Consider the following 40,532-nt stretch of genomic DNA (forward strand, 5'->3'; position numbering starts at 1 on the left):
GCAACGGCAGCGTGGCCGAGCAGATCGTGCCGGTGCTGCAGGAAGTGCGCAGCAAGGGCGTGCAGGTCATCCGCGCCACGCGCACCGGCAGCGGCGTGGTGATCCGCAACGGCGAGCAGCCCGACGACAAGTACGACTGGGTCGTGACCGACGACCAGAACGCGCAGAAGGCGCGCATCCTGGCCGAGCTGGCGCTGACCAAGACCAACGACACCAAGGAACTGCAGAAGATCATGTGGAAGTACTGATCTGCAGCGCCGACCGGCCCCGGCCGGAACCGCTTTGCGTTGTTGCAAAGACTGAGGACTCCTCAGTTCCCTCTTTGGCCCCGCTTCGGCGGGGCTTTTTTATTGCCGCCGGACATCGCGCTTGCGTGCGGGCAAGCCGCGCAAACCGGAACATTCCTCCTCCGGTCGAAGTCTCACCACTCTTGGACAAGAGGAGATCATCATGGACAAACGGCTTGCATTGCTGACAAGCATCGCCGAACTCAAGAGCTCCCACGATGAAGCGGCGGCCATGCTTTCGCGCATCATGCTCAACGCCATCCGCGCCGCCCGCAGCGAGGACGACGCGCCGCCGTTGAAGGCGATGCGCCAGTACCGCAAGGCGATCAAGGAATTGAAGATCCAGTGCCTGCAGGTGGAAATGATCCTCGCCGAAATGGAAATCCCCCAGCACGTGCACTGATGCCGGAGCAGCCTGCGCCGGCGCGGTGACGGGCCATCCCGCCCTGCCGGTTTTCGACTTTCCTCCCCAGCCCTTTTCTATTTGCCGGCCACGGCCTCGATCGCCTCGGCCACGGGAGATTGGTTGAGGGTGCTTGCAGGTGTCGCGCCGCTGCCCGCGCGCGCCGATTTGCGCAGCGACCAGACGGCCAGCGCGCCGAGGGTCAGGACCAGCATCTGTACAGGTGTCAGTTTCATTGCACTCTTCTCCTTGTTGAAAACGAATCAGTTGCCGGGATGCAGCGGCGGCCCCTCGGGCGGGCGCACCGCCTTGACCGCCTCCTCGCCATGACCGACGCTGCCCTTGACGATCTCCGGCGCGTGCGCCAGCTTCTGGCGCAAGGCGCGCGAGCCGAAGTTGTTGGCGTAGATCCAGGTGAATTCCGCGCCCAGCAGGAAGATCTGCGCCGAGTAGTAGATCCACACCAGCAGCAGCGCAAAGGAACCGGCCGCCCCGAAACCGGACGTCATGCCGGTGCGGCCGAGATACAGCCCGATCAGGTACTTGCCGATGATGAACAGCACCGTGGTGGATACCGCGCCTATCCAGACGTCGCGCCAGGAGAGCGTTACCCGCGGCATGAACTTGTAGATCATCGAGAACAGCGTGGAGAACACCACGAAGGAAAGCGCGAAGTTGAGCAGTTGCAGCACCAGCTGCCATCCCTCGAACCAGCCGCCCCACCAGCGCCCCAATGCCGCCAGCGCGGCGCTGACCACCAGCGAGATGATCAGCAGGAAACCCAGCCCGATGATCAACCCGAAAGACAGGATGCGCGTGCGCGCCAGCGCCCAGATACCGCTCTTGCGCTTGACCGCGGGGATGCGCCAGATGCGGTCCAGCGCGCTCTGCAGTTCGGAGAACACGGCGGTGGCGCCCACGGCCAGCGTGGCCACCGAGATCGCCGCGGCGATCATGCCTTCGCGCGGTTGGTTGACCGACTTCAGCAGGCCCTGGATGGCGATGGCGCCTTCAGTGCCGACGATGTCGCGGATCTGGTTGACAATCTCGCCCTGCGCGGCGTCGTGGCCGAACAGCATGCCGGCCACGGCGATGGCGATCACCAGCATCGGCGCGATGGAGAAGATGGTGTAGTAGGCGATCGCCGCCCCCATGCTGGGCGCGAAGTCGTCAAGCCAGGCGTTGACCGCCGCCATGACCAGCTGCCAGGCCTGCTGCAGGCGCGTGCCGCCCTTGATCATCTTCACCTCGGCGGCGGGGTCGAGGTATTCGGAAGGCGCCGGCTCAAGGTCGGCCCTGATATTGCTGATGCGCGGCGCCGTCTTGGGCGGGGACGGCGCCGTGGTGACGGCGCTCTTCTTCGCCTTCACCGATCCCTTGCGCCACGCCGCCACCAGCGGCAGCACCAGGGTCGCGACGCGCACCGCGCTTTCCAGCCCGCGCGGGATCGGGTCGCTGGATTTCGATTTCGCCGTGAATTTGGTTTTGCCTGGCGCCGCAGCCTCTTTCTTCGCGCGGACGGGCGACACGTCAGGCCGCGAACCAGCCTGCAGCTTTTGCCGGCGCTTGCGGCCCAGCCATACGCCCACCAGCGCGCTGAGCACCGAGCCGGCCACCACGCCGCCGGCGGAGAGGGCTTCGCCCGGCCCGCTACCGTGCATGGCCCGCTCGCGTTGGCGTGGCTGCAGGCCGGGCTGGAGGTCGTCGGAATGGGTGGTCATGGGCGCCTCGCGCTAACAAAGGTCTGCCGGTGTGACCCCTGGCCAAATCGATTGTTCCTGCGCCGCGGCACGGCCGCCTGCGGAGTCGCCCGTTGATTCTGCCCGCTGTCGGAACCCGCTGTCGGAGGCGCCGGAACTGCCGGCGCGGCAAGACGCGATGTTGCGATGCATGGTATAAATATCGTCCTCGCTCCGGCGGCCGCTCCACATGCAGCACGACCGCCTGCGCCTACGAACAAGACATCCGCAGAGTTGTTGCCATAACCACATTCCCCATCCGCCGCAGCCGCAATCGCCGCCGGCGGCATTCCGAAACCAGACCAACGAGGACCGCACATGTATAAGGACGTACAGCTTTTCATCAACGGCGAATGGACCGCCAGCGTCTCCGGCCGCACCATCGACGTGGTCAACCCGGCTACCGAGGAAGTCATCGGTAAGATCGCCCATGCCGGCCGCGAAGACCTGGACCGCGCCCTCGAAGCCGCGAAGAAAGGCTTCGAAACCTGGCGCAACATCTCCGCCTTCGAACGCTCGAAGATCATGCGCCGCGCCGCCAACCTCCTGCGCGAGCGCGCCGATGACGTGGCCCGCCTGATGACCCTGGAACAGGGCAAGCCGCTGCCGGAAGCCAAGATGGAAACCCTGGGCGCGGCCGACACCATCGACTGGTTCGCCGAAGAAGCCCGTCGCACTTACGGCCGCCTAGTGCCGGCGCGCGTGCCGGGCGCCTACCAGATGGTGATCAAGGAGCCGGTCGGCCCGGTCGCCGCCTTCACGCCCTGGAACTTCCCGATCAACCAGGTGGTGCGCAAGATGTCGGCCGCGCTGGCTGCGGGCTGCTCCATCATCGTCAAGGCCCCTGAAGAGACCCCCGCCTCCCCGGCCGAGCTGATCCGCGCCTACGCCGACGCCGGCGTGCCGGCCGGCGTGATCAACCTGGTCTACGGCGTGCCGGCCGAGATCTCCGAATACCTGATCCCGCACCCGGTGATCAAGAAGATCTCCTTCACCGGCTCGACCCCGGTGGGCAAGCAGCTGGCCGCGCTGGCCGGCCAGCACATGAAGCGCGCCACCATGGAACTGGGCGGCCACGCCCCGGCGATGGTGTTCGACGATGCCGACATCGACGCCGCCGCCAAGCAGCTGGCCGCTGCCAAGTTCCGCAACGCCGGCCAGGTGTGCGTCTCGCCGACCCGCTTCCTGGTGCAGAAGGGCGTGTTCAACGCCTTCGTCGACAAGTTCGTCACCTACGCCGAACAGCTGAAGGTGGGCAACGGCATCGACGCCGGCACCACCATGGGTCCGGTGGCCAACAAGCGCCGCATCCCGGCGCTGGAGTCCCTGATCGACGACGCCGTCTCGCAAGGCGCACAGCTGCGCACCGGCGGCAAGCGCATCGGCGACAAGGGCTACTTCTTCCAGCCCACCGTGCTGACCAACGTGCCGCTGTCGGCGCGCGTGATGAACGACGAGCCCTTCGGCCCACTGGCGCTGATCAACCCGTTCGACACCCTGGACGAAGTGATCGACGAAGCCAACCGCCTGCCCTTCGGCCTGGCAGCCTATGCCTTCGCCAAATCGGCGCACACCAAGCACGCGCTGGCCGCGCGCGTGGAAAGCGGCATGCTGACCATCAACCACCTGGGCCTGGCCATTCCCGAACTGCCGTTCGGCGGCATCAAGGACAGCGGCTACGGTTCGGAAGGCGGTACCGAGGCGATCGAAGCCTACGTCAACACCAAGCTGGTGACGCAGCTGGACGTCTGATTTTCTGACGCTGGAATGAAAGCGGCGAACCGGGGTCCGGTTCGCCGCTTTTTTTTGCAGGCTCATTGGGGCGTATGTTGTCGACGTTGTCGCGCCTGCTGACGTCAGGGCTTGGCTTCGATCATTGCGACCCTTGCAACCGCCGCCTGGCGCGCAACGAACGACACTGGATCCCGGCCTTCGCCGGGATGACGGAGAGGGTGGAATGACCGGAATGGCTGGAGTGACGCAGTGATGGGGATGACGGAATGATGGGGGGTGACGGGGTGACGGGGTGACGGGGTGACGGGGTGACGGGGTGACGGGGCGACGGAGTGACGGGGTGACGGGGTGACACGGTGACACGGTGACACAGTGAAGGAATAACGTGCGACGGGTACCAAGGCACAGATGTACTGGAACGCACGAAAGTTAAAGTTGCCTCCAACCTGTCGTCCTGACGAAAGTCAGGACCCAGCGGCGTTCGTCGCACCGCGCCGTCCCGGGCTCCGACGATTCTCAGCAAACATCGCCGGACTCCCGCCCTCGCAGGAACACCCGGCGTACACCCGCCTATTCTTCCGCGCCCGAAGGCGGCACCAGGATGTCGCGGCTGCCGTTCCTCGACATGGCCGACAGCACGCCGGCCGTCTCCATCTGCTCCACCAGGCGCGCGGCGCGGTTGTAGCCGATGCGGAACTGGCGCTGCACCGAGGAGATCGATGCGCGGCGCGACTTGAGCACGAAGGCCACCGCCTCGTCGTAGAGCGGGTCGGATTCCGGATCCGGCATGTCGCTGCCGAACATGTCGCCCTGCGCGGCATCCTCCACCATCGGCGGCGCCAGGATCTCTTCGATGTAGCGCGGCTCGCCGAAGGACTTCAGGTATTCCACCACGCGATGCACCTCGTCGTCGGAGACGAAGGCGCCGTGCACGCGCTGGGGATAACCCGAACCCGGCGGCAGGAACAGCATGTCGCCGTGACCCAGCAGCGACTCGGCGCCCATCTGGTCGAGCACGGTGCGCGAGTCGATCTTGGAGGAGACCTGGAAGGCCACGCGGGTCGGGATGTTGGCCTTGATCAGGCCGGTGATCACGTCCACCGACGGGCGCTGCGTGGCCAGGATCAGATGGATGCCGGCCGCGCGCGCCTTTTGCGCCAGGCGCGCGATCAGTTCTTCCACCTTCTTGCCGACCACCATCATCAGGTCGGCCAGTTCGTCGATGACGATCACGATGGTCGGCAGCTTGTCCAGCGGCTCCGGCGCGTCCGGGGTCAGGCTGAACGGGTTGGGGATCTTCTCGCCGCGGGCATGGGCGTCGTCGATCTTCTGGTTGTAGCCTGCCAGGTTGCGCACGCCGAGTTTCGACATCTTCTTGTAGCGGCGCTCCATCTCGTCGACCGCCCAGTTCAGCGCATGCGCGGCTTCGCGCATGTCGGTCACCACCGGCGCCAACAGGTGCGGAATGCCTTCGTAGATCGACAGCTCCAGCATCTTGGGGTCGATCATGATCAGGCGCACCTCGTCCGGCGTGGCCTTGTAGAGCAGCGACAGGATCATCGCGTTGATCGCCACCGACTTGCCCGAACCCGTGGTGCCGGCCACCAGCATGTGCGGCGCACGCGCCAGGTCGGTCACCACCGGCGTGCCGGTGATGTCCTTGCCCATGGCGATGGTCAGCAGCGAGGCCGACCTGCGGTAGGCGTCGGAGCGCACGATCTCGGAGAGCTTGATCATCTGCCGCCGCGCATTGGGCAACTCCAGGCCCATGCAGGTCTTGCCGGGAATGGTCTCGACCACGCGGATCGACGTCAGGCCCAGGGCGCGCGACAAGTCCTTCATCAGGTTCACCACCTGCGCGCCGCGCACGCCCTGCGCCGGCTCCACTTCAAAGCGGGTGATCACCGGGCCGGCCTCGGCGCCCAGCACCGTGACCGGCACCTTGAACTCCTTGAGGCGCTGCTCGATCAGGCGGCCGGTCTCCTGCAGTTGTTCGGCGTCGACTTCGATGGTGGTCTCGGGCACATCGTCGAGCAGGTCCAGCGACGGCAGCGGGATGTCGATGTGCGGCTCGAACTCTTCGTCCCCGTAGGCCTGCGGCTGCACCACTTGTGCGGAGTAAGGCGGCACCACAGGCTGCGCCGCGCGCACCGGGAAAGCCGCCTGCGGCGCCTCGGCCTCGAACGGCGACATTGCGGGAGCGGCATCCTGGCGGAGCGGCTCGGCGCTGGATTCGGGCTCAGGCTCGGGGTCCGGCAGCATGTCGAACCATGGCGCGGTATAGCTTTGTCTGGGCGGCTCGAAGGCGACCGGCGAAAGCGGTGCCGGCTCGGGGCCTGCAGTTTGCTCCGGCTGCTCGTCGAAGAGAAACTCCGATGCCGCGGGAGCACCGGTATTGGCATCGGCGGGCGTCTGCTGCGGCGCTTCGAAATACGGTTGCTGTTGCGGTTGCGCTTGGACGAACTCGTCCGCGGCGGCGTCCAAGGACGGGGCGGCCGGCGCGGCGGAAATCTCCGGTGCGGCGGGGACCGGCGTCGCAGGAACAGATGCCGGCACAGCCGAAACCGCAGGCGCCTCGGCCGCGCCCTTCTGCGCCTGGGCTTCCTGCAGTGCGCGCATCAGCCGTGTGGGAACGGCGTCGGCGCGTTCGCCCGGCGTCGCCGGTTCGCTCGCCTGGCGGGCGGCGCGACCGACGCTGCTGATGCGAATGCTGCGCGTGGGCATGGCCGGCGCGGGCGGGCTTGCTTGCCCCTGCCCGGCGCGGGCGATCGAGGGCGGGATGTGCTGGGCCGGCGCGTCGGGAACGGCTGCGCGCGACAGGCTGGCGTTGGCCGCCGCGCTGGCGGCCGAGATCGCGGTGCTGGCCGCGGCGCGCGCCAGCATGGCATCGGTCGGACGCAGGGTTTCGAAAGCAGCCCATTCGGATTCGGGACGTGCGCGGGCATCCGTCGCGCCGGGTTTCAACGCCGGCCATTTGCCGCCGCGCGCGGCGGCGCTGCGGTTCAGCGACGACAATGGCACTTGCCAGTCCTCGCGCGCATGCCCATCGGAGATGCGCTCGCTGGGGCTGTTGAAGCGGTTCGGCGTGCGCGGCTCAAACGGCGAATTCGCCTGCGGCGAAGCGGCAGCGGCGCGCGACGCGGTTGGCGTGCGCGGTGCGCGCGGCGTGGCGGAGAGCCGCTCGTTGCCGCCGAAGCGCTTGCCGTTGCCAGCCAGGCGCACGCGTTCGCTCTCGATGCTGCCGCGGCGCGGCCCCAGGTCGAGCTCCGGGTGTTCGTCGTCGGCGCCCTTGCCGGCGCGGCTGAAAACGGCGCCGAACAGCAGCTTCAGACTCAGCAGCGCCAGCGCGAACATCACCAGCACCGCGACCGGCTTACTGATCTTGCCCGACAGCGCCTCCATCAGCGCGAAGCCAAGGCGTGCGCCGCGCTGGCCGTCATCGCCGGTATCGATCTGCGCGCGCAGCAGGGACTCGATGGCGCTGCTGGCGCACAGCAGCAACAGGCTGCCTATCCAGACACGGATGGCGCCGCGTCCACCCAGCGGCGACTTGCGGGCCAGTGCGGAAATGACCACGCGCAGCAGCAGCGGCAGCAACCACAGGACCGACCAGCCAAACCATTTGACGAAAATCATGCTACTCCCAAACTATTGCGGCCGACGCGATCCGGCGCGCCCGCGAGTTTAAACCATCCCGGCCGCGCTCAGTACTTGCGGCCATGGCAGTGGCAATCCGCCACGTGGTCGTCGATCAGGCCGATGCCTTGCAGATAGGCATAGATGATCGTGGAACCGACGAACTTGAAGCCGCGTTTGGCGAGATCCTTGGAGATCGTATCCGACAGCGGCGTCTTGGCCGGCGCCTGGCCCAGCTCCTTCCATGCGTTGCGGATCGGCTTGCCGTCGACGAATCCCCAGAGATAGGGGTCCAAGCCGCCGACCTCTTCGCACAGCCTAAGATAGCTGCGCGCGTTGGTGATGGTCGCGGCCACCTTCAGGCGGTTGCGCACGATGCCCGGATTGGCCAGCAGCTCGGCCACCTTGCGCTCGTCATAGTTGGCGATCTTGCGCGCGTCCCAGTGGTCGAAGGCGGCGCGGTAGCTCTCGCGCTTGTTGAGCACGGTCTCCCACGACAGCCCGGCCTGCGCGCCCTCCAGGTTGAGCATCTCGAACAGCGTGGTCTCGTCGTGGCAGGGCACGCCCCACTCCTCGTCGTGATACGCCACGTAGAGCGGATTGTTGAGGTTGACCCAGGCGCAGCGCGTCTTCTGATTCTTCATGTGTTCTCTTCTTAATCGGTTCAGACCGGCCACAGCGGCGGCTCGTCCATCAGCGCGATCTGCTCGCGCAGCTCCAGGATGCGGTCCTGCCAGTAGCGCTGCGTGTTGAACCACGGGAAAGCGACCGGGAACGCCGGATCGTCCCAGCGCCGCGCCAGCCACGCCGAATAATGGATCAGGCGCAGCGTGCGCAGCGCCTCGATCAGGTACAGCTCGCGCGGCTCGAACTCGCAGAAGCTCTCGTAGCCGGCCAGCAGGTCCGACAGCTGGCGCACCATCTCGCCGCGCTCGCCGGACAACAGCATCCACAGGTCCTGCACCGCCGGGCCGCTGCGGCTGTCGTCGAAATCGACAAAGTGCGGGCCGGCGTCGGTCCACAGCACGTTGCCGACATGACAATCGCCGTGCAGGCGCAGCGCCTTCACGTCGCCGGCGCGCTCGAAGCAGCGGCGCACGCCGTCCAGCGCGTGCTCTACCGTGCTCTTGTATGCGCCCAGCACATCCATCGGGATGAAATCGTTGGCCAGCAGCCAGTCGCGCGGCTCTTCGCCGAAGGTGGCGATGTCCAGCGCGGGCCGCTCGGCGAAGGGGCGCTGCATGCCGACCGCGTGGATGCGGCCGATGAAGCGGCCCATCCATTCCAGCGTATCGGGATTGTCCAGCTCGGGCGCGCGCCCGCCGTGGCGATGAAACACCGCGAAACGAAAGCCCGCGTGGCGATGCAGCGTGGCGCCGCCCTCCAGCGCCATGGCCGGCACCACCGGCACCTCCTCGTCGGCCAGCTGCTGCGAAAAGGCGTGCTCCTCGAGGATCTGGGCGTCGCTCCAGCGCAGCGGCCGGTAGAACTTGGCGACCACCGGCGGCCCCTCTTCCATGCCGACCTGGTAGACGCGGTTTTCATAGCTGTTCAGCGCCAGCAGGCGGCCGTCGCCTCGCAGGCCGACCGCGTCCAGGGCGTCGAGCACGGTGTCGGGCGAAAGCGTGGCGAAGGACTCGACGTCGGCGGCGGGGTGGGCTGGTTGTGTCATCCCGGTATTGTACTGTCGGCGGGCCCGGGCCAGCACGCCGGCGATGAGCTTATGGCATGGCAACGCTGACAATGCTCGCGCCACTGGCCGAATCCCTTTAAACTTCTGCTTTTAGCGTCACCAATTGGACATCATGCACCTCGACCAGCCCCTTTCCGATCAAGAGTTCGACGAACTCGACGATTTCCTCCTGTCCGACCGCTGCGCCGACGACGTCATGACCATGGACACGCTGCATGGCTACCTGACCGCGCTGGCCATCGGCCCGCAGGAAGTGCTGATGGCCGAATGGCTGCCGCGCGTCTGGGGCAGCCGCCCGGAAGACACGCCCAAGTTCAAGAACGGCAAGGAAGCCGAGCGCATCAGCAGCCTGATCGCGCGCACCATGAACGAGATCGCCATCACCTTCGAGGTGGCGCCCAAGGAGTACGAGCCGCTGTTCTGCGAACGCGAGCACGAAGGCAAGCCGCTGCTGGACGCCGAGGCCTGGGCCTGGGGCTTCTGGGAAGGCATCCAGCTGCGCGCCCAGCAATGGGACGAGATCTTCCACTCCGACCTGGCGCCGCTGCTGCGCCCGATCTACCTGCTCGGCGCCGACGAGCTGGAGGAAGAAGAAACCAAGCTGATCGACGATCCGGTCAAGACCCACAAGCTGGCCATCGAAATCGAATCGGCCATTCCGCACATCCACCGCTACTGGGCGCCCAAGCGTAAGTCGGCGGTGGAACAGGTGCAGCGCGACGCACCCAAGGTCGGCCGCAACGATCCCTGCCCTTGCGGCAGCGGCAAGAAGTACAAGAAATGCTGCGGGGCTGACGGCGAGGAGTAAGCAGATCCTCGCGCTTGCCTGAACGCATGCGCGGTGCGACGAACGACACTGGATCCCGGCCTGCGCCGGGATGACGGTGAAAAATTCAAGCGCATGCACGTCTTCTCACCGTTCTCCTCACCGCCTACCCGTCGTCCTGACGAAAGTCAGGACCCGGCGACGTTCGGCGCACCTCTCCAGCGCCTGTTGAGCGAAACGACCGATGTCTGCTCCCGCCCTGTGCCGGATGACGGAGATTGATTCAACAACCTGCACGCCTCCCCACCGCCTACCCGTCGTCCTGACGAAAGTCAGGACCCAGCGGCGTTCGGCGCACCTCTCCAGCGCCTGTTGAGCGAAACGACCGATGTCCGCTCCCGCCCTGCGCCGGGATGACGGAGATTGATTCAACAACCTGCACGCCTCCCCACCACCTACCCGTCGTCCTGACGAAAGTCAGGACCCAGCGGCGTTCGGCGCACCTCTCCAACGCCTGTTGAGCGAAACGACCGATGCCCGCCCCCGCCCTGTGCCGGGACGACGGAGATTGATTCAACAGCCTGCACGCCTCCCCAGCACCGCCCCGTCGTCCTGACGAAAGTCAGGACTCAGCGGCGTTCGGCGCGCCTCTCCAATGCATGTTGAGCGAAACGGCCGATACCCGCTCCCGCTCTGCGCCGGGATGACGGAGATTGATTCAACAACCTGCACGCCTCCCCACCACCGCCCCGTCGTCCTGACGAAAGTCAGGACCCAGCGGCGTTCGGCGCACCTCTCCAACGCCTGTTGAGCGCAACGAGCAATTCCCGAACCTGCGCTGCGCCGGAATGACGAGAAAACGGTAAGGCTCAAAAAAAGAAAACGGCGCGCCGGTTCACACCGTCGCGCCGTTTCTCATCGGCAGCGAAGCCCTTGGCCTCGCCCTCCCCGCCTCACTCCTTGATGAAGTGCTCGCGGTAATACTTCAGCTCTTCGATCGACTCGACGATGTCGGCCAGCGCCGTGTGCATCTGGCGCTTCTTGAAGCCGGTGGAGATTTCCGGCTTCCAGCGCTTGCACAGTTCTTTCAGCGTGGAAACGTCGAGGTTGCGGTAGTGGAAGAATTCTTCCAGCTTGGGCATGCCGCGCACCATGAAGCGGCGGTCCTGGCAGATCGAGTTGCCGCACATCGGCGACTTGCCGGCCGGCACGTATTTCTTCAGGAATTCGATCAGCACTTTCTCGGCCTCGGCCTCGGTGATGGTCGACGCCTTGACGCGGTCGATCAGGCCGGAGCGGCCGTGGGTGCCCTTGTTCCAGGCGTCCATGCCGTCCAGGATTTCGTCGGACTGGTGGATCGCCATGACCGGGCCTTCGCCCAGCACGTTGAGCTGGGAGTCGGTGACCACCACGGCGACTTCGATGATGCGGTCGTTGTCGGGATCCAGGCCGGTCATTTCCATATCAACCCAGACCAGGTTCATTTCATTGGGACGAAGCGGTACGGCTGGGGCTTGCCCGGCGTTGGCGTCGGCTGCTTGTGACATAATTCTTCCTTATTGATGCAGAGAGCGATGCGCCCTTCTTCAGTTTGTTCGTTCGCTTGCTTGCGCTTGCTATCCGGGATCCTGCTGTTTGATGGATCGTCCTGCTGCGCAGCGCCGCCGCCGGAAGTCCTCGGGACAGCGGGCCGGGCATGGAACCTCCGCCATTTTCGCACAGGGAAAGAATGTCTTCACTCACGTTTTCGGTTTTGTTCGTCGGCTTTTTGGCCGCCAGCCTGCTGGTTCGCTTCTGGCTGGCATCGCGCCACATTCGCCATGTGCTGGCGCACCGCGCCGCGGTGCCGGCCGAATTCGCCGAAAAGATCCCGCTGTCGGCCCACCAGAAGGCGGCCGACTACACCGTCGCGCGCACCAAGTTCGGCCTGGTGACGCTGCTGGTCAATGCCGCCGTGCTGATCGCCTTCACCCTGCTGGGCGGCCTGCAATGGTTGTCGGGACTGGTCCTGGGCTGGACCGGCGGCCCCGGCATGGTGTACCAGATCGGCTTGGTGGCGGCCTTCGGCATCATCTCCGGCCTGGTCGACCTGCCCTTCGACTATTACCGCCAGTTCAAACTGGAAACCCGCTTCGGCTTCAACAAGATGACGCGCGCGCTGTTCTTCAGCGACATGATCAAGCAATCGCTGGTGGGCGCGGTGATCGGCCTGCCGCTGCTGTGGGTGGTGCTGGCGCTGATGGACAAGGCCGGCGCGCTGTGGTGGCTGTACGCCTGGATCGTGCTGTGCGCCTTCCAGCTGCTGATGCTGGTGATCTACCCCAGCTTCATCGCGCCGCTGTTCAACAAGTTCACCGCGCTGGACGACGACGGCCTGCGCAGCCGCATCGAAGGCCTGATGACCCGCGTGGGCTTCGCCTCCAAGGGCCTGTTCGTGATGGACGGCTCCAAGCGCAGCGCGCACGGCAACGCGTATTTCTCCGGCTTCGGCTCGGGCAAGCGCATCGTGTTCTTCGACACCCTGCTGGCGCGCCTGGCACCGCATGAGATCGAGGCAGTGCTGGCGCACGAGCTAGGCCACTTCAAGCTCAAGCACATCGTCAAGCGCGTGGTCGTGATGTTTGCCATCTCGCTGGGATTCCTGGCGCTGCTGGGCTACCTGAAAGGCCAGGTCTGGTTCTACACCGGCCTGGGCGTGAACCCGCTGCTGTTCGGCAGCAACGACGCCATGGCGCTGATCCTGTTCATGCTGGCGCTGCCGATCTTCACCTTCCTGCTCTCGCCGCTGTCCTCGCTGACTTCGCGCAAGCACGAGTTCGAGGCCGACGCCTTCGCCGCCCAATACACCAATGCGCAGGACCTGGTCTCGGCGCTGGTCAAGCTCTACGAAGACAATGCCTCGACCCTGACGCCCGATCCGCTGCACTCGGCCTTCTACGATTCGCATCCGCCCGCCGCCCTGCGCATCGGCAGGCTCAACCTGGCGCAAGGCGCCTCGGGCCACTGAACGGCCCAACCATGAACAAGCGCCGGCTGCGGCTGTCCACCTCGATACAGGTGCAACACAGACCGCAACCGGACCAAGGAGAACCCCATGAGCATCACCGCTAACACCCTCGCCGCAGGCCGCTGCAACCACCAGACCACCGCGCTTGACGAAGCCGGCATCAAGGAAAACCTGGCCGCCCTGCCCGACTGGAAGATCGACGGCGGCAAGCTGTCCCGCGCCTTCGACTTCAAGGACTATTACCAGACCCTGGCCTTCGTCAACGCCATCGCCTGGGTGATCCACGCCGAAGACCACCACCCCGACCTGGCAGTGAGCTACAACCGCTGCGGCGTGAAGTTCGACACCCACAGCGTGAACAACGGCAAGGGCGGCTTGTCCGTCAACGACTTCATCTGCGCGGCCAAGGTCGACGCGATCTTCGCCCAGCGCGCATCCTGATGGCATCGAAGAAACCCCACGCCGCGCCGCGCCAGGCGGCCGGCGCACTCGAATCCGGCCTGGTGATTGCCGCCCACGGGCGGCATTATCTTGTCCAGGCCGGCGAGCAGAAACTGCAATGCGTCACGCGCGGCAAGAAGAGCGACGTCTCCGTCGGCGACCGCATCCGCTTCGCCCGCACCTCCCCCAACCAGGGCGTGGTGGAGTCCATCGACGAGCGCAAGACCCTGCTGTACCGCTCCGACCAGTACAAGTCCAAGCTGCTGGCGGCCAACGTCGACCAGCTCTTCATCGTGGTGGCGACCGAACCCAGCTTCTCGGACGACCTGGTGTCGCGCTCGCTGGTGGCGGCCGAGTCGGCCGGCGTGTCGGCGCACCTGATCCTGAACAAGACCGACATCGAAGAAGCGCTGCCCAAGACGCGCGAGCGCCTGCAGGTCTATGCGCGCCTGGGTTATCCGGTGCACGAGGTGTCGGCCACCGCACGTCCTGACGAAACCCGCGCGGCCTTCCTGCCGCTGCTGGCGGGCAAGAGCACCATCCTGATCGGCCAGTCGGGCATGGGCAAGTCTTCGCTGATCAACCTCATCATCCCGGACGCCGACATCGCCGTGCGCGAGATTTCGGCCGCGCTCGACACCGGCAAGCACACCACCACCTTCACCCGCCTGTACCAGATGGATGAAGCGACCAGCATCATCGATTCGCCGGGCTTCCAGGAGTTCGGCCTGTACCAGCTCTCCGAAGGCATGCTGGAACGGGCCTTCCGCGACTTCACGCCCTACCTCGGCAAATGCCGCTTCTACAACTGCCACCACCTGAGCGAACCGGGCTGCGCGGTGCTGGAGGCGGTGCAGTCGGGCGAAATCGCCGGGCTGCGGCACCAGTTGTATGCGCAGCTGGTGCATGAGTCGTCGCAGACCTTGTATTGAGCGAACGCCTCCCCATCCATCCTGGGGCGCCCGGCTGACGCCCTTCAATCCAAGCAAAAAAGCCATCCGGAACGCGGATGGCTTTTTCACTTCAGGACCCGTGCATCAGAACTTGTACGATGCCGACAAGAAGGCGCTTCGAGGTGTGCCCGGCATGATTTGCCCCAGGCCTGTACCGCTTGCATAGTATTTCTTGTCAAAAAGATTGGTGACGGCGAGAATCACCTCCACCTTCGGGAAACGATAGCCTAGCTTGCCATCCCAACGGGTGTAGCCGGGCAGCGCGAGCAAATTGTCGCGATCGACATAACGACTGCCTTCATAGACCAACCCCGTCTCGGCAAAGAAGCCCTGCGCCGGCGCGTAGCTCACAAAAACGTTGCCGTTCTGTTTCGCCACCCCGATGGATTGCTTGCCCTTGTATCTGCTCTCCGAACGATGTGTCTCGACGACCTTGGCATTTTGCAGCGAGAACCCGCTGCGCAAGAACCAGTCTCGCGCCAGTTCGCCATTGATGCTCAACTCCACGCCGCGATTGCGCTCAAGCCCGTTCAGCACATACATGTCTGGGCTGCTGGAGACTTGAACCCGTCGGTTGTAGAGATCGAGCTGGAATATCGACAACGTCGAGCTGATTTTCTTGCCTAGCCAATCGCTCTTCACACCTACCTCATACTGGCGACTGTATTGCGGCCCGAAATCGCTGTCCTGGCGTGAAGCGGCTGACGACATTCCCATCAACTCGCCGCCGAAAGGCGAAAAGTTCTTGCTGTAAGAGAGGTAGAAACTGTGATCGCTGACAGGCGACCATACCAGTCCCGCACGCGGACTCAACACGGACGGCGTAGAGCGGCGGACTTCGCCTCGGGTAATCCTCGAGTCGATGCGAAGCGAACGATAGTCGACCTCATAACTATCCCAACGAACTCCCGCCAGCAAGCTCAGTTCCTGCGTCAGTTTGATCAGATCCTGAGCATAGGCGGAATATGAACTCGCCTCATAGGTACCGCGCGAGTCGAACTGAAGCGTCCCGTTGGCATCGGATCTGTTATTCGGGGTCATCACCGAAATAGGGCTCGCGAGATAGGAGCGCAACCTCGAATCCCGGTTCTGCTTGCCGTACTCCAGGCCGACCAGCACTTGATGCCCCATCGCGCCGGTATTGAACTTCCCCTCCAGTTCGAGATTCGTCTGAAGATTGCGTTGAAGCAGATCCTGCTTGAACCGGGAGCGTCCGGCCGTATAGTTGGGAAACGTCCCGGTTCCGGCACCGCTTACATAGGTGTTGTCAAAAGAGCTGTCGACATTGAGCAGGTTGATCACATGACGCAGCTGCCAATCGGCGTCGAGATTGTGCGTAAAAGTGGAACGCAGTCGGGCATTGATGTCTTTGATGTTGTCGCGTCCGAATTGCCCGTAAGTCTTGTCCATGGAAGCTGGCGGAAGAATGAACCCGCCTCCGGTCCTGGCGACAGCCGGCATGCCGCGATCGGGTACGCGTTCAAACTCTCCATATTCAGCCTGCAGCAGCCAGCTGCTGGTTTTGTTATCCCACTTCACCGAGGGTGCAAGATATTGCCGTGTGCTGTTGACGCCGTTGCGGAAGCTTCCTGCGTATTCGCGACCGGCGTTGATCCGTACCGCCCACTCGTCGCTGATGACACGATTGATATCGACGGAGCCCCCCGTGCGACCATAGCTGCCGGCGAACAGGCTGGCGCTGCTGACGACATCCTGACCGGGCTGCTTGCTGATGCGATTGATCACGCCACCACCGCTGCCGCGTCCGTAGAGCACCGCAGCCGGTCCTTTCAGGATCTCGACGCGCTCGATATTGCCGAGTCCCCGGATGTATTGCATGTCGTCCCGGATGCCATCCAGCATCATGTCGCTCAAGGCTGAAAAACCGCGGATCTTGTAAACGTCAAAGCGCGTGTCCGATGCATTCGACACGCCGGGGACGCCGACAAGCACTCCTGCCAGGTCGCGCGCGCCATAAGAAACCGCCTCCTCCACCTTGATGCTGTTGATGCTTTGGGGAATCTCGCGATCACTCAGGCTGCTCTTGGTTGCGGTGCTGACGACCGAAGTCCGCGGATCGTAATGACTGCGCTCACCACGCACCTCGACGGCGGGCAGCTTGTCCTTTTCCTTGTCGTCGCCGTCCTCGGCGGCATACAGCGGCATTGAAGTGAAGGCGGCACACAGCGCCAGTGGCAGCGTGCGCATGCGCGTACGCCGGAAAACGAAGCGGGAAGAAGACATGTCAAACCAACCTGTAACGAAAACGGAGCGCAATTCTAGGTTGGCAAATGAGAGCGATTCGCATCGGTATCGCCCGCGAATGCGGATATCGGCGATTAATCGCAATTCATGCGGAGCCACGTCGTAAAGCAGCGTAGACTGACCCGGCACGATGTCTAATAGTTTTTCTTTTGACATCGCCGCCGCGACTGCGGCTGGGCTGCGGCTTGCCGCAGGCTTTCTTCCGGGCAACCCCTGTGGGTATCTTTTTGCCCCGAATCCCTTATAATCTAAGCAGTTATAACGATCGGCGGCAGGCGCCACGCTGGCCGCCGTTTTCATTTATGGCAATCAAACACTACCTTCAGTTTTCCGACTTTACGCTTGATGAATACGAATACGTGATCGAACGTTCTCGTGTGATCAAACGTAAGTTCAAGAATTACGAACCCCACCATACGCTGGCCGACCGTACGCTGGTGATGGTGTTCGAGAAGAATTCGACCCGTACCCGCCTGTCCTTCGAGGCTGGCATGCACCAGATGGGCGGCGCCGCGATCTACCTGAACACGCGCGACAGCCAGCTGGGCCGCGGCGAGCCGGTGGAAGATGCGGCGCAGGTGATGTCGCGCATGTGCGACGTCATCATGATCCGCACCTACGGCCAGGAAATCATCGAGCGCTTCGCCGCATATTCGCGCGTGCCGGTGATCAACGGCCTGACCAACGAGCAGCATCCCTGCCAGGTGCTGGCCGACGTGTTCACCTTCATCGAGCACCGCGGCTCCATCCAGGGCAAGATCGTGGCCTGGATCGGCGACGCCAACAACATGCTCTACTCGTGGCTGCAGGCGGCCGAGGTGTTCGGCTTCCACGTCAACGTCTCCACGCCCAAGGGCTACGACATCGATCCGGCGCAGGTGACGCCCGGCAACAAGAACTACACCTTCTTCGCCAACCCGGCCGACGCCTGCCAGGACGCCGACCTGGTCACCACCGACGTGTGGACCAGCATGGGCTACGAAGACGAGAACGCCGCCCGCCTGAAGGCCTTCGACGGCTGGATCGTGGACGGCCCCAAGATGGCGCGCGCCAAGAAGGACGCCCTCTTCATGCACTGCCTGCCGGCGCACCGCGGCGAGGAAGTCGCCGCCGAAGTCATCGACGGCCCGCAGTCGGTGGTCTGGGACGAGGCAGAGAACCGCCTGCATGTCCAGAAGGCCCTGCTCGAATACCTGGTGCACGGCAAGTTCGACTGAACCGCCGCACCTTCAAGTCATATCAACACACTCGCAACAGTCAAGATCATGTCCAACATCCTGCAATCCGTTCCGGTCAAACAAAAAGTCGGCATCGCCTTCTCCGGCGGCCTAGACACCAGCGCCGCGCTGACCTGGATGCGCCAGAAGGGCGCCATCCCCTACGCCTACACCGCCAACCTGGGCCAGCCGGACGAGCCGGATTACGACGCCATCCCGAAGAAGGCGATGCAGTACGGCGCCGAACTGGCGCGCCTGATCGACTGCCGCGAGCAGCTGGCCAACGAAGGCATCGCCGCGCTGCAAAGCGGCGCCTTCCACATCTCCACCGCCGGCGTGACCTACTTCAACACCACCCCGCTGGGCCGCGCCGTGACTGGCACCATGCTGGTGGCCGCCATGCGTGAAGACAACGTCGACATCTGGGGCGACGGCAGCACCTTCAAGGGCAACGACATCGAGCGCTTCTACCGCTACGGCCTGCTGGTGAACCCCAACCTGAAGATCTACAAGCCCTGGCTGGACAACACCTTCATCGACGAACTGGGCGGCCGCAAGGAAATGTCCGAGTTCATGATCAAGTCCGGCTTCGACTACAAGATGTCGGTGGAAAAGGCCTACTCGACCGACTCCAACATGCTGGGCGCGACCCACGAAGCAAAGGACCTGGAGTTCCTCAACAGCGGCATCAAGATCGTGCAGCCGATCATGGGCGTGGCCTTCTGGCGCGACGACGTCGAAGTCAAGGCCGAGACCGTCACCGTGCGCTTCGAAGAAGGCCGCCCGGTCGCGCTCAACGGCAAGACCTTCGCCAGCATGACCGACCTGATCCTGGAAGCCAACAAGATCGGCGGCCGTCATGGCCTGGGCATGAGCGACCAGATCGAGAACCGCATCATCGAAGCCAAGAGCCGCGGCATCTACGAAGCCCCGGGCCTGGCGCTGCTGTTCATCGCCTACGAGCGCCTGATCACCGGCATCCACAACGAAGACACCATCGAGCAGTACCGCGACAACGGCCGCAAGCTGGGCCGCCTGCTGTACCAGGGCCGCTGGTTCGACTCGCAGGCCATCATGCTGCGCGAAACCGCGCAACGCTGGGTGGCGCGCGCCATCACCGGCGAAGTGACCATCGAACTGCGCCGCGGCAACGACTACTCGATCCTGAACACCGAGTCGCCCAACCTGACCTACCAGCCGGAACGCCTGACCATGGAAAAGGGCGAAGGCGCCTTCACCCCGGCCGACCGCATCGGCCAGCTGACCATGCGCAACCTGGACATCGTCGACACCCGCCAGAAGCTGGCGATCTACCAGAGCACCGGCCTGCTGGACAACAGCAGCGCAGTGTCGCTGCCGCTGCTGGACAAGGATTCGAAGTAAGCAACCTCAACCAAAGATCTGCCTGAAAGAATTTTGATGAGCATCCAATTCGACAACGTCACCGTCCTGAAAAAGGGCAACGTCTACTTCGACGGCAAGTGCGTCTCGCACACCGTGCTGTTCGCCGACGGCACCAAGAAGACCCTGGGCGTGATCCTGCCCTCCACGCTCAACTTCGGCACCGCTTCGCCGGAAATCATGGAAATCGTCAGCGGCAGCTGCCGTATCCGCCTGAAGGGCGAGGAAGCCTGGAACACCTACGGCGCCGGTACCCAGTTCAGCGTGCCGGGCAACTCGTCCTTCGACATCGAAGTGACCGAGGCCGTGGACTACGTCTGCCATTACGGCTGATTCCGCGCGGTTGCGATGAAATGAAAAACGCCGGTTTCGACCGGCGTTTTTTATTGTGCGTCGTGCAGGCTTGGCGCTGGTTTGCGCGCTGGTTCCTCGCCCGAGATCTCGTTGCGCTCGGAGGATCAAGTGGCTTTGCTGCGCCTTGAGGGAGATTCAACGCCGCTGGGTTCCGGCCTTCGCCGGAACGACAGGACAGTGATGGACTCGACCAGCCAAGGGTTCAGGTTGCTTCTTCTTTGTCGTTCCGGCGAAGGCCGGAACCCAGCGGCGTTAGCTGCACATCAACGGTCTCCGAACAACGACCGCGCGCCGAAAAAGAAGATCAGATAAACACCGGCTCAGGCTCAAGCGCCACGCCGAACTTCAGCATCACGTCATCCTGGATCGCCTTGGCCAGCTGCGCGATATCGGCCCCGCTGGCGCCGCCGTGGTTGACCAGCACCAGCGCCTGCTTCTCGTACACGCCGGCCGCGCCCATGGTCTTGCCCTTCCAGCCGCAGCGGTCGATCAGCCAGCCGGCCGCCAGCTTGTAGCTGCCGTCGTCCTGGCGGTAGCTGACCAGGCCGATATGCTGCGCCAGCAAGGCGTCGCGCTGCTGCGCGCTGACGATGGGATTCTTGAAGAAGCTGCCGGCGTTGCCGATCTTGGCGGGGTCGGGCAGCTTGCGTGTGCGGATGGCGATGACGGCGTCGGCGATGTCGCGTGCGCTTGCCTGCGCGGCGTCGCTGAAGCCTTTTTCCTGCAGCGCCTGCGCCACGTCGGCGTAGTTGGCGTTGGGCTGCCAGCGCTTGGGCAAGGCGAAGGTCACGTCCAGCACCACGGCGCGGTCGCGCAGTTCGTGCTTGAAGACGCTGTCGCGGTAACCGAAGCGACAGGCCGCGCGATCCAGCGTCAGCACTTCGCCGGCGGCGAAATCGAAGGCGCGCAGTTCATGGAACCGGTCCTTGAGCTCGATGCCGTAGGCGCCGATGTTCTGGATGGGCGCGGCGCCCACGCTGCCGGGAATCAGCGACAGGTTCTCCAGCCCGCTCAGGCCCTGCGCCAGCGTCCATTGCACGAAACCGTGCCAGTTCTCGCCGGCGGCGGCGCGCACGTAGGTGAAGTCCTCATCCTCGCCGACCACCTCGATGCCGGCCCCGCGCATGTGCAGCACCAGCCCGGCGAAATCCTGGGTCAGCAGCAGATTGCTGCCGCCGCCCAGCACCAGGCGCGGCAAGGCGGCCAGCGTGGCGTCGGCGCGCACCGCGCGCAGCGTATCGGCGCCGTCCACCGGCAGGTAGGCCTGTGCACGCGCCTCGATGCCGAAAGTATTGAGCGCGCGCAGGGAAAAGTCGTGTTGTGGGGCTGGCGAAGACATAGGGCATGGATTATAGCCTTCCCGCCCCCCAGTCTGCCGGGCTTGCCGGAAAAGCGCCGTCAGCGCACCGGCAATAGCCGGGGAGCGCCCGGTCGGCTAAAATCACGGACGAACGCCGGCGCCCTCGCCGGCCGCAAGAATACAAGGATAAAGCCATGCCCTCTTTTGATACCGTCTGCGAAGCCAACCTGGTCGAAGTGAAGAATGCCGTCGAGCAGGCCAACAAGGAAATCTCCACCCGTTTCGACTTCAAGGGCACCGACGCCCGCGTCGAGCAGAAGGAACGCGAACTGACCGCTTTCGCCGACTCCGACTTCCAGCTCAGCCAGGTGCGCGACGTGCTGACCAACAAGATGACCAAGCGCAACGTCGACGTGCGCTTCCTGGACGAAGGCAAGATCGAGAAGATCGGCGGCGACAAGGTCAAGCAGGTGATCAAGGTCAAGAACGGCATCGAAAGCGACGACGCCAAGAAGATCGTGCGCATCATCAAGGACAGCAAGATGAAGGTGCAGGCCAGCATCCAGGGCGATGCGGTGCGCATCACCGGCGCCAAGCGCGACGATTTGCAGGCGGCCATGGCGCTGCTGCGCAAGGATGTGAAAGACATCCCGCTGGAATTCAACAACTTCCGCGACTGATCGCCAGGCGCGCGAGCCCAGATGAAAAACGCCGGCACATAGCCGGCGTTTTTTATGGGTGCAAGCGCTTACTGCCCGGTGCCCGGGCAATCGGCGCCCTTCCGGATTTCTTCCGGCGTCAGGTCACGCACATGCGTGGCGACCGACCAGCTATGGCCGAAAGGATCGACCAGCTGCCCGTAGCGGTCGCCCCAGAACATGTCGGCCACCGGCATCTTCACCTGCGCGCCGGCCGCCACGGCCTGGGCGAACACGGCGTCCACGTCTTCCACGTACAAGTGAATGGTGACCGGGGAGCCGCCCAGCGCCTTCGGGCCCAGGCATTTCCATTCCGGCATCTCGTCGACCAGCATCAGGCTGGAGTCGCCGATGTTGATATGGGCGTGCATCAGGCGCCCGTCGGGACCGGCCAGCCGGCCGCCTTCGCGCGCGCCGAAGGCTTTCTTGTAGAACTCGATGGCCTCGGCGGCGCCGGCGCATACCAGATGCGGCGTGATCGAATGCATGCCGGGCGGAATCGCTGCGACCTTGGAAGGGGTGGACATTCGGTGATCTCCTTGATGTTGGTATGGGCCGCGGCACGCCGTTTGCTGAGGCTTCGCGGCGCAGCCATTCTGCACCTTCCGGGGCAGGCTGCAAAGCTCATCCTGCACAATAAAAAAGCCCCGCATTCGCGGGGCTTTTTTGGCTGGGAGCAAGCCTTCTGGCCAAGCCAATCAGGCGGCGTCGCGCTCACCCACCAGGCGACGTTGCTTGACCGAATCCGCCAGGCCTTGCAGCACCTGCACGCTCTCTTCCCAGTTGATGCAGCCGTCGGTGACGGACTGGCCGTAGGTCAGCTCCTTGCCAGGCACCAGGTCCTGGCGGCCCGCCACCAGGTGCGACTCCACCATCACGCCGACGATGCGGGTGTCGCCGGCGGCGATCTGGCCGCCGATGTCGGCGCACACGGGAATCTGGTTTTCCGGCTTCTTGGAGCTGTTGGCGTGCGAGGCGTCGATCATCAGGCGCGCCGCCAGGCCGCTCTTGCCGATGTCCTGGCAGGCCGCATCCACGCTTGCGGCGTCATAGTTGGGCGCCTTGCCGCCGCGCAGGATGATGTGGCAATCCTCGTTGCCGGCGGTCGACACGATGGCCGAGTGGCCGCCCTTGGTCACCGACAGGAAGTGGTGCGGCTGCGATGCGGCCTTGATGGCGTCCACGGCGATCTTGACGTTGCCGTCGGTGCCGTTCTTGAAACCGACCGGGCACGACAGGCCGGAAGCCAGCTCGCGGTGCACCTGCGACTCGGTGGTACGGGCGCCGATGGCGCCCCAGCTGATCAGGTCGGCGATGTATTGCGGGCTGATCACGTCCAGGAATTCGGTGCCGGCGGGCAGGCCCAGGTCATTGATGTTCAGCAGCAGCTCGCGCGCGGCGCGCAGGCCGTCGTTGATGCGGAAGCTGTTGTCCATGTACGGGTCGTTGATCAGGCCCTTCCAGCCCACGGTCGTACGCGGCTTTTCGAAATACACGCGCATGACGATCTCGAGTTCGTTCTTGTGCTTCTCGCGCTCGCCCACGAGGCGGCGGGCGTACTCCATCGCCGCCTTGGTGTCGTGGATGGAGCAAGGGCCGATGACCACCATCAGGCGGTCGTCCTGGCCGTGCAGGATGCGGTGCAGCGCGGTGCGCGCTTCTGCCGTGGTGCGCTCGACTTTTTCGGTGCAGGCGAATTCGCGGATCAGATGCGAGGGAGGAACCAGTTCTTTCATTTCTCGGATGCGAAGATCGTCAGTGCGCGGCATGTTTTTCTCCAGATTGCTTTTGGGCTGTATCGGTATGAAATCGACCAAAAAAAAACCGCCATCACTGGCGGTTTTTTAGGAAATTCGGTTTTGTCTTTTTACGAACGCTTACCGCTTTTCACCGCCGTGGGGCTGGAATAGCTAAAGTAAAAATAAAAGTAAGCGCGGAAGAAAGACATCTTTGGCTGCATGGATAAATTGAAGCAGCACTCATAGTGCTACAAATTCCAGGCTTTGGCAAGCGAGGCCGCGAAAATGACAAACATCTCCTCGCGCACACAAAACATCCAAATAATCGCCACAAAAAGAACAAAAAATATCAAATCAATGAAAATTCAGGCCTGATAAACAATAAAAAACCATGCCCCGCGCAAGCATTTTTGCCCCTGGGCCGGAACATGATGTGTGGCGCCCATGCAAAAAAGCACGAAATTCGTCTCCGGCATCGACATGCTCACGCTGCAAAAACCACAAAAAAACAAAAGCCGCCGGATCTCTCCAGCGGCTTTCGGTACTGCGAAGCGTCGGCTGATCGATCAGGCCGTGCCGCCCACCGTCACGCCGTCCAGGCGCAGCGTCGGCTGGCCCACGCCCACCGGGACGCTCTGGCCTTCCTTGCCGCACACGCCCACGCCCGAGTCCAGGCGCATGTCGTTGCCGATCAGGGAGACGCGGTTGAGCACGTCCGGACCGTTGCCGATCAGGGTCGCGCCCTTGACCGGATAGGTCACGCGGCCGTTCTCGATCATGTAGGCCTCGCTGGCCGAGAACACGAACTTGCCGTTGGTGATGTCGACCTGGCCGCCGCCGAAATTGACCGCATACAGGCCGTTCTTGACCGAAGCCAGGATCTCGGCCGGATCCTTGTCGCCGGCCAGCATGTAGGTGTTGGTCATGCGCGGCATCGGCAGGTGGGCGAAGGATTCGCGACGGGCGTTGCCGGTCACCGGCATCTTCATCAGGCGCGCGTTCATGGTGTCCTGGATGTAGCCCTTCAGAATGCCGTCCTCGATCAGCGTGGTGCACTGGGTCGGGTTGCCTTCGTCGTCGATGTTGAGCGAACCGCGGCGGTCGGCCAGGGTGCCGTCGTCGACCACGGTCACGCCCTTGGCGGCCACGCGCTCGCCGATGCGGCCGGAGAAGGCGCTCGATCCCTTGCGGTTGAAGTCGCCTTCCAGGCCGTGGCCGATCGCCTCGTGCAGCAGCACGCCGGGCCAGCCGGGGCCGAGCACCACGGTCATCGGGCCGGCCGGGGCCGGGCGCGACTCGAGGTTGACCAGCGCGGTGGCGACCGCTTCGGAAGCGTATTTCTCCAGCAGCGAATCGGTGAAGTAGGCATAGCTGTAGCGACCGCCGCCGCCGCTGCTGCCCATCTCGCGGCGTCCGTTCTGCTCGGCGATCACGGTTACCGACACCCGCACCAGCGGACGGATGTCGGCGGCCAGCACGCCGTCGGCGCGCGCCACCAGCACCACATCGTATTCGCCCGAGAGGCTGGCCATGACCTGCACCACGCGCGGATCCTTGGCGCGCGCGATGCGCTCGACGCGCTCCAGCAGGTGCACCTTGGCGGTGGCGTCCAGCGACGTCAGCGGATCGTGCGGCAGGTACAGCGCGCGACCGCCGGCCGGCACCATCGAGCCCGCGACCTTGATCTTGCCGGCGCCCTGGCGCGCGATGGTGCGCGTGGCGGCGGCGGCGTCCAGCAGCGCGCTCTCGGAAATCTCGTCGGAATAGGAAAACGCGGTCTTGTCGCCCGACACCGCGCGCACGCCGACGCCCTGGTCGATGGAGAAGCTGCCGGTCTTGACGATGCCCTCTTCCAGGCTCCAGCCCTCGCTCTTGGTGAACTGGAAATACAGGTCGGCGTAGTCGACCTTATGGGTGAACATGCTGCCCAGCGCTTTGATCAGCTTGGACTCGTCCAGGCCGAAAGGAGTCAGGAGCACGTCGCGCGCGACTTGCAGCGCGCCCATATTCGGTTCAAATAATTTCATAGGATCTTGTCGGAAAGCAAAAATGGCCGAACCGGCCTCAAAGCTTGCGGTGGCGCAACGCCGGCAAGCTTTCTCGAACGTATTGTAGACGATGGGGGTCGATATCGCCGATCACAAGGCCTTCGCCCTCCGGCAGCACGGAAACGATTTCCCCCCACGGATCGACCAGCATGCTGTGGCCCCAGGTGCGGCGACCGTTGACATGCTTGCCGCCCTGGGCCGAGGCCAGCACATAGCACTGGTTCTCGATGGCGCGGGCGCGCAGCAGGGTTTCCCAGTGCGCATTGCCGGTGGTATGGGTGAAGGCGGCCGGCATCACGATCAGCGCGCAGTCGCCCATGGCGCGGTACAGCTCGGGGAAGCGCAGGTCGTAGCAGACCGACAGCCCGACGCGACCGAACGGCGCCTCGAAGGTTTTCACCTCGGTGCCGTACTCGATGGTGCGCGCCTCGTCGTAGTTCTCTTCTCCCTTGACGAAGTTGAACAGGTGGATCTTGTCGTAACGGGCCACCCGCCGGCCTTCGGGGTCGTAGACCAGCGAAGTGTTGAGCACCTTATTGTCGCTGGCGGCCGCCATGGGCAAGGTGCCGCCGATCAGCCAGAGCTTGTGTTCGCGCGCCAGCTGCGCCATGAAGCCCTGGATGCGGCCGGCCTCGTCGCGTTCGGCATGGCCGAGCTTGTCGCGCTCATGCATGCCCATGATGGGCCAGTACTCGGGCAGCAGCACCAGCTGCGCGCCCTGCTGCGCGGCCTGCGCCACCAGCCGCGCGGCGCTGGCGAAGTTCTGCTCCACTTCGGGCGTCGACACCATCTGGATCGCCGCCACCTTGAATGCCTGCTGCGTCATGTTGAGCCTCGTGAAAGAGAGTGCGGATAATCCAAGTATCGCGCAGATCGGCCGGCGCTGCGCCGCATCTGCGAAAGCTCAGGCGCCGCTGTTGATCGCCGGCCCGACATCCTGCCGGCGTCCCGGCGCCGCAGCAGGCGCGACCGGGGCAGCCGGCAACGCCGGCAGGGTCGGCAGGCCGGGCAGGAGCTTGTCCTTGTCGAGCAGCTCGCGGGCGCGGTCGGAGCCCACCGCCGACACCTGGCCCTGCTTGACCACGATCGGGTCGCTCCAGGGGCCGGTGACCTTGTACTCGAAGGTCAGCGACTTCATCACCGGGTTGCGCAGGAACAGCTGCGCCAGCAAGGTCCCCACGCCGACCACCGGGTTGACCGCCATCGCCACCACCGAAGCGGTGCCGAGGTTGATCTCGGGGATCACCACCACATGCAGGTCCTGCGTCTCCCTGGCGATATCGGCCGAGCCGTTCATCAGCACCGAGGCGGTCACGCCGGTCATCTTCAGGTTGTCGGTGGTGGCGATGCCGCGGTTGATGGCGGCGGTGCCGACCACGTTGTCGAAGGCGAAGCCCTCCGAGAAGACGTCGCGGAAATCCAGCGTCAGGCGGCGCGGCAAGGCTTGCAGGTTGAGCACGCCCAACAGCTTGGCCGCGCCCGGGTCGACCTTCAGGAACTGGCCGGAATGCACGTCCACATGCACCTGGCCCGACAGGCTGGCCATGTCCATCGCATACGGCAGGCCCTTCCAGCTCAGGTCGCCGTCCAGCTTGCCGCGGCCACCACGGATCGTGCCCGGATAGCCGAAGCGCTCCAGCAATTTGCCGGCGTCGTTGATGTCCAGCGCGTAGGTGATGTTGGAGGTGTTGTTGTTGCCGAAGGCCAGCCAGTTGCCGGCGGCGCGGAACTGCGCGTCGTCGTTGGCCAGCACCAGGCGGTTGATGCGCCACTCGCGGCCCACCGCGGTCAGCATGTTGTTGGCGTCCAGCTCCAGCCGGCCCAACTGCTTGCCGCCCAGTTCGAACTGCTCGGCGCGGATGTCCAGCGCGGGCATCTGCGCATCGCCGCCCGCGGCCTGGCCTGCCTGCGCATTGTCAGCATTGCCGGCATTGCCGCTGCTGCCCTTGGGCACCACCAGCGACGACAGGCGCGCCGTCACCTTGCCGGGGCCGCGGCTGCCGCCCGGCTCGTCCCAGGTGATGTTGCCGGACGCCTGGCGCGAGTCGAGCTTCATCTGCCAGCTGTTCTTGCTGTGCGTGGCGTCCAGCGTGAGCAGGTTGAGCTTCTTGCCGTTGAGCGTGAGCTCGCCCACGCGCGCCGACACCGCATCCGGCTCCAGGTACTGGGTGATCTCGCCGCTGCCCAGCTTGCTTTGCGGCGCGCCGCCCGCGGCCTCCTTGCCGACGATCTCCGCCTTGAAAGCCTGCCAGGCGTCGAGATCGAAACTGTCCGCCGCCAGCGCCAGCTTCAGCCCCGAGGACGGCGACGGCACCGGCTGGTTGAACGCGATGCCGCCACTGATCACGCGCCAGTCCTCGGCCTTGCCGGTGACTTTCTCGCGCAGGTAGCGCGAGGCGATGTTCGGCCCCAGCGCGACGCGGATATCTTCGCGCTCGATCAGCGGGTCGGAAGAAGGCGCGGGCATCAGTTCGAAGCGCATCGGCAGGCTGTCCTGCGCCGCCTTCTTCAGCGGCGCCGGCAGCTCCGAACCCAGGCCCGCCAGGCTCGACTCGACGATCACTTCCGGCTGGTGCTGGCGCACCAGCACCGACGCGGTATAGCGCGCGCCGCCGGACAGCCGCGCCAGCAGGCGTTGCAGCGACGGTTCGGTATAGAGCTTGCGCAGCGCCTCGATATTGATGGCGCCGTTCAGGCGCACCTGGCTGCTGCCGTCGGCCTGGGTGCCGCCGGTCATCGCTACGGCGTCGCCAAGGAACACGCCGCGCACGCCGTTGAGGGTGAAGCCGCGCTCATTGAACTCGACCTTGCCGTTGGCGCGGTACAGCACCGGCAGCGTGGGCAGCAGGTCGACGTCATTGTTGGCGAACTGGAACGCGCCCTGCGCCTTGGTCTCGATCGCATGGTGCAACGGCATCTGGAACTTCAGCTCCAGCCGGCCGTCGCCGGTGGCGCTGGCCTGCTCCATGAAGTTGCCGGTCCAGCGCGCCACCGGGCTCTGGTTCACATACTGCAGGAAGGCCGGCATCGGACCGGTGGCCACGCCGTCGATCTCCAGCACCGCATCATGCGACTCGAGGTCGGCGATGCGCGCCGTCACCGGGCCCAGCTTCGCGCCCAGACTCCTGGCGCTGTCGGCCTTGATCTCCAGCCGCGCGCGGTCGAAGCTGAACTTGCCGCGCCCTTCTTCCAGCAGCGGCCACTCCGGCTCCTTGCCCTCCTTGTTCAGGTGGCCCGGCGTGTAGTTGAGCTTGAGCCCGTCGAAGTCGCCGCTGACCAGGAACTGCCCCTTGGGCTTGTCGCCGGGCCTGGCGGTGTGGAACGGGAAATCGGCCAGCGCGCCCTTGATGCTCACCTGCACGTCGCGCATGGTGCCGTCCACCAGGCCCTCGGTGAGCCAGCGCCGCAGCGGCTCGCTCAGGTGCTGCGGCAAGTAGCGGCGGATCGCCTTGATGTCGAAGGTGGACAGCTCGCCGCTGAAGTCGACCGTGCCGGTCGACTTGCCCTGCAGGGGCATCAGGTGCTTGCCGTGCAGGCGGCCGGCCACGCCGGGCTGGGTGAACTGCATGTCGTCCAGTTCGAACAGCAGGGTCTGGTCCTTCTGGTATTGCCAGCGCGCCTGCGCCTTGAGGCTGTCGAACGGCAGGCTGGGCTCGGCGAACATGCCTGCCGGCAGCGCCACGGCCATCTTCTGCGAATCCAGGCGCACCGAACCGCCTTTCTCGTTGGCGTCGATCTCGCCCGACAGGTTCTCCACGCCCGGCGTGCCGGCCCACTGCGCCGGCGCGCTCTGCTGCAGGGTGGGCTTGCGGGTCTCGACATGGCGGGCCTGCGCCTTCATGCCCAGGCCGTTGAAGCGGCCCTGGATGCGGTACGAGGTCAGTTCCGGATAGGTGCCCTGCCATTGCACGGTGAAGTCCTGCAATTCGCCGCGCGGCGCCAGGTCGTCCAGCAGCTTGCGCTGCGAGGGCGCCAGCGGCAGGCGGGCGGCCAGCTGCGACAGGGTCTCCAGGTTCAGGCGGGTGGCCTTGACGCTGGTGCGCTCGGCCTTGAGCGGCGTAGCCGGCTCATAGCTCTCGGAAACCGAAGTCGGCGGCAGCACGAAACCGTCCGGCATCTCGATGGAAAAATCGGTCAGCGTAACCTTGTGGCCGTTGGCGCCGAAGGTCGGCACGCCGTCCTCGGGCGTGGCGCCCAGGCTCTCGCTGGCCGACACGCGGCCGCTGACGCGCTTCAGGTTCAGCGGCTCCAGCTGCCTGGACAGCTGCGCGCTGAAGTCCGACAAACCGAGGTCGGCCGTGAAGTTGGCCACCTTGGCATGGTCCAGCGCCAGCCAGGCCCGCACCGAGCCGCTGCCGCTGGTGATGTCGATGGGATAGTCGAAATAGGCGCGCCAGACCGACAGGTCGGTGCGCTGCAGGTCGGCGTACAGCGTGCCCTTCCAGCGCGTAAGGTCGGACACGCGGCCGGCGAAGGCCGGGTGGCTGAAGTCGGCGCGCACATCCAGCGGCGCGGCATAGGCTTCGGGCGGAATGGCGTGCAGCGCCAGGCGATGGCGCAGCCAGCGGTTGTGCAGGACCAGGTTGACGTCGTCCAGCTCCAGCTCGGGCGCCTGCCGCAACTCGTCGTTCCAGCGCAGCTTGCTGCCGCGGATCACGATCTCGCGCTGCTGCAGCAGCCACTCCAGCGTGCTGCCGTCGCCGCCGGCCGGCACCGGGATGCCGGCCACGAAGAGCTTGCCGGCGGGATCGCGCCGGATCGCCAGGTCGGCCTGCTCGATGGTCAGGTTCTCCAGCCGCAGCCCGGCCACCAGCACGCTGCTCCAGGACAGCGTGGTCGATACCCGCGGCAGCGTCAGCGCCGGCGCGCCGGCCTCGTCGTGCACCGTGATGTTGTCCAGCGAAAGCTGGGGCCGCAGGCCGTTCCACGATGCGTCGATGGCGTCGATGGATACCGCGCGGCCGATGGCCTTGGAGGCGGCTTTTTCGATCTGCGGCTTGTAATGGCCGATTTCGGGCAGCACCAGGTAGCGCAGGCCCAGGAACAGCGCGCAAAAGACGAAATAGGCCGCCAGCAGCAGCTTGAAGGTGAAGCCAAGTACGTGGTGGCTGGCCCGGTTCAGGCGAAAGTAGGTGCCCCGCACTATCCGCCAGCACAGCGCCCAACGGCCAGGCTTGGGTGCGGCGTTATGTTGTTCTTGGGACATCAGGGTGAATTGGCTGCTCAGTATGAAATAATTCGCGCGGATGACATGATCGCATGGAAAACTGGGGCTTACCATCCGCCGCAAGCTGCTATGAGGGACAAAACCTGCGATAAGTTTAAAAACAGGCGATAGAATCGCCCATCGGCGGTCAATTCGTCAGCGCGGCGTCAGGCGCAGCTTATTGTCGGCCGCAACATGCCGGCGCTGAACCTGTTTTGTGCCCCGTTTTCCTTCTTTTACACCTGCACCGGACATCTTTTCCATCCTGATCCCTATGCCCGATCCGACCCATTCCCTCGTCGACGCCGGCGCCTCGCGCTATTTCACCCGCTGGACCCAGGCCGACGCCGCTCGCCCGGCGCTGGTGGCCGAGGCCGCCGCGCGGCCGATGGATCGCGCCTTCTTCGAGCGCCGCCTGCAGGCCGACCTCGACGCCGGCCTGGCGCTTAATGCCGCCATGCGTCGCCTGCGCAACCTGGTGGTGTGCACCCTCATCGAGCGCGACCTGTCCAGCCGCGCCGACCTGGCCGAGGTGGTGGCGACCATGACCGAGTTCGCCGACTTCGCGGTGCAGGCGCACCTGGCGGCGCTGATGGAAGAACAAGGCGCGCTGTACGGCGTGCCCATCGGCGAAGAATCCGGCCGCCCGCAGCAGATGATCGTGCTGGGCATGGGCAAGCTGGGCGGCGGCGAGCTCAACGTGTCCTCCGACATCGACCTGATCTTCGTCTATCCGGAAGACGGCGACACCCGCGTCGGCGACGGCCAGAAGCAGCTCTCCAACCACGAGTTCTTCGTGCGCCTCGGCAAGAAGCTGATCGGCGCGCTCTCCGAGATCACCGAGGACGGCTTCACCTTCCGCGTCGACATGGCGCTGCGCCCCAACGGCAACTCCGGCCCGCTGGTGGCCAGCTTCAACATGGTCGAGGAATACCTGGTGCGCCAGGGCCGCGAATGGGAGCGCTACGCCTGGACCAAGGCACGCGCGCTGACCGGCGACGCGCAGGACATCGCCGCGCTGGAAAACATCAGCCGCCCCTTCATCTTCCGCCGCTACCTCGATTACGGCTCGATCGACGCGCTGCGCTCCATGCACGGCCAGATCCGCGCCGAGGTCAAGCGCCAGGAGGCGCTGCACCCGGACCGCAGCAACAACGTCAAGCTGGGCCGCGGCGGCATCCGCGAGATCGAATTCACCAGCCAGGTGTTCCAGCTGATCCGCGGCGGACGCGACCCCGAGCTGCGCGACCGTTCCACCCGCACCACGCTGCGCACGCTGGCCGCCAAGAACCTGCTGGCGCCGGAGGTGGTGGACCAGCTGCTGGCCGCCTACACCTTCCTGCGCGACCTCGAGCATCGCCTGCAGTACCTCGAAGACGCCCAGACCCATACCCTGCCGGTGAGCGCCGAGGACCTGCTGACGGTGGCCAACATGATGGGCCTGGCCGACAGCGACGCCCTGCTGCATGCGCTGGAGGCGCACCGCCGCATCGTGGCCGCGCAGTTCGACGAGATCTTCAACGACAAGCAATCCGGCGAGGCCGAAGCCGAAACGCCGGGCGTGTCCGACAGCGACGGCCTGGAAGGCCTGACCGACGCGCTCAGGCTGGTCGGTTTCCCCGAGGCCGACATCGCCGAAGGCGCCAAGCGACTGCACCTGACCTGGCAATCGCCGCGCATGCAAAGCCTGCCCGAGGCCAGCCGCAATCGCTTGAACACCGTCATCAACGCCGCCCTGCCGCTGATCGCCGCGCTCAACTACGACCAGCTGCCGGCGCTGGGCCGCCTGCTCGACTTCCTCGAAGCCATCGCCCGCCGCGCAGCCTACCTGGCGCTGCTGACCGAATATCCGCACGCCATGCGGCGCCTGATCCGCATGATCGGCGCCAGCGGCTGGGCCGCCACCTACCTGACCCAGCACCCCATCCTGCTGGACGAGCTGCTGGACGACCGCAACCTCAAGGCCGACTCCGACTGGAAGGCTTTCGCCGAGAACTGCCGGCGCCAGCTCGACACCGCCCCCGGCGACACCGAGCGCCAGATGGACATCCTGCGCGAACTGCACCACGCCGAGCTGTTCCGCCTGCTGGCGCAGGACCTGGAAGGCGACCTGTCGGTGGAGAAGCTGGCCGACGAGCTCTCCGCGCTGGCCGATATCCTGGTCGAGGCCACCATCAACGCGGTCTGGCAGACCATCACCCAGCGTCACCGCGAGGTGCCGCAATTCGCGGTGATCGCCTACGGCAAGCTGGGCGGCAAGGAGCTGGGCTACGTCTCTGACCTCGACGTGGTGTTCCTGTACGACGATGACGACCAGGAAGCGCCGGCGCTGTACGCCAAGCTGGCGCAGCGCTTCATCACCTGGATGACCAGCCACACGCCGGCCGGTACGCTGTTCGACATCGACATCGCGCTGCGCCCGGACGGCGCCAGCGGCCTGCTGGTGTCGCCGCTGTCGGCGTTCGAGAAGTACCAGCTCAACTCGGCCTGGATCTGGGAGCACCAGGCGCTCACGCGCGCGCGCTTCTGCGCCGGCGACGCCTCCATCGGCGAGCGCTTCGAGGCGCTGCGCGAGCGCGTGCTGCGCCTGCCGCGCGACTACGGCAAGCTGGAGGAAGAAGTGCTGTCGATGCGCCGCCGCATGCGCGACGCCCATCCCAACCGCACCACGATGTTCGATCTGAAGCACGACGAAGGCGGCATGATCGACGTCGAGTTCATGGTCCAGTACCTGGTGCTGCGCTACGCCCCCGAGCATCCGGAACTGACCGGCGACATCGGCAACATCGCGCTGCTGAAGCTGGCCGCGCGGCTGGGCCTGATCGACGCGCCGCTGGCAGACGAGGCCGCCAACGCCTATCGCATCTTCCGCAAGCTGCAGCACCAGATCCGCCTGCAGGGTTCGGAGCGTGCCCATATCGACGCCGAGCGCGTCGAGCACGAGCGCGCCTGCGTGATCCGGCTGTGGGAGCTGGTGTTCGGCTGAGCTCGCCACCACGTCTCATGAAAAACGGGATGCGCCCGGACAGGCGCATCCCGTTTTTCATTGTGCCGCCGCAGTTGCCCGGGCGATCTCAGGCGGCCGGTTTCACCGCCACCAGGTTGATCAGCGTTTCTTCACGCACCGCCGGCGGCTTGATGCCGAACACGCGCTCCATGATGCCCAGGTCTTCGCGGCTCCACCACAGGTAGGGGTAGGACACCGATTCCGGCGCGACCTGGAAACCGGCGCTGCGCACCAGGGCCAGGTACTCTTCCGCGGTCTTCTGCACCTCCATCGGATGGCGGAACAGCAGGCGGATGATCCACGAATGGATGTAGCGCTTGGTGGACTCCGCGAACAGCAGGATGCCGCCCGGCTTGAGCACCCGGTAGAACTCGCGGATCGCTTCTTCCTGCTCGATCAGGTGATGGAAGGTCTGGTGGCAGAACAGCAGGTCCACGCTATTGTCTTCCAGCGTCATCTGCGAACTGGAGCACTGGATGAATTCGGCCCTGACGCCTTCGCCGTCGACCTCGGCCTGCGCGGCCCGGATCATGTCGGGGTCGATATCCATGCCGATCAGGCGCTGCGGAGCGAAGCGCTCGTGCAGCTTCTTGAGCGAGCGGCCCCAGCCGCAACCGACGTCGGCCACCACCGGATAAGAAGCGCGGCGCGCCGGGATCAGGCGCTCCAGATCCTTGATCGCGCGTTCCAGCACGTGCAGGGTCCAGGTCGGCGTGCGCAGGAACCAGATGCCGAAGGCGGTCTCAGGCACGTGCTCCGGCATGGCCGGAGGCAGTTGCGTCAACTGTGTAGTCATATGTTTGATTATTCTGGGCCGGCATGGCGCTGGCGCCTGCGGCGCGCCACGAACCGGCTGCCGGCGTTCCCCCTGCCGGCTGATGTAAAAACGCCCCGCATGCGGGGCATTTACAGATGTTACCGGCTGGGAAGCCCAGCCGCAAGCCTGATCGGCTCGCCGCTGGCGTCAATACTTCGGCGGCTGCTTCTCTTCGCGGCTGGCGCGGCGGTCGCCGGCGCTGTCCTTGGAAGCACTGTCCTTGGCCGAGGAGCTGTCGCGATCGCGCGAACGGCTGCTGTCGCGATCGCGGTCACGATCGCGCGAGCGGCTGCTGCGGTCGCTGTCCTTGGCGTCCTTGCTGTCCTTGCCCTTGGCGTCCTTGTCGTCCTTGGCCGGTTCGGCCGGCGGCGGAGGCGGCGTCACGGTCTGGATGCCCTTGGCGGCCATGTATTCGTGCATGTCCTTCCAGCCGGCGAAGATGCCCGCCTTCAGGGCCTCGGGATTGCGCTGGTAGCAATCTTCCAGCGTCTGGCCGGCCTGGCGGCAGCCGGCGCCCAGCGCGATGCCTTCGGCCTTGGCCTCTTCCGGGGTCTGCTTGGGCTTGGTGAAGCTGCTGATGTAATCGCAGGCCGACAGCGACAGCGTGACGGCGGCCATCAGGGCCAGGTTGGCGATCAGGCGGCGCGCCTGGAATGACGTTGCTGACATTACGTCCCTCGTGTGGATGCGGTTGCTCTTATGTGCTGCGCGATGTTGCATCAAATGCAATGCCGCAGATGGACAAAAGGCCATTGCAATCCAGGGGATCGCAACAGCCTTTCGATCTTTTGCAGGCTGATGACATATTTTCACCGGCGCAAGCAAGCTTGCATCCGAGGAAAAGAAGCCGAATCAGCCCCGAAATTGTCGATACCGGCTTCCGGAGCACCCGGAAACCGGTATCGGCGGGTCTTACTTTGCGGTTGCCAGCGCGACCGTGGTGTCCAGCATGCGGTTGGAGAAGCCCCACTCGTTGTCGTACCAGGACGAAACCTTCACCAGACGGCCGGAGACCTTGGTCAGGGTGGCGTCGAAGTTGGACGATGCCGGGTTGTGGTTGAAGTCCACCGAAACCAGCGGGTCGGTGTTGTAGGTCAGGATGCCCTTCAGCGGACCGGCTTCCGAAGCGGCCTTCAGGATGGCGTTGACTTCATCCACGGTGGTGTCGCGCGATGCCACGAAGGACAGGTCGACCAGCGAGACGTTGATGGTCGGCACGCGGATGGCGAAACCGTCCAGCTTGCCGTTCAGTTCCGGCAGCACCAGGCCGACGGCGGCGGCAGCGCCGGTCTTGGTCGGGATCATCGACTGGGTGGCCGAACGGGCGCGACGCAGGTCTTCGTGGTAAACGTCGGTCAGCACCTGGTCGTTGGTGTAGGCGTGGATGGTGGTCATCAGGCCGGTTTCCAGGCCGATCTTTTCATGCAGCGGCTGCACCAGCGGCGCCAGGCAGTTGGTGGTGCACGATGCGTTGGAGATGACGGTGTCCGAAGCCTTCAGCACCTGGTGGTTCACGCCGAACACGACGGTGGCGTCCACATCCTTGCCGCCCGGAGCGGAGATGATCACCTTCTTGGCGCCGCCCTTGATGTGGGCGCTGGCCTTTTCCTTGGTGGTGAAGAAGCCGGTGCATTCCAGCACCACGTCCACGCCCAGCTCGCCCCAGGGCAGCTCGGCCGGGTTGCGCTGCGCCAGCACCTTGATGCGGTCGCCGTTGACCACGATGGAGTCGCCGTCCACCGACACGGTGCCCGGGAACTTGCCGTGGGCGGTGTCGTACTGGGTCAGGTGGGCGTTGGTCTTCGGGTCGCCGAGGTCGTTGATGGCGACGATCTCGATGTCGTGCTTCTTGCCGCCTTCGTAGTGGGCGCGCAGGATATTGCGGCCGATGCGGCCATAACCGTTGATTGCAACGCGAATTGCCATGCTCTTCTCCTTAAGGTATCAAAAAAATCAATGCAAATCGGTCTTGCCGGAAAGCCGGCCTGCCCTGCAGGCTACACGACGCACCGTCTTCGGCCCGGCCATTTGTCCGTCTTTTCCGGCCTTCTTCACTTCTTTATTCTTGCCGTTGCTGCATCTGCCCGCCTGGCCGCGCTCAGGCCCTGAGCTTGCGCCAGACGAAGCCCACTTCGTCGATCTCGCTGCCGTCGTCCCAGGTGAAGGTCTGCTCGAACAGCTGTTCGGCTCCCAGCGCCGAGAAAAATTCCCGCGCCCCTTCGTTCTTGGCCAGCACCCACGCCATCAGGCCGGTGGCGCCGGCGCTGATCAGGGTGGCCGCGACGTTGGCCAGCAGGCGCTTGCCCAGGCCGCGGCGCTGCTCGTCGGGCAGCACGCAGATCGCGGTCAGTTCGGCATCGCAGCCGAAACGGCTGTCGGCCACCGTCATGCCGGAGGCAAAACCGATGATCTCGCCGCCGGCTTCGGCCACGAAAGTGCAGGCCGCGTCCGAAGACGCGCCCAGCACCTGCTCCCACATCTTGACGCTCTGTTCGGGCTTCAGGTGGTCCAGGTAGCTGTCCGGCACCAGGCCGCGGTAGCTGGCGCGCCATGCGTCGATGCGCACGCCGGCGATCGAGGCCGCATCGCCCGGGCGGGCGCGGCGGAACACCACTTCGTCGGCCGCCGGCTGGCCTTTGCCTGCTTCAGTCATCTGTGCGCGGTCCGGTTCAGGCCAGAACGGCCTTGGCCTTGGCCACGACGTTCTCGACGGTGAAGCCGAAGTGCTTGAACAGCACGCCGGCCGGGGCGGATTCACCGAAGGTGTCGATCCCGACCACGGCGCCTTCCAGGCCCACGTACTTGTACCAGAAATCGGTCACGCCGGCCTCGATGGCCACGCGCGGCACGCCGCGGGTCAGCACCGATGCCTTGTAGGCGGCGTCCTGGCGGTCGAACACGTCGGTCGACGGCATCGACACCACGCGCACGGCGATGCCTTCGGCGGTCAGCGCATCGGCGGCCTTGGTGGCCAGCTCGATTTCGGAGCCGGTGGCAATCAGCACGACCTTGGCGTTCGGAGCGTCGCGCAGCACGTAGCCGCCGCGGGCGATGTCCTTGACCTGGGCGTCGGTGCGTTCCTGGAACGGCAGGTTCTGGCGCGAGAAGATCAGGGTGCTGGGACCGTCGTTACGCTTGATGGCGTGGGCCCATGCCACCGCGGTTTCGGTGGTGTCGCACGGACGCCAGTTGTCCAGGTTGGGGATCAGGCGCAGGCTGGAGACGTGCTCCACCGACTGGTGGGTCGGGCCGTCTTCGCCCAGGCCGATCGAGTCGTGGGTGAACACGAACAGCGAGCGCGCCTTCATCAGCGCGGCCATGCGCAGCGCGTTGCGGCTGTAGTCGGAGAAGGTCAGGAAGGTCGCGCCGAACGGCAGGTAGCCGCCGTGCAGGGCGATGCCGTTCATGATCGCGCTCATGCCGAACTCGCGCACGCCGTAGTTGATGTGGTTGCCGGCCTGGTCGGCGCGCACGGCCACCGATTCCTTCCAGTTGGTCAGGTTCGAGCCGGTCAGGTCGGCCGAGCCGCCCAGGAACTCCGGCAGCGCCTGCGCATAGGCCTGGATGGCGTTCTGGCTGGCCTTGCGGGTGGCGATGGTTTCTTTCTTCTCGATGGTCGAGTTGATGTAGGCGGCCACGGTCGCGTCGAACGCGGCCGGCAGCTCGCCCTTCAGGCGGCGCAGCAGCTCGGCGGCTTCGCTCGGGTACTTGGCGGCGTAGGCGTCGAACAGTTGCTGCCAGTTGGCTTCGAAGTCGGCGCCGGTGGCCTTGGCATCCCAGGCGGAATAGACGTCGGCCGGGATCTCGAACGGGGCCGAGGTCCAGCCCAGCGCTTCGCGCACGGCGGCGATTTCCTTGTCGCCCAGGGCGGCGCCGTGCACCTTGTCGGTGCCGGCCAGGTTCGGCGAACCCTTGCCGATCACGGTGCGGCAGCAGATCAGGGTCGGCTTGTCGGCCAGCTTGGCCTGGTGGATGGCGGCCGAAACCGCTTCCACGCTGTGGCCGTCCACGCCAGGGATCACGTTCCAGCCGTAGGCTTCGAAACGCTTCGGGGTGTCGTCCTTGAACCAGCCTTCGACGTGGCCGTCGATGGAGATGCCGTTGTCGTCGTACAGCACGATCAGCTTGGACAGGTTCAGCACGCCGGCCAGCGAGCAGGCTTCGTGCGAGATGCCTTCCATCAGGCAACCGTCGCCGACGAAAGCGTAGGTGTAGTGGTCGACCACGGCCAGGTCGGGCTTGTTGAACTCAGCGGCCAGCAGCTTCTCGGCCAGCGCCATGCCCACCGCGTTGGTGATGCCCTGGCCCAGCGGGCCGGTGGTGGTTTCCACGCCCGGGGTGATGTGCACTTCGGGGTGGCCGGCGGTCTTGGAGTGCAGCTGGCGGAAGGCCTTGATGTCTTCCATCGACAGGTCGTAGCCGGTCAGGTGCAGCAGCGCGTACTGCAGCATCGAGCCGTGGCCGTTGGACAGCACGAAGCGGTCGCGGTTGGCCCATTGCGGGTTGGCCGGGTTGTGGCGGTAGTGCTTGGCCCACAGGGCGACAGCGATTTCAGCCATCCCCATCGGCATGCCCGGGTGTCCGGAATTGGCTTTTTGAACGGCGTCCATCGCCAGCGCGCGGATCGCGTTGGCCATCTTGTCGGTGGGGAGAGTGGAAATCATGTCTGGTGTCAGAGAGTTGCTGGAGGCGCCGGTGGGCGCATAAACCTGGTTCGGGAGCCAAAGCACTTGTGCAGCCGGCTCCGGTGCTGCAGATCGAAACAAATCGGATCAGGCACAGACCCCGGACTGCCGAGGTTGTGCGGGGCCATATTTTACCAGAGAGCGCCGCCGGGATTAAAATTCAGGGCCGCCGCCGTTGGCGGCATGAAAACGTATTCTCCAGACCCAGGACCTGACCATGCCCCGTTTCTTCTGCCCGCAAGCCTTGAGCGTAGGATCGGCCTTGGCCCTGCCCGAGCATATCGCGCACCACATCCAGGTGCTGCGCATGCAGCCGGGCGAGCATCTGACGCTGTTCAACGGCGAAGGCGGCGAGTACACCGCCACGCTGAGCGCCGTGGAAAAGAAGCGCGCCCACGCCGAAGTGAAGACCTTTTCCCCGCGCGAGGCCGAGCTGCCCTATGCGCTCACGCTGGCCCAGGCGCTGCCGGAGGGATCCAAGATGGACTGGATCGTGGAAAAGGCGGTCGAACTGGGCGCCACCGCCATCGTCCCGCTGGCCGCGCAGCGCTGCGTGGTGCGGCTGTCGGGCGAGCGCGCCGAAAAGAAGCAGGCGCACTGGCAGGGCATCGTCCACGCCGCCGCCGAACAATGCGGCCGCAACCGCCTGCCGCACCTGGGCGAGGTTTCGGACTTCCGCCGCTGGATCGGCCAGAGCGACCTGCACCGCCGCATCCTGCTCTCGCCGCGCGGCGAGCAGCCGCTGTCGGGCTGGGCGCGCCACCATCCGCCGCAGGCCGTGACCCTGATGGTCGGCCCCGAAGGCGGCTTCAACGAGGAAGAAGAACAGCTCGCCTGCGCCCAGGGCGCCCTGATGCTGACCATGGGACCGCGGGTGCTGCGCACCGAGACGGCAGGCATGGCGGCCATGGCGGCGCTCAATGCGATCTGGGGCGAGTTGTAGGGCGGCGTTCTTCTGTCTTATATATAAGGGGCCGGGAGGCGCGGTTTTTTCCAGGCATTGGCGCTTCCCTGCTCGATCCCATTCTTTTCGCTTTGATCGACCACCGTCGAAGCGCGACAAACGACACTGGGTTCTGACTTTCGTCAGGACGACAGGTTGCTTGCAAGCCTTGACCATTGCGGGTTCAAGCTGC

At 65.0% G+C, this 40,532-nt stretch carries 31 protein-coding genes (1 of these 31 only partly in view); 13 read left to right on the forward strand and 18 right to left on the reverse strand.

The window, feature by feature from the left end:
- Both CEJ42_RS05520 and CEJ42_RS05525 read left to right on the forward strand, forming a co-directional pair.
- Nucleotides 1-248, forward strand: partial view of an asparaginase gene (locus tag CEJ42_RS05520; protein WP_420840744.1) — the 3' portion only. Its footprint begins 790 nt before the window's first position; 248 of the gene's 1,038 nt are visible here — the last part of the coding sequence; its start codon lies beyond the left edge, outside the window; its stop codon occupies nucleotides 246-248.
- 202 nt (nucleotides 249-450) lie between these two features.
- Nucleotides 451-690: a hypothetical protein gene (locus tag CEJ42_RS05525; RefSeq protein WP_079215802.1), complete on the forward strand. Its 240-nt coding sequence runs from the start codon at nucleotides 451-453 to the stop codon at nucleotides 688-690.
- Nucleotides 691-767: 77 nt separating this feature from the next.
- Here CEJ42_RS05525 and CEJ42_RS24950 read toward each other — a convergent pair whose 3' ends face one another.
- Nucleotides 768-926, reverse strand: a complete 159-nt coding sequence (locus CEJ42_RS24950) for a hypothetical protein (protein WP_158522547.1) — start codon at nucleotides 924-926, stop codon at nucleotides 768-770.
- A 27-nt stretch (nucleotides 927-953) separates the two neighbouring features.
- On the reverse strand, nucleotides 954-2,411 hold the full coding sequence (locus CEJ42_RS05530) for a YihY/virulence factor BrkB family protein (protein WP_088750295.1): 1,458 nt from the start codon (nucleotides 2,409-2,411) through the stop codon (nucleotides 954-956).
- A 336-nt stretch (nucleotides 2,412-2,747) separates the two neighbouring features.
- Here CEJ42_RS05530 and CEJ42_RS05535 point away from each other — a divergent pair, with 336 nt between their 5' ends.
- Nucleotides 2,748-4,181, forward strand: coding sequence for an NAD-dependent succinate-semialdehyde dehydrogenase (locus tag CEJ42_RS05535; RefSeq protein WP_088750296.1), 1,434 nt, complete (start codon nucleotides 2,748-2,750; stop codon nucleotides 4,179-4,181).
- Between the two features lie 552 nt (nucleotides 4,182-4,733).
- On the opposite strand, the gene CEJ42_RS05540 is transcribed toward CEJ42_RS05535, so the two are convergent.
- From CEJ42_RS05540 to CEJ42_RS05550, 3 genes are all read right to left on the reverse strand, one after another.
- Nucleotides 4,734-7,799 (reverse strand): FtsK/SpoIIIE family DNA translocase, encoded by a 3,066-nt coding sequence (locus CEJ42_RS05540; RefSeq protein ID WP_088750297.1) that lies wholly within the window; start codon nucleotides 7,797-7,799, stop codon nucleotides 4,734-4,736.
- A 68-nt stretch (nucleotides 7,800-7,867) separates the two neighbouring features.
- Nucleotides 7,868-8,443, reverse strand: a complete 576-nt coding sequence (locus tag CEJ42_RS05545) for a DNA-3-methyladenine glycosylase I (RefSeq protein ID WP_088750298.1) — start codon at nucleotides 8,441-8,443, stop codon at nucleotides 7,868-7,870.
- A 20-nt stretch (nucleotides 8,444-8,463) separates the two neighbouring features.
- A complete protein-coding gene (locus CEJ42_RS05550; RefSeq protein ID WP_088750299.1) occupies nucleotides 8,464-9,471 on the reverse strand; it encodes a serine/threonine protein kinase in 1,008 nt (335 codons plus the stop codon).
- A gap of 133 nt (nucleotides 9,472-9,604) precedes the next feature.
- Here CEJ42_RS05550 and CEJ42_RS05555 point away from each other — a divergent pair, with 133 nt between their 5' ends.
- Complete coding sequence (locus CEJ42_RS05555) at nucleotides 9,605-10,300, forward strand: UPF0149 family protein (RefSeq protein ID WP_079219163.1); 696 nt, start codon at nucleotides 9,605-9,607, stop codon at nucleotides 10,298-10,300.
- A gap of 911 nt (nucleotides 10,301-11,211) precedes the next feature.
- Here the strand turns inward: CEJ42_RS05555 and orn are convergent.
- Nucleotides 11,212-11,805, reverse strand: a complete 594-nt coding sequence (orn, locus tag CEJ42_RS05560) for an oligoribonuclease (protein WP_079215808.1) — start codon at nucleotides 11,803-11,805, stop codon at nucleotides 11,212-11,214.
- Between the two features lie 182 nt (nucleotides 11,806-11,987).
- On the opposite strand from orn, the gene CEJ42_RS05565 reads away from it, so the two are divergent.
- From CEJ42_RS05565 to rsgA, 3 genes are all read left to right on the forward strand, one after another.
- A complete protein-coding gene (locus CEJ42_RS05565) occupies nucleotides 11,988-13,265 on the forward strand; it encodes a M48 family metallopeptidase (RefSeq protein ID WP_079215809.1) in 1,278 nt (425 codons plus the stop codon).
- Nucleotides 13,266-13,352: 87 nt separating this feature from the next.
- Nucleotides 13,353-13,706, forward strand: coding sequence for a 4a-hydroxytetrahydrobiopterin dehydratase (locus CEJ42_RS05570; RefSeq protein ID WP_079215810.1), 354 nt, complete (start codon nucleotides 13,353-13,355; stop codon nucleotides 13,704-13,706).
- The gene (gene rsgA, locus CEJ42_RS05575) at nucleotides 13,706-14,638 is read left to right on the forward strand and encodes a ribosome small subunit-dependent GTPase A (protein WP_079215811.1); all 933 of its coding nucleotides are present in this window, start codon (nucleotides 13,706-13,708) and stop codon (nucleotides 14,636-14,638) included. Before CEJ42_RS05570 ends, rsgA begins: the two co-directional genes overlap by 1 nt.
- Before the next feature lie 105 nt (nucleotides 14,639-14,743).
- Here the strand turns inward: rsgA and CEJ42_RS05580 are convergent, their stop codons facing one another.
- Nucleotides 14,744-17,224, reverse strand: coding sequence for a TonB-dependent receptor (locus tag CEJ42_RS05580; protein WP_243397792.1), 2,481 nt, complete (start codon nucleotides 17,222-17,224; stop codon nucleotides 14,744-14,746).
- Nucleotides 17,225-17,226: 2 nt separating this feature from the next.
- On the opposite strand from CEJ42_RS05580, the gene argF reads away from it, so the two are divergent.
- The 3 genes from argF to ppnP are packed head-to-tail and all read left to right on the forward strand — an operon-like array spanning nucleotide 17,227 to nucleotide 19,875.
- The gene (gene argF / locus CEJ42_RS05585) at nucleotides 17,227-18,141 is read left to right on the forward strand and encodes an ornithine carbamoyltransferase (protein ID WP_079215813.1); all 915 of its coding nucleotides are present in this window, start codon (nucleotides 17,227-17,229) and stop codon (nucleotides 18,139-18,141) included.
- A 48-nt stretch (nucleotides 18,142-18,189) separates the two neighbouring features.
- Nucleotides 18,190-19,524, forward strand: a complete 1,335-nt coding sequence (gene argG, locus CEJ42_RS05590) for an argininosuccinate synthase (protein ID WP_079215814.1) — start codon at nucleotides 18,190-18,192, stop codon at nucleotides 19,522-19,524.
- Between the two features lie 36 nt (nucleotides 19,525-19,560).
- Nucleotides 19,561-19,875, forward strand: a complete 315-nt coding sequence (ppnP, locus tag CEJ42_RS05595) for a pyrimidine/purine nucleoside phosphorylase (RefSeq protein ID WP_088750300.1) — start codon at nucleotides 19,561-19,563, stop codon at nucleotides 19,873-19,875.
- A 325-nt stretch (nucleotides 19,876-20,200) separates the two neighbouring features.
- Here the strand turns inward: ppnP and murB are convergent, their stop codons facing one another.
- The gene (murB, locus tag CEJ42_RS05600) at nucleotides 20,201-21,235 is read right to left on the reverse strand and encodes a UDP-N-acetylmuramate dehydrogenase (protein WP_088750301.1); all 1,035 of its coding nucleotides are present in this window, start codon (nucleotides 21,233-21,235) and stop codon (nucleotides 20,201-20,203) included.
- A 155-nt stretch (nucleotides 21,236-21,390) separates the two neighbouring features.
- Between murB and CEJ42_RS05605 the strand changes: the two genes are divergently transcribed.
- A complete protein-coding gene (locus CEJ42_RS05605; RefSeq protein WP_088750302.1) occupies nucleotides 21,391-21,876 on the forward strand; it encodes a YajQ family cyclic di-GMP-binding protein in 486 nt (161 codons plus the stop codon).
- 68 nt (nucleotides 21,877-21,944) lie between these two features.
- On the opposite strand, the gene CEJ42_RS05610 is transcribed toward CEJ42_RS05605, so the two are convergent.
- From CEJ42_RS05610 to CEJ42_RS05630, 5 genes are all read right to left on the reverse strand, one after another.
- Nucleotides 21,945-22,421 carry a VOC family protein gene (locus tag CEJ42_RS05610; protein ID WP_088750303.1) on the reverse strand — a complete coding sequence of 159 codons (477 nt, stop codon included), beginning with the start codon at nucleotides 22,419-22,421 and terminating at the stop codon, nucleotides 21,945-21,947.
- A gap of 171 nt (nucleotides 22,422-22,592) precedes the next feature.
- The gene (aroG, locus tag CEJ42_RS05615; RefSeq protein ID WP_079215819.1) at nucleotides 22,593-23,663 is read right to left on the reverse strand and encodes a 3-deoxy-7-phosphoheptulonate synthase AroG; all 1,071 of its coding nucleotides are present in this window, start codon (nucleotides 23,661-23,663) and stop codon (nucleotides 22,593-22,595) included.
- Nucleotides 23,664-24,199: 536 nt separating this feature from the next.
- Nucleotides 24,200-25,660: a metalloprotease TldD gene (tldD, locus tag CEJ42_RS05620; RefSeq protein ID WP_088750304.1), complete on the reverse strand. Its 1,461-nt coding sequence runs from the start codon at nucleotides 25,658-25,660 to the stop codon at nucleotides 24,200-24,202.
- 37 nt (nucleotides 25,661-25,697) lie between these two features.
- Nucleotides 25,698-26,507: a carbon-nitrogen hydrolase family protein gene (locus CEJ42_RS05625; protein WP_079215821.1), complete on the reverse strand. Its 810-nt coding sequence runs from the start codon at nucleotides 26,505-26,507 to the stop codon at nucleotides 25,698-25,700.
- A gap of 78 nt (nucleotides 26,508-26,585) precedes the next feature.
- Nucleotides 26,586-30,887, reverse strand: coding sequence for a YhdP family protein (locus CEJ42_RS05630; protein ID WP_088750305.1), 4,302 nt, complete (start codon nucleotides 30,885-30,887; stop codon nucleotides 26,586-26,588).
- Between the two features lie 274 nt (nucleotides 30,888-31,161).
- Between CEJ42_RS05630 and glnE the strand changes: the two genes are divergently transcribed.
- Nucleotides 31,162-33,873 carry a bifunctional [glutamate--ammonia ligase]-adenylyl-L-tyrosine phosphorylase/[glutamate--ammonia-ligase] adenylyltransferase gene (gene glnE / locus CEJ42_RS05635; RefSeq protein ID WP_088750306.1) on the forward strand — a complete coding sequence of 904 codons (2,712 nt, stop codon included), beginning with the start codon at nucleotides 31,162-31,164 and terminating at the stop codon, nucleotides 33,871-33,873.
- 88 nt (nucleotides 33,874-33,961) lie between these two features.
- On the opposite strand, the gene CEJ42_RS05640 is transcribed toward glnE, so the two are convergent.
- The 5 genes from CEJ42_RS05640 to tkt all read right to left on the reverse strand — a co-directional run bounded on the left by CEJ42_RS05640 (nucleotide 33,962) and on the right by tkt (nucleotide 39,375).
- A complete protein-coding gene (locus CEJ42_RS05640; protein WP_088750307.1) occupies nucleotides 33,962-34,690 on the reverse strand; it encodes a class I SAM-dependent methyltransferase in 729 nt (242 codons plus the stop codon).
- Nucleotides 34,691-34,858: 168 nt separating this feature from the next.
- A complete protein-coding gene (locus tag CEJ42_RS05645; protein WP_088750308.1) occupies nucleotides 34,859-35,380 on the reverse strand; it encodes a hypothetical protein in 522 nt (173 codons plus the stop codon).
- 243 nt (nucleotides 35,381-35,623) lie between these two features.
- Nucleotides 35,624-36,637 (reverse strand): type I glyceraldehyde-3-phosphate dehydrogenase, encoded by a 1,014-nt coding sequence (gene gap / locus CEJ42_RS05650; protein ID WP_079215826.1) that lies wholly within the window; start codon nucleotides 36,635-36,637, stop codon nucleotides 35,624-35,626.
- A 172-nt stretch (nucleotides 36,638-36,809) separates the two neighbouring features.
- Nucleotides 36,810-37,364 carry a GNAT family N-acetyltransferase gene (locus CEJ42_RS05655; RefSeq protein ID WP_079215827.1) on the reverse strand — a complete coding sequence of 185 codons (555 nt, stop codon included), beginning with the start codon at nucleotides 37,362-37,364 and terminating at the stop codon, nucleotides 36,810-36,812.
- Between the two features lie 16 nt (nucleotides 37,365-37,380).
- Complete coding sequence (tkt, locus tag CEJ42_RS05660; RefSeq protein WP_079215828.1) at nucleotides 37,381-39,375, reverse strand: transketolase; 1,995 nt, start codon at nucleotides 39,373-39,375, stop codon at nucleotides 37,381-37,383.
- A gap of 238 nt (nucleotides 39,376-39,613) precedes the next feature.
- Here tkt and CEJ42_RS05665 point away from each other — a divergent pair, with 238 nt between their 5' ends.
- A complete protein-coding gene (locus tag CEJ42_RS05665; protein WP_079215829.1) occupies nucleotides 39,614-40,339 on the forward strand; it encodes a 16S rRNA (uracil(1498)-N(3))-methyltransferase in 726 nt (241 codons plus the stop codon).
- Nucleotides 40,340-40,532: the final 193 nt, after the last annotated feature.

The sequence above is a fragment of the Herbaspirillum robiniae genome (assembly GCF_002213415.1).
GTDB classification, from domain to species: Bacteria; Pseudomonadota; Gammaproteobacteria; order Burkholderiales; family Burkholderiaceae_D; genus Herbaspirillum; species Herbaspirillum robiniae.

What these genes read in the sequence shown, in the direction of transcription:
- CEJ42_RS05550 (WP_088750299.1), bottom strand. Translation starts at nt 9,471, where the DNA reads ATGACACAACCAGCCCACCCCGCCGCCGACGTCGAGTCCTTCGCCACG.
- CEJ42_RS24950 (WP_158522547.1), bottom strand. Translation starts at nt 926, where the DNA reads ATGAAACTGACACCTGTACAGATGCTGGTCCTGACCCTCGGCGCGCTG.
- tldD (WP_088750304.1), bottom strand. Translation starts at nt 25,660, where the DNA reads ATGAAATTATTTGAACCGAATATGGGCGCGCTGCAAGTCGCGCGCGAC.
- gap (WP_079215826.1), bottom strand. Translation starts at nt 36,637, where the DNA reads ATGGCAATTCGCGTTGCAATCAACGGTTATGGCCGCATCGGCCGCAAT.
- ppnP (WP_088750300.1), top strand. Translation starts at nt 19,561, where the DNA reads ATGAGCATCCAATTCGACAACGTCACCGTCCTGAAAAAGGGCAACGTC.
- CEJ42_RS05605 (WP_088750302.1), top strand. Translation starts at nt 21,391, where the DNA reads ATGCCCTCTTTTGATACCGTCTGCGAAGCCAACCTGGTCGAAGTGAAG.
- rsgA (WP_079215811.1), top strand. Translation starts at nt 13,706, where the DNA reads ATGGCATCGAAGAAACCCCACGCCGCGCCGCGCCAGGCGGCCGGCGCA.
- CEJ42_RS05570 (WP_079215810.1), top strand. Translation starts at nt 13,353, where the DNA reads ATGAGCATCACCGCTAACACCCTCGCCGCAGGCCGCTGCAACCACCAG.
- CEJ42_RS05525 (WP_079215802.1), top strand. Translation starts at nt 451, where the DNA reads ATGGACAAACGGCTTGCATTGCTGACAAGCATCGCCGAACTCAAGAGC.
- tkt (WP_079215828.1), bottom strand. Translation starts at nt 39,375, where the DNA reads ATGATTTCCACTCTCCCCACCGACAAGATGGCCAACGCGATCCGCGCG.
- CEJ42_RS05580 (WP_243397792.1), bottom strand. Translation starts at nt 17,224, where the DNA reads ATGAAAACGGCGGCCAGCGTGGCGCCTGCCGCCGATCGTTATAACTGC.
- CEJ42_RS05610 (WP_088750303.1), bottom strand. Translation starts at nt 22,421, where the DNA reads ATGTCCACCCCTTCCAAGGTCGCAGCGATTCCGCCCGGCATGCATTCG.
- CEJ42_RS05555 (WP_079219163.1), top strand. Translation starts at nt 9,605, where the DNA reads ATGCACCTCGACCAGCCCCTTTCCGATCAAGAGTTCGACGAACTCGAC.
- CEJ42_RS05640 (WP_088750307.1), bottom strand. Translation starts at nt 34,690, where the DNA reads ATGACTACACAGTTGACGCAACTGCCTCCGGCCATGCCGGAGCACGTG.
- aroG (WP_079215819.1), bottom strand. Translation starts at nt 23,663, where the DNA reads ATGCCGCGCACTGACGATCTTCGCATCCGAGAAATGAAAGAACTGGTT.
- orn (WP_079215808.1), bottom strand. Translation starts at nt 11,805, where the DNA reads ATGTCACAAGCAGCCGACGCCAACGCCGGGCAAGCCCCAGCCGTACCG.
- CEJ42_RS05630 (WP_088750305.1), bottom strand. Translation starts at nt 30,887, where the DNA reads ATGTCCCAAGAACAACATAACGCCGCACCCAAGCCTGGCCGTTGGGCG.
- glnE (WP_088750306.1), top strand. Translation starts at nt 31,162, where the DNA reads ATGCCCGATCCGACCCATTCCCTCGTCGACGCCGGCGCCTCGCGCTAT.
- CEJ42_RS05545 (WP_088750298.1), bottom strand. Translation starts at nt 8,443, where the DNA reads ATGAAGAATCAGAAGACGCGCTGCGCCTGGGTCAACCTCAACAATCCG.
- CEJ42_RS05665 (WP_079215829.1), top strand. Translation starts at nt 39,614, where the DNA reads ATGCCCCGTTTCTTCTGCCCGCAAGCCTTGAGCGTAGGATCGGCCTTG.
- murB (WP_088750301.1), bottom strand. Translation starts at nt 21,235, where the DNA reads ATGTCTTCGCCAGCCCCACAACACGACTTTTCCCTGCGCGCGCTCAAT.
- CEJ42_RS05565 (WP_079215809.1), top strand. Translation starts at nt 11,988, where the DNA reads ATGTCTTCACTCACGTTTTCGGTTTTGTTCGTCGGCTTTTTGGCCGCC.
- CEJ42_RS05655 (WP_079215827.1), bottom strand. Translation starts at nt 37,364, where the DNA reads ATGACTGAAGCAGGCAAAGGCCAGCCGGCGGCCGACGAAGTGGTGTTC.
- argG (WP_079215814.1), top strand. Translation starts at nt 18,190, where the DNA reads ATGTCCAACATCCTGCAATCCGTTCCGGTCAAACAAAAAGTCGGCATC.
- argF (WP_079215813.1), top strand. Translation starts at nt 17,227, where the DNA reads ATGGCAATCAAACACTACCTTCAGTTTTCCGACTTTACGCTTGATGAA.
- CEJ42_RS05625 (WP_079215821.1), bottom strand. Translation starts at nt 26,507, where the DNA reads ATGACGCAGCAGGCATTCAAGGTGGCGGCGATCCAGATGGTGTCGACG.
- CEJ42_RS05645 (WP_088750308.1), bottom strand. Translation starts at nt 35,380, where the DNA reads ATGTCAGCAACGTCATTCCAGGCGCGCCGCCTGATCGCCAACCTGGCC.
- CEJ42_RS05530 (WP_088750295.1), bottom strand. Translation starts at nt 2,411, where the DNA reads ATGACCACCCATTCCGACGACCTCCAGCCCGGCCTGCAGCCACGCCAA.
- CEJ42_RS05540 (WP_088750297.1), bottom strand. Translation starts at nt 7,799, where the DNA reads ATGATTTTCGTCAAATGGTTTGGCTGGTCGGTCCTGTGGTTGCTGCCG.
- CEJ42_RS05535 (WP_088750296.1), top strand. Translation starts at nt 2,748, where the DNA reads ATGTATAAGGACGTACAGCTTTTCATCAACGGCGAATGGACCGCCAGC.